Below are 57671 nucleotides of genomic sequence, written 5' to 3' on the forward strand. Positions count from 1 at the left end.
AAAGACAGGTGCCAATCGTAATCTGGAGCGGGTAAAGGGGATCGAACCCTTGTCTAGAGCTTGGGAAGCTCTCGTTCTGCCACTGAACTACACCCGCGATATGCGCATTTTACGCGGGTTTTGGTGGGGATTGGGGAATTGACTGGTGTTAGGTGTGATCGGGAATGTGATGGCTGGCTTTTTGGGAGTGTGGTCTCCTAGTTACCGTATTCCTGTTATTTAGTTAATTCATACCTTGGTATTTCCCTTTTCTGCTCGAAAACGCAGGGATAGTGGTGCCTCTCTCCCATAAAAGCCCCAGTCCGCCATACAATTTCCTTTTAGATGCAAATTTACATCTTTAGTAAATGGGCCGCGTAAGTCAATGATTTAAAAGAAATTTCGGGAAACGCCTTCGTGCGCTGGACGGCGGAGCGCTGGCTAAACCTTACGTTTTCTGCTCATCTTAAGATTCAGACAGGGTGTGTCATGCAACACGAAGAAATTAGTTCAGGAAAGCATTTGGCTCGTGAAGTTGGCGGGATTATTGCGATTCGCAGGAAGGCCAAGGGATTGACTCATGCACAACTATTCGAGCAAATGGCAATTGAAAAAACAATGAGCCGTTTAGAAACGGGCATATCTCACCATCATTGGCACGCCTTGAACAAATAGCGAAGCTATTAAAGTGCGAAATCAGCGATTTGCTGAACATCAGCTCACCGGATATCCATGATCAAGCACTGGCACTGATGAAACGCATGGAGGACTTGCAAAGCCGGTTGGCAATCCTCGGGGATGAACATTTGCCGAACCGCGTTGTTCGCGAAAGACCGAGTTCGACCGAGTTCCGATAATTTTCCAGCCGGAAGATTTTCTTGTTATTCTTCAAGATCAATCGCGGCCTGGAGTTCCCCTAGGGCTTCTTGAATAATATAAATTGGCGCTGTCTCGATTCGCTTGGCTGAGCGCTCGACCAAATCCACCATCCTGCATTGGCTTAAAATCACCGCACCTTGCGTTTGTGTGCCAGAATCCATCAACGTCACTGCCCAGCCTTACACGCGATCAAGGTTACCTCCTTGCGTAATCGCCGCTACCAAACAACGACCACCTCCGATTAAATTCTAAATTAGAAAGAACCAAGACGGGGCGTCTACCTTGCATTTCAGTCACTGGCGTTGGATCAAGAGTGATTAAAACAATGTCACCTTGATTAACTGCGCGGTTACGTGTGGTCATAAAGTCTCAGAACCAACTCTTGGCGCTGCGTCCCACTCTAAAAGGTCAGCAGGCATTGGCGCTGCAAAATCGCATTGCGCATTCAACTCGGATGCTTTGAAGCGTTTTTTTGTGGCTTTGGGAGTCAGGATAAACGTACCACCGCTTTTGGCATTGATGCTTACAGCTTGACCGTCTCGCAAATCATGTTCCCGCAAAAAAAGAGGCTTGAAAAATCAAGCCAGTCGAGTTTCCTATTTTCTTAAAAATAAGTTCCATTTCATCTCCTAAGGTAATACAACGTTATAGGATGTTTTGAGGTGTTGAAAAATGCATTACTTGGTTGTTTTCATTCTATGTATCCAGAGCATTTATTAAATCACCCCGGCCATTAGATCGGTCTCGGATAACTATTTTTTTACTTACAAAAAATAACAGATTCCTATGGTTAATTAAATGTCGACCGATAATAGTAATAAGGCCAAAACTTTATAGACCAGTTACAAGTATTGTATTATTAATTGTTCCGTGTTGTATCTGCTCGATAAACTTATCGGATATGCGGTCAGTAAAATACCAACTGTGCAACTGGGTCGGCGTCCGCCTTACCTATCGCCCGCCGGGGCAAGTGCAACAGGATCGCCTTCAGTTCGGGTCAAGTAGGTGAAGCTATTATCTGATGCGAGTTGGGCACGCAGTTCACATTGTAAAGTTCTTGCGAATTCAGTGTCCCGTATTATTCCCTCGGGTATTTCAGAAATATCAAAAACTTGAGTCATTGACCACTTATGTTTCAGCTCTCCGGCCTGATATAAGTTTGTAGCCAAAGTGCTCAACTCTTCGGCAGCGTTTTGGGCTAATCCTTTGAAAATCACCACGGAATCATGTTGACGTAGTAAATCTAGATTTCTCAGCACCTGCTTCTGATTATAAAGTTCGTGTGGTATCCCTTCCAGCAGGATAGTTTTATATTGATTCCAACACTCTTGCGGAATTTGCGGTGCCGCAATATTTCCCAATATATCAGGCTTTACTAAAGGAGAAATATCAAGCGTATCGCAGCCAATGTGGTTTCCCCAATGTCCTTCCCCCTCGAATAAGTTTATCGCAGTGCCACAGCCAACAACCAAGGTGTCCCGACTGAATGGGCGGACATGTAACGCTGCCCATGGATCATTGGGGCTTTTCAACTTATCCCCACTTTGGTTGCCCATTCTAGTTTTAATACTACGCACCAAAAGGTCTCCGGCCATTGAATGATGATTAACTTTCATGTGATATGTGCCTCTGAGTAATGTCACGTTGTTGAGGGGCGAATAACCTTAGATTGCCGGTTACCGCTTCCGATGCGCTGCTGTGTCAAATTATTATGAAACAACTTTTAGTTTGATTGCGAAACCAGCTTTGGAAGCCAAGTAGTCCCTAACAATTTATTGTGATAGATGGCGAACTTGGCCGGATGCGCTGCAGGACGAGCACTGGTAGCAGTGAGCAACGGTGCAGAACGGGACAGCGCAGCCAGATATCACAAGAAATTATTGGGCTCCTTAGGCATGGTAATGATCCCCGCGCGATTAACGCATTTGCTATGACATGGGGCCTATGTTTTAGTTGCATTGTCGCAACGATTGATTGTGATGAAGCGATGGGGAAAAGCAGCAAAGGGAGGTGCCAGATTTATCGATGTCAAATCGTTCGATATTTCCCGAAGCTGGGATGGAGGGTAATCCCCCCATTTTTAAGATGCGCTAAAAGTAGAGGTTAAGCGGCCAGTACCAGTTTCTGTTTTGGTGTGATGCCGCCCAGGCCCATATGAGGCCGATCATGATTGTAAGTCCATAGCCAGCTGGTAGCAAAATTTTGTACCTCATCAATCGATTCAAACAAATGATGGGCCAGCCAGTCATAGCGTACGGTCCTGTTATAACGTTCGACATACGCGTTTTGCTGCGGATTGCCAGGCTGGATGAACTCGATGCTGATGCCCCGCTTGGCGGCCCACGCCGATGTGACGGCACTGATATATTCCGGCCCGTTATCACAGCGGATGGCCTGGGCTTGCCGCGCCATTCGATGACTTGATCAAGCGCCCGGATCACCCGTTCCGAAGGCAACGAGAAATCGACTTCAATACATAACCCTTCACGGTTGAAGTCATCAATGACGTTAAACAACCGAATACTGCGTCCATCAGCGAGCTGGTCATGCATGAAGTCCATTGACCACATGTCATTGATCTTGGTGGGCACTGCCAATGCCAGCGGCACGTCGCGCACGATCCGCTGGCACGGCTTGATGCGCAGATTCAGCTCCAGAGCCCGGTAAATCCGGTAGACACGCTTATGGTTCCATTTGAAGCCTTTGACGTTGCGTAGATACAGAAAGCACAAACCGAACCCCCAATTACGCTGATTGCTCGTCAAACATACCAGCCAGTCGGCAATGACGGTGTTCTCAGAGGATAGCTTGGCGCAATAACGGTAACAGGTCTCACTGATGCCAAAGGCCTGACATACCACGCGAATCGTGACCAATCTGTTTACAACGGACCACTGCGCCATCTCTCTTCGTTTGGAGGGCGCTACCACTTTTTTGTTAGCGCCTCAGTAACGATATCTGCCTTCAACCGTTCCTCTGCGTACATCTTCTTTAGCCGCCGATTCTCATCTTCGAGTTCCTTCATCCGCGTCATCAGGGACGCATCCATGCCGCCAAATTTGGAGCGCCACTTATAGAAGGTGGCAGTGCTGATGCCATGTTCGCGGCACAGGTCCGGTGCAGGACTGCCAGCTTCGGCCTGTTTCAAAATCTGCAGGATCTGGCTATCGGTAAAGCGTAATGTCTTCATGTAAAAAATCCTTAAATTGCATTTGAGGAAATTCTACTTTTAAACGCTATCTTTTGGTGGGGGGATTACCTACGGAACGTATTACTGTCGAAAAATATCGGCAGGGGCGGAACATGCGGATAGGAGGGTGGAAAGCAGGGTGCGCAGAACTTAAAATTACGGAGATGGATTATTGCTTATCGAACGGCCTACGATATTGGACAGGGCCTTGGTTGTTTTAGGCTTAAAGCCAGGCCCACCGGACAGAGAACCATACCGGAAGAATCAGATAACTAATACCGAACCGATGAGATCGGTCGGGTAGTTTCATTGCAGGCTGTTACTTACTTTGCGTTGGAAGATCTGCCAGGCACCGCCATCGCATCAGCAGAGACATCCGTAGCATCGGCCGGACGCGGCTGATCACCCGTATGCTCAATCCATCCGCCGCCCAGATACTGATACAAATCGACCAGATTAGTCAGCCGTTGCAAGCGCGCAGTAATTAGCACCAACTGCGCGTTGTACAAATCGGTTTGTGCCGTTAGTACGCTCAGATAGTTGTCCACGCCATTGCGATAGCGCAAGTCGGATAATTCTAGTCGGCGGTTTTGCGTTTGCGTATAGCGTTCTAGCGACGCGATCTGGCTGTCGTAGGTGCCACGCGCGGCGAGGCCATCGGCTACTTCGCGGAATGCGCTCTGGATCACCTTTTGATAATTGGCGATGTCGATGCGTTTTTCTACTTGCGCCAGTTCGAGGTTAGCCGTGTTGGCGCCACCGCTAAATATCGGTAGCGAGATTTGCGGGGCGAATGACCACGCACGCGATCCTGCGCTAAACAATCCACCCAATGACGGTGACAAAGTGCCAAGTGTGCCGGTCAGTGAAATAGACGGGAAGAACGCTGCCCGCGCCGCGCCGATGTTGGCGTTGGCCCCAATCAGGGTTTGTTCGGCCGCCGCGATGTCGGGACGCCGTGTCAGCAGGTCGGAAGGAAGGCCGGTGGGGATGTTGGCCAGCAATTGCTGACTCTCCAGCGGCAGTCCCGCCGGAAGATCGTCCGGTAGCGGTTGTCCGACTAACAAAACCAGTGCGTTTTCGGCTTGCGCCCGAAGCCGCAGTTGCAATTGCAGACCGGCGGATGCTTGCTCCAAAATGCCTTGGGACTGACGTAAGTCAAGTTCCGATCCGGTCCCGGTGTCGAACTGCAATTTGCGGATTCGGTACGACTCTTGGGTATTGATCAAGGTATTACGGGTGACCGCTAACTGATCGTCATAAGCGAGCATGGTCAGGTATTGGGCTGCGACTGCGGACAATAGCGACATTTGTGCCGCTTTGCGCGCTTCGGCGGTGGATAGATATTGCGCTAGCGCCTGATCCTTAAGGCTGCGGATTCTGCCGAAGAAGTCGATTTCCCACGATGCGTTGAGCCCGACCGAATACGTGGTCGAGATCGTCTTGCCGGACGAGGACAGATCGAGTGGCGTGCGTGATCTGTTTTTGGTTGCGCTGGCACCTACCTCTGGAAATAGTCCGGCGCGCGTGACCTGATAACGCGCCTGTGCGGCCTCTACATTCAGCATTGATACGCGCAGGTCGCGATTGTTTTTTAGCGCGAGTTCTTCGATACTTTGCAGGCGCGGATCGGAGAAGAAGTTGCGCCAGCCTATATCGGCGGCGTTCTGGCCCTTGGCGCTACGACCATCGCTGGTCGCATTTGTGCCGTCCGGTTGCGCGTCGTACACGCCGCCGCTAGGGAAAGAGGTTGCGACCGGCGCATCAGGGCGGTGATAGGTTGGTTGCAATGAACAACCGGCCGCCAGGAGCGCGACCGCTGTCGCGATGAGAGAGTGTTTGCGCATTTTAGCGTCCCTCTCTGACTGCATTAACCGCACTAACGTCGCCGTTATCGGACGGTGGGGGAGTCGATTTGTCTTTGTTTTTACCCTTGCCGATGCTGCTGACTACGACAAAGAACATCGGGATCATAAAAATCGCAAGGAAGGTCGCGGTCAACATCCCACCGATCACGCCGGTGCCAATCGCATGCTGGCTGGCCGAACCTGCGCCGTTACTAAGCGCAAGTGGCAGCACGCCTAGAATAAAGGCGAGCGATGTCATCAAAATCGGGCGTAAGCGCAGGCGCGCTGCTTCGATGGCAGCCTCGACCGTGCTCATTCCCTGCGCCCTCAAGTCGCGGGCGAACTCGACAATCAGAATCGCATTTTTCGCCGAGAGTCCTACGGTCGTTAATAATCCAACCTGGAAGAAAACGTCGTTTTCCAGTCCGCGCAAGGCCACCGCAGTCAGTGCGCCCAATATCCCGAGCGGTACCACCATGATGACCGAGAACGGAATCGACCAACTTTCATACAGTGCAGCGAGGCTCAAAAAGACGACCAAAATCGAGATCGCATACAGTAATGGTGCTTGCGATCCAGACTGACGCTCTTGTTTGGACAGACCCGTCCACTCGTAACCGATGCCCGCCGGTAGTTTGGCGGCGATTGCTTCCATCGCTTCCATAGCCTGCCCCGTAGATTTACCCGGTGCTGCCGCACCCTGTATTTCAACGGACGAAATACCGTTATAGCGCTCTAATTTAGGCGAACCGTACACCCATGATCCGGTGGCGAACGACGTGAACGGCACCATGCCGCCGGAGGCATTGCGGACGTACCATTTGTTGATATCTTCCGGGCTCATACGGAACGGGGCGTCGCCTTGCACGAATACTTTCTTGATACGGTTATCAGTATCAAGGAAGTTATTCACGTACGACGCGCCCCATGCGATGGAGAAAGTCTGGTCGATATCAGCCGCTGCGACACCCAGCGCATTAGCTTTTTCACGATCAATATTGACCTTGAACTGCGGCGTATCGCTCAAACCGTTAGGGCGCACCAGCGCCAGCGTCGGGTCTTTTGCCGCCATGCCGAGAAGTATGTCGCGCGCTTCCATCAACTTTGCGTGGCCGACCCCTGCCTGATCCACTAGTTGCATGTCAAAGCCAGACGCTGTGCCGAGCTCTGGTATGGACGGTGGACTGACCGGAATGATGGTCGCGTCTTTATAGGTGCTGTAGTGCTTGAACATCCGGGTAACCAGTGCCTGGACCTTTTGGTCGGCTGCCTGACGATCTTTATAATCCTTCATCTGGACGAATATCAGGCCAGAGTTTTGACCGCGCGCTGCGAAGCTAAAACCATTGAGTGAAAAGGTCGCGTTGACAACGCTTTTTTCGTCCGTCAGCAAATAATGCGTGACATCGGCAATTACCTTGGCAGTGCGTTCCTGCGTAGAACCCGTAGGCGTTTGCACCAGTACGAACATCGTACCTTGATCTTCATTGGGCAAAAAGGATTTAGGCATTTTGACGAACAATATCCCGACTGCGACCATGATGACAGCGTAGATAATCAGCCAGCGACCTGAGCGCTGGATAACGTGCGTGACGCTGCGATGATACTTTTGCTGGCTTTTGTTGAAAGTGCGGTTAAACCAGCCAAAGAAACCGGTCTTTTCTTCATGGTGACCTTGCGGGATCGGCTTAAGCAGTGTGGCGCACAACGCTGGCGTCAGGATCAGCGCGACCAGCACGGACAAGACCATCGCCGCCACAATCGTTAGTGAAAACTGTCGATAAATCGCACCGACCGAACCGCTGGAAAATGCTACCGGCACGAATACTGCCGATAACACCAACGCTACACCGATCAACGCGCCGGTAATCTGGCTCATTGCTTTGCGCGTCGCATCGCGCGGTGATAGCCCTTCTTCGGCCATGATGCGCTCGACGTTTTCCACCACCACAATCGCATCGTCCACCAGCAGTCCGATGGCTAGCACCAGACCGAACATCGAGAGCACGTTGATCGAGAACCCGGCCACCGACATAATCGCGAAGGTGCCGAGCAGCACAACCGGTACCGCTATAGTAGGGATCAGCGTGGCGCGCAGATTTTGTAAAAACAGGTACATCACCAGAAACACCAGCACGATACCTTCAAGCAATGTCTTGAATACTTCTTCGATGGATAACTTGACGAACGGCGTCGTGTCATACGGATACTTGACCGCCATGCCTGCGGGAAAAAACTTCGACAATTGATCGATCTTGGCCCGCACCGCGTTTGCCGTGTTCAGCGCGTTGGCACCCGTTGCAAGCTGGATACCAAAGCCAGCGGTTGGCTGACCTTTGTATTTGGTATCAAAGTTATAATTTTCGGCACCAAGTTCAACGCGTGCAACGTCTTTTATCCGCACTTGCGACCCGTCGGCGTTGACCTTAAGCAGTACGTCGCCGAATTGTTCGGGTGTCTGTAATAGGGTGGACTGGGTGATCGTTGCCTGCAACATTTGGCCAGGGACTGACGGTGTACCACCAAGACTGCCAGCTGCGATCTGTACGTTCTGGGCGGTGATCGCGCTCTTGACGTCAAGTGGGGTCAGCGCAAAGTTGTTCAGCTTGTTGGCGTCAAGCCAGATGCGCATGGCGTATTGCGAGCCAAAAAGTTGCACGGTGCCAACGCCATCGATGCGGCTGATTTGATCCTGCACCTTCGATGCGACGTAGTTGGTCAGGTCATTGCGCGCCATGCTGCCGTCTTCAGATACGAACGCCATCGCCAACAGAAAACTACTACTGGATTTGGTGACTTTGGTACCGTTTTGCTGCACGGCTTGCGGCAGCAGTGGGGTGGCAAGTTGTAGCTTGTTTTGCACCTGCACCTGCGCGATATCTGCGTTGGTGCCGGGGGCAAATGTCAGCGTGATCACGGCGCTGCCGGAATCATCGCTGGAAGATGACAGGTAAAGCAAATGATCCAGACCGCTCATCTGCTGCTCAATTACCTGCGTGACGGTACTTTCAACGGTACTTGCCGATGCGCCAGCATAATTGGCACTAATCTGAATGGCGGGCGGTGCAATTGTTGGATATTGCGCGATGGGTAAGTTAAATACCGACGCCAATCCTGCCAACATCAAAATGATAGCGATCACCCACGCAAAAATCGGGCGATCAATGAAGAAATTTGCCATGAAGCTGGCTCCTTATTATTTCGCGCCGGATGCAGCAGGGGCGGAAGCCGTCCCTTGCGCGCCGCTGGCATTGTTCGGGCCAGTTGCGGCAGGAGCAGACGCTGCCGGTGCTGGCAGCGTGGTTGGGACTGTTTTGACGACCGTGCCGGGCTTGGCTTTGTCAACCCCGTTAACCACCACACGGTCACCGGGAACGAGGCCGCTCTCGACTACCCAATTGCTACCGTAGGTGCCAGAGGTAACCAGTACATGTCGGACGACCTTGTTGTCAGGACCGACTACTAGCGCAATGGCTTGTCCCTTGGCGTCATGCAATACGCCGATTTGAGGCACGATCAATGCTTTGTCGTTGACGCCTTCGTCAATCGTCGCGTGTACAAACATGCCAGGCAGCAATACGCGGTCTTTGTTCGGAAAAATTGCCCGGACCGTGACCGAACCTGTGCTGGTGTTAACGCTCACATCCGAAAACTGCAACTTGCCAGTTTCTGTGTACGGACGGCCATCTTCGAGCACGAGGGTGACTTTTGCAGCATTCGCGCCACTGGTCTGCAGACGTCCTTCCTGTATCTGGCGGCGTAGTTTGAGTCCATCGACGCTGGATTGCGCCATGTCGACATACGCCGGGTCGAGTTGCTGCACGGTGGTAAGCAACGTGGCTTGACTAGCTTGCACATATGCGCCCGGGGTCACCTGCGATAAACCGGTGCGGCCCGAGACTGGTGAGGTGACATCTGTATAACTAAGATTGATCGCTGCCGTATCAAGCAACGCCTTGCCGGACGCGACATCGGCAGCGGCCTGACCTTGCGTGGCAACCGCATTGTCATAATCCTGTTTGCTGATCGCGTTACCGGCAACAAGTATTTTGTAGCGTGCAATCTGGGCATTTTGTGACACCAGATTGGCCTGCGCCTTGGCAAGAGTCGCTTTCGCCGTGTTCAGCGCAGCGATGTACGGAGCGGGATCGATTTTGTACAAACGCTGACCGGCCTTGACCTCGGCGCCTTCGGTAAATTCACGACGCAGTACGATGCCATCGACCCGTGAGCGCACCTGCGCGACCAAAAACGCACTGGTACGTCCCGGCAATTCACTCGTGACCGGCACGGATGAGCGCTGAACAGTAAACACGCCTACTTCGGGCGTTGGCGGTGGCGAAGGTGGTGGTTTTTGTCCGCAGGCTGCGAGAAGCGCAGCGATAGAAGCGGTACTAAATAAGCGGAGGGCAGACCATTTGACGCGCATGAGCCGTCCTTTGTTGACTACAAAAAAAGAGGGGATATCGGCTCAGGAATTGCGCACGCGGTGGGCAACAGGCCGATGGCGGTAATTGTACAAGGTTTCCGTTTTTATTATTTCCGCTGGGAATTAATGGAAAAAAGGGTGAAAAGCGCCATTTTTTTTTACTAATAAAAATAGGAATGGATGCGCAGCCGCGATAGCGCCTGCCGCCGCCCGATTTGGTTGATCGCCCGGATTTAAAGTTTGTGCCGCATACGCTAAGGTTGCCTAAGTCGTTTTGAATGCCTTTCCCCAAAATTTCCGAAGCTTGCCAATGCTAATTTCAATGCGTATTGGTAAAACAAACACGCAAATTAATATATCGTAATGTGGTATATTCGCAAAAAAATAGCTGCAACTAAGCAATTGACGCGGGTAAATTCTCAATACGATAAGCAAGTCATGATCAGAAAAAAAATTAGCTGGCTTTGGGATATTCTCACGCGTTTTGACTCGGTGGATCGTTTTGAACGGATGCGCGCCTGCGCCGGTGCGTTGATCGGCATCACGCTGACGGGCGCTTGCAGCATTTTGATGCTGGGACATTCTGTCGGTGCGTTATGGCTCATCGCACCGATGGGTGCATCGGCGGTGTTGTTGTTTGCGGTCCCAGCGAGCCCTTTAGCGCAACCATGGTCAATTGTCGGCGGTAATCTTTGCGCCGGCTTGATCGGCGTTACCTGCGCCAAGCTGATTGGCGAACCAGTGTTAGCTGCCGGGCTTGCAGCCGGACTCGCGATAGGCGCGATGTTTTGGTTGCGCTGCCTGCATCCGCCGAGCGGCGCCGTGGCGCTGACAGCGGTGTTGGGTGGCCCGGCTATTCATCAATTAGGCTATCATTTTCTGCTGGTGCCGGTCGGCCTGAATACATTTTTGCTTTTGTTGACGGCGATATTATTCAACAACGCCACCGGACGGCGTTATCCCCATATCGCGTTCAAGGATCACAGTAACCAGCACGCGTTGAAAGACGTCGAACCGACCGCGAGAGTCGGGTTTACACCCGAGGATCTGGACATCGTGCTGAGTCGCTATAACCAGGTGCTGGATATTAGTAGAGGCGATCTGGAAAATATTTTTCTAGAGACCGAGATGGAGGTACATCGCCGTCGATTTGGCATTGTCAGTTGCAAAGATTTGATGTCGCGAGATGTTGTCAGTGTGGATTTTGGTACGGATTTATTAACTGCATGGAACCTGCTGGAGGTGCACCGATTGACTGCTATTCCGGTGGTGGGTCGGGGCAAACATGTAGTAGGAATTCTGACGAAAGCCGATTTCATAAAACCCATTCGCCTGCAAAATTACGCGCAACTCGGCAAAAAACTCAGGCAACTGTTACGCAACGTGCCACGCGCGCATTCGAACAAGCCTGAAGTCGTCGGGCAAATTATGTACAAGGACGTCACAGTGGCCCGGGAAGATCAGGCGATAGTGGAATTAGTGCCGCTGATGTCCGATCGTGGATTGCATTCGATTCCTGTGGTGGATGACGACGGACGACTGGTCGGCATGCTGACGCAATCCGATCTTATCGCGGGTTTGTATAAGAGCCATTTGCAGGCTTGAATTGATACGTTCAGTCCAAATTATTAGCCGGTTTCAAGCGCCTCTATTCAGAGGCGAATTTTCTCATCCTCATCGACGTCATCTGACGTGTCTGTGGTTTATCTTCTTTGTGCCCGAATTCTCAAGCGTGACCGGCGCTACTTAATGCGTAGGTATTTTCGATTGCCTTTCCCCCCGAAAGATCGGGAGTCTCCCGAAGAGGGCGTCATACGCGAAGTAATGGAGGAGACGGGGTATCGTGCAGGCGTAGAAAGACTGGTTGGCATTTACTCTGCACCTTTCAAGTCCGATCTGGTCATTTCTTTTGCTTGCACGATTTTAGGCAGGGCCAATTGGGTACCCAATGAAGAAATTGTCCACGTTGGATTTTTTCTGCTCAACGAACTGCCGACGCCAATCAAAAATAACACGCGTGTCCGTATTGCCGATGCGAGCGAAGGTAAGATCGGCGTCTGCAGGACCTTTCGCATTGAAGAGCATGGTTGAGTCGCCCGCCATGCCAAATCTCGTTTGTTTTGATCTTGGAAATGTGCTTGTCAGGCTACGGCCTTCGATGCGTTCCGTGGTGCGCCGAGAGGATCAACCACAACTCGCTGCGTTGCTGAATCAGTACTGCCTCGGGAATATCAGTTCTCCAGATTTTTTTGCGCAACTCGGATTGTTTTTTCCCTTAAATACAGACCCGGCAACGCTACGGCAACGATTTGTGAAGAACAGATTACTGGGGCTGTATAAGGGTGCCAGTACGTTACTTTGTGAGTTACACGATCAGGCGGTTCCGGTGGCGCTTCTGTCTAATATTAATGAAGCCCATTGGGATTGTCTAAAGTCGCTGCGTGCTTTAAATCAATGTCATTACAGGTTGCTATCCTTTCGGTTGCGATGCCAAAAACCGGATGATAAAATATTTCGATGTCTCGAAAATATTTCTGGCTATTCCGGAAACCAGATAATATTTTTTGACGATTTGATGGAAAATATTCAGGCCGCGCGAAGGAGAGGCTGGTGTGCTTGGAAAGTCGATCCCGATACATCAATTGAGGGGATCAGAGAACGACTGCACGATCTGAATGTGCTTTAAGGCTGGTCGCGTCATGGTCGAGGGTGTCCGCGTTTAGTGCTGCGTTTGCCGAACCATGTGCCTGCCAAACAGTATTGCGACGATGCACTATACTAATGTTAAGGTGCGGTCACCACATACCGTACCATTGCCCAAACAAAGGAATGCAATGAGCGCACAAACTCTCTCTACAGAAACACCCGTCTGGTTCATTACTGGTTGTTCAACCGGCTTCGGTCGTGAGCTGGCGTTACAAGTACTTGCCCGTGGCTGGCGGGTTGTCGTTACCGCGCGTGACAGGGCGCGCGTCGCTGATTTGGTTGCTGGCGTCGGTGATCGGGCGTTGGCGCTTGCGCTGGATGTCACTGATGCGGCCCAGGTTACTGCCGCGGTGAAAGCCGCCCAAGACCACTTTGGTGTAATCGACGTTTTGGTCAACAATGCCGGTTATGGTTATCAATCCTCAGTCGAAGAGGGTAAGGAGGAAGAAATTCGCGCCCAATTTGATGCAAACGTATTCGGACTGTTTGCGATCACGCGTGCAGTATTGCCCATTATGCGCGCCCGCCGTAAAGGGCATATTCTGAACATTACATCCGTGGCTGGCAAGGTCGGCTTTCCGGGTTCAGGATATTATGCCGCCAGCAAACACGCAGTGGAAGGCTGGTCGGATTCTTTGGCTGCGGAGGTTGTGCCGCTCGGCATCAAAGTTACTTGCATTGAGCCGGGGCCGTTCCGTACCGACTGGGCAGGCCGCTCCTTAAAGCAAACGCCGAATCTGATTGCTGATTATGCCGACACCGCGGGTGTACGTCTGCAGGGCACTTCAGCGGGCAGCGGCGACCAGCCGGGCGATCCTGAACGGGCGGCGGCAGCGATGATTCTGGTGACGGAAGCAGAAAATCCACCGCAGCATCTGGTGCTCGGCGCGTTCGGTATCGATGCTGTGACCAAAAAACTTAAGGATGGATTAGCGCAAATTGAAGCATGGCACGATATTAGCCTTGGTACTGACTTTCCGAAGGTGTAATACTTGAAATGCGGAATGGTTTGAACGATGTAAATGTTGTTTTGATACAATTTTGCATTGGACTGATGCTCCGGTTTAAATCCGTTTTAGCGCCCTGCAGCCGGTTGGTCCCAGGGCGCCCTTCCTCCAGATATTCCAACCAGCTTTCTTTATTGAAATACGGAAAATTGCCAGCATTATCGCCTTTTTTTCTATGAGGTTCATAATATGATGTCGTTCATGACATCGCGGTAGGAGTAAAAATGCACATGCCCCAAGAACCTCCCCCAGACGAGACTCCCCTCCCTGTACCGGTACCGGAGACTCCGCCGCCAGTAAAGGACCCCATCCCAGGTGATATCCGCGTTCCGATTCGGGACCCTGTTCCCGAGAGTGATTCACCATAACCTATGCGGACGAGGTACTAGCGCAGAGTTGATCGGCCCTTGGATGTGTTGGTAGGCGTGCCGTTGTTTGCGCCGGTCTGGCGAATTGAGGATCGGCGCACGCTTGCTCCGCCGAAACCTGTAATTGTTAATACCTTTTACCCGTTTTTAATTGATTATTGCGAGGTTAACGATGGCGATTATTCGAGTTTCTCCGACTGAAATAACGGTCGATGACATAACGTATGTGTTTGATACGGCTTACGCCGCGGATGCGTTTGAAGCTTGCGTGGCAATAACCGATGTACCTTATTGCGTAGATGAATTTCCTCCCGTAAGCGTCAGGAAGAGCAAATAATTATCACCGGATGCGTGGCTTGCATCCCTCATTGGTTTTTGGTTTTTCTCCCTTTCCAGGGCGGCGGTAGACGACTTGTCTACCGTCACTGGCGCAGGGCAACGACCTCAGTCAAGGGAAAAAACGTCGGTTTTACACGTTAACTTTCGATTGTGGCAGCCAAAAGCGATAGCCGTGAGGGGGGCACGTTATGCTTCGAAGCGCGCGTGTATCGCGGAAGTGCGTAGGGGAGAGGCTTCAGAGATTGCAATAGTTTGTAACCTATAAATATAACTACAATGTTACATGCTAATTTGCAGCAATCAAAACCACTCATCACGATAATTGTGAGCGTAATATGTCCAATCGCACCCAGACAATCTCTTTAATGCTTAGTACTGCTTTGTGCGTGGCGATATTGCCGCTGACTGGTTGCAACAAAATCAAGGCATCCGATCAGCCTTCCCGGGATGCAACATCGATAAAGGCGGCTTATGCGCCGCCGACGGCAGAACAGTTATATCAAATGGTAGGTCCGATTGCATTATTTCCCGATAAGTTGGTAGCGCAGGTTCTTGCGGGTTCGACCTATCCCGACCAGATTACGCGTGCTGATGGCTGGTTAGCGCAAAATAAGGCCTTGAAGGGCGCGCAATTGGTCGCTGCCACAAATCAACAGCCTTGGGACGTTAGCATAAAAAGTTTGACCACGTTCCCTGAGGTGCTGAGCCAGATGGCGCAAAATATTCAGTGGACCTCGGCATTGGGTGCGGCTTACGTCAACGATCCGATTGATGTGATGAATGCCATACAAGTCATGCGTCAGCGTGCAGCCAGTAGCGGAAATTTAAAGACCTCCAAACATCAAAAAATAGCGGTGGTCTCACGTGGCAGCAATACGTCGCCAAATGACTATGTTCTGCAGGCCAGGGAGCCGCGTGTATATTCCGGTCCGCAGATAATTGCCGCGCCGCCCGATATGATTATGATTGAGCCGATGGAACCGGACTACGTGTACGTGCCGACTTATAACCCACGCGTGGTATATGGCGAACCGATCGCATACTATCCCGGCTATCGATATGAGCCGTCGCGGCCCACTTACAGTACAAGCGAGATTGTCACGACCGGTGCGATTTCATTTGGAATCGGTGTTGCGGTCGGCACGGTAATTAGTAATTCCAATTGGGGCTGGAACTCCTGGGGCATGCAGTGGGGCGGGCACAGAGGGCATGATGGTGATGACCGCACCGATCGCGGTCGTGGTCGTGATGATGGCGGTCCGGATCGCGGTGTCTGGCAACGGCCCGCTGTTGTTTATAACAACTCGACTTATGTATCGCGCTCTACTACGATCGTTAATCGGGTGACTAATAACGTCAACAATACCAACATTAATAATACTAATAACATCGCTATTTTCAATAATAATTCTGTCAATAGCGCCAATAACAGCAACGGCATAAATAACCGGAATAACGTAACAAATAATGTCGTTCCGCCGCCGGATGGTAACAGGGTGCAAGCGAATGTTGGGCCTTCTAATGCTGTAGTGAATGGTAATAATGTGGCGCGTCCAAATTTTTCTGCTCAAAATCAGCCAGAGATAGATCATGCAGCGCGCAGAAACGAGGGTGCGCGTGGGACCGGAGAGCCTGTTTTCAATAATATGAATCGTGCCCAGCCGACTCAAAACAACATGGGATTGGCTCCGCCCGTTGCAGCGCCACCCAATTTTAATAGCATGAGCAAGCCTAATTTTGCGCATATGGCCCCGGCGGCTGGCGCGCCAGCACCTCAGCATAATATTATGCAGCAGAATTCTGCGCTTATAGGGGGCGGAGTGCAGGGCATCGCTCCGATGAGTCCTGCCGATTCGGGCGCGCCACGTCAAAATCAAGAGCGTCTAGAGAACAATCGGCAAAACAGGCCCGGATACGGCGGTCAGGCGCAATCAGATATGACGCGTCCTTCGAGTGCTGCCCCGGCAGCGCCTCAGGATCAGTCGCACACGCAGCAACAAGGGCGTCCTCAGCCGCAAAATCAACCGCAACCCCACGTTCAGCCGCAGCTACAGCCGCAGGTACAGCAAGAGCAACGTGCTCAGGCCCAGCAGCAAGAGCGTGTTCACGCCCAGCAACAGGAACGTGCACAGGCCCAGCAACAGGAACGTGCGCGGGCACAACAGCAAGAACGGGCGCGGGCACAACAGCAAGAACGGGCGCAGATGCAGCAGCAACAGCAGCAACAGCAGCAACAGCAGCAACAGCAGCAACAGCAGCAACAGCAGCAACAGCAGCAACAGCAGCAGGCACAACAACAGCACGCTCAGCAACAACAGGAGCGAGCCCAAGTCCAGGCTCAAGCCCAAGTTCAGGCTCAAGCCCAAGTTCAGGCCCAAGCTCAAGCTCAGGCTCGGGCTCAGGCTCAAGCTCAAGCTAGACCGCCAACGCCGCAGCAAGAGCGGCCCCAACAGCAAGCGCAACCACGACCACCGACACAGTCGCAGCAAACGCCAAATCACCAGGACCACGGTGGTGGTCGTCCGCATGACAAAAAGGATGAGGGCAAGCACGAGTGACGTACTTAATCAGCTACCAGACAGTTCCTTTTCGCTAATTTGCGCTAATATATGGCGGTGCACCATTCGGTTGAGTAACAGGGACGTCGCCACGCGGCTTTTACCCTTTTTAAATAACTATCGCTGTCGCTTAAGTGCCCGTCCAAGAGAACAGGAACCCCCGTAAGCGACGATAGTTTCGAAAACTAGTTTTTTAGATTGGCCGTTGCAACTCATGAATTACTGGAATGATTTTACGCATTATGGTGGTAGCACAGTCATGCTTTCGGGCGCGATTGTGGTGACGCTCTGGCTGATTGCCGGACGGGCCTGGAAAATGGCGTTATGGTGGTGCGTATTGTTCGGCTCCGGCTTAACGCTGGTGCTCGTGACCAAACTCGCGTTCGTTGGCTGGGGTGTTGGGATACGGGCGCTAGACTTTACGGGTATCAGCGGTCATGCGATGCGGGCAATGGCGGTGATGCCTGTGATGCTTTATTTAGTCTTGCAAAAAGCGCCTAGACGATGGCGGATGGCGGGAGTATTGGTAGGTATTGGGTTTGGGATAATGATCGGTATTTCACGCCTGGTCGTGCATGCGCATTCAAATTCCGAAATGATATCGGGATGCATATTGGGTGCGATAGTCAGTATCGGCTTTATTGCCATTGCAGAGCGCTGTGCCCCGCCGACAGTAAATCGCTGGTTGATTGCTATAAGTCTGATGGCGGTGTTTAGCACCAGTTACGCTAAATCAGCGCCGACGCAACGCTGGTTGACCAGCATGGCATTATACGTCGCTGGTCACGAGAGGCCCTATATCCGGTCTACCTGGAAAATGGCTCCGCCCCGCGCCGCCTCATCCTCGGACCCTGCAGTCGACGAGCTCCTGCTGGAAGAAAATTAACGCATCAGAATGGTGTGACCGCGCTTAACGAAGTTGTTTTTGACCTTTCGCCTTCCCCTATTAACGAGAACGCACTATGAACATTCATATCACGATGGTACCGCTGGTTTCCTTGATTGCTGGCGTACTCATTCTAGTCATGCCGCGGTTGTTGAACTTTATCATCGCTATTTATTTGATCGTAATCGGTCTGGTTGGGCTCTTTGGTAGCCATCTGCATTTGGGCTGATGTCGATCCCCCTATATCGTTGTGACGAATCAAAATAGTTACCATCTGCTGCGCCACCGCGCTGCCGGGAATTAACGTAGGGGCGGGCATGGGGTGACAGAACGTCGCACTGCCGCGCACGTCCTGAGCGTGGGCTAATTACCTCCCGGTGACACTCTTAATACACTCATAAAGTGCCGGCCATTTAAACGGCTTGAAAATATAGCCATCGGCCTCGGCTTTAATGCCGCGCAAGACATATTCATCGGTAATCTGTGACGTGACCATGATGACCGGCGTTTGTTTTAAGGCTGGATGGCGACGGATGTAGTCCAAAACATGGAATCCGTCTTTCCCCGGTAGTCCCGGCAGCATCACATCAAGCAGCACCAAATCCGGTAGCGGACCAGAACCAGATGCCGCGAGTCCGTTGAGGGTAGTAATCGCGTCTACGACATTTTCAACGATCTGCACCGTATGGTTTTTATGTTGTAAAAGCGACTCCAGCAAGTGGCTCAACGATTCGTCGTCCTCTATCACCATAACGTTCATGCCGGTGCCGGCTATCAGATTCGCCGGACTGACTGAATTTGGGTCGCTCGGTTTTTGGCCGTAGGCATAGAAACCTTTTTTTTCGAGAATAGTTGCTCCTCTGCGCGCTTCAGCCCAGACCTGCACGCTCTCTTGCAGCGAAAGTTCCTTGACTTCAATGGTCGGCAGGGTATTCGTAGATTTCAGCATGCCATCCGGCGCGTATGCGCTGTTCTGCGACGTCCCCATTGCCAAGTCGCCGGGGCCGTCGAGATTGACGCTGGAAAAAACCCGTATTAATCCAAGTTTGAGCAATGACTCCAGCGTGATCGCCAATCTATTATTGGTCGCGGCGTCAAGCATCCCGGTCAGGTCGCTCACGCTGGAGGTGCCGTTGATCAACGTCAAAACCCGTGCGTCGTCACGCCCTATATTTTTAGCGCCAACTTTTAGCGCGTTCATGCCTCTGGAGGTCTTGCTGTAAATAGCCGAGTTATCCATTGCTTCTTAATTTCTCCGTATTTACCTGGTACTTTACTTGTTACTTCAACCGTTACGCTGGCATAATTTTGTCGCTTCAGTATTCTTTGGGCAATATAGCTGCGAACATACCTTATTCAGCAGACATTTTAAATTCATGCTGCGGTCAATTACGCTTTTCTATTGTAACAATCGACGCATGCACTTGAAGCTCTGACAAACCCATGCCGATTTCGCACAAAGCATCCTCGGACCAACTATTTTGATTGATATGCGACTTCAGTTTTTGCTCCAGTTTGCCTGCTTGCTTTCCTAACGCCTCTAGACCGAAAATACCGGCGCTGCCGCTTAACGAGTGCACCAGGCGCAGTAGCGTACTCGCGGCCTCGGCATTGGTTGATTGATCGCCAGCCTTTTTGCCACAATCGTCGCCGCAATTCAATTGACCTTTGCAATGCGCCAGCGCCATATGCATTTGGGCAATTTTGGCAGGCAGCTTGCCCATATACTCACGTCCGAGCGACGCCATTAAAACTGCTAACTCTGTGTCCTCATGGACGATGGGTTCGTTATTAACAGGGTTGATCCGGTTTGGTTCAAGCTTGTCAGGCATTATTTTTGCTCCACAATTCTTTGATTTTGTGCGCTAGTAACATGGGATCAAATGGCTTGGCGATCACGTCCAGCGCACCTAAAGATATGAGGTATGCGATTTCGTGCGGTTGCGCTTTTGCAGTCATGAAGATGGTAGGAGTGCTTGCGGTGGAAGTTAATGCGCGCAGTGCGGACAAGGTCGAGGGGCCATCCATTTCGGGCATCATGACATCAAGCAAAATCAGATCGGGCCGATTGCCACTGTTAATGGCAGCCAGCGCTTCTGGCCCGGAGCTGCAGATGGTTACCGCAAAGCCGCCGATGGATTGAAGTGCCAGGCTGGCGATACTTTGAATGTCGGTGTCGTCTTCGATATACAAGATCGAGCGGAGAGCGGCAGCGGTTTTTCTTGGCGGTAACATCATATGTTGGCCATCGGCACTTTACATTTTTGGGTACTTATTTTAGGGACACCATTTTACTAGACACTGAGTGCTGCTATTGAAGGAAGATCAATAAAAAATTTCGTAGGATGACCTGTTGCGCTAAAGAAATCTATCCGCCCCCCATGCTGCTCGACCAGATGTTTACTAATACTCAGGCCCAGACCTGTTCCGCCCTTTTTACGAGAATCAGCGGAATCACCCATCGCAAATTTTTGAAAAATACGCGGGCGGAATTCTTTTGAAATGCCGCTCCCATGATCGATAACAGAAATGCGCACCCAGTCTTTTCCTGCCTCTTTATGCTGGTCCAGTTGCAGCGTTACCGTGCCACCCGTTGGTGAGTATTTGATCGCATTCGAAAGGAGATTAATCAGTACCTGAATTAACCTGTCACGGTCGCCCGAAATTTGGACCGTGCGCTCGTGCGACGCGACACTCATGATCAACCGGACGTTAAATGTTGCCGCGTAGCCTTGTGTGGCCTCAACGGCTTGCTGGGCCAGCGACAGTAGCGGTTGATTGACCATCTCAAAGCGCATGTTGCCGGATTCTATCTTTTCAATATCCAGCACATCATTGATCAGCCGTACTAATCGTGCGCAATTTTTACTCGCGATTTCAAGCAAACTTTTGGCTTGCGCGGGTAGCTCGCCTGCCACGCCGCCTACCAGCAATCCGATAGAGCCACGGATGGACGTCAGTGGTGTGCGCAACTCATGTGAGACCGTTGAAATGAAATCATTTTTCATGCGCTCAATTTGTTTTCTGTCTGAAATATCATGCAAAAAAGCACTAAAAAAATAGTTGTCCCTATCGTCCACCAGGCTGATGGTGATTTCCACCGGGAACTCGTTATTTTCACGATCCAGAACAAGGCGCTCCATGCGGTGATTGAGGAATTTCATCGCGTTCGTATTGCCGGTATCGGTCGCGGTGCGAGATCGGTCTGCGCTGCGGGCCTGATAAACCTGGGCGATGGTTTTGTCGATAATAGCCTGAAATCTCAGCGGGACGATCGTGCGCGACATTTGTTTCCCTAGAACCTCCTGTCGCGTCCAGCCGAACATTTTTTCCGCCTGAGTGTTCCAGTCGCTAAAATTGCCGCGTGAGTCCACGCCCACAAAAGCGGCTTGCGCGCTCTCAAGAATACTTTGAATACGATTTTCGCTAACTGTAACCTTGGTCAGCGCCTCGCCCAGCTCGGCGGTACGAAGTTCAACCCGTTTCTCTAAAGTAAGATTTAGTTCTTTTAGCGCCGATTCTTTTTTGAATAAATTGCCAACCAGGGCATTGAGCGATGCGGTCAAGGCCTGCACCTCGAAATAGTTGCTGTTGCTTGACGGCGCCGGAATATTTACGATCTCGCCGTTCTGTATTCTTTGTGCGGATTTGGCGAGCGCGCGCAACGGCAAAATAATATTTCGCGCCACAATCAAACCGACTAGCGAAAATAGTATGGCCGCGGCTGCTCCCGACCAGAGCACCTTTAGCTGAATTTTTTTAAGCGGCAAAAGCGCGGCGGTTTCACTTTGCCTGACTAATATTGTCCAGCCCATGCCGGGATAAGATTGATATCCCGTGCTGCGGCTAAAACCCACCAGATAACGCTGGTTATCTGGCCAGGTTTCAACGGTATATCCTGCCGCGGATTTTTGCGCCAGTTTCAGGCTGGGCAGGTTGATCGTTTTTCCTTCTAATTCCGCTGGACCGAGCAAAACCTTACCGTCTTTATTGACGATGACCGAATCGATATTACTTTGATCGCGCGCCGTAAACATTGATCGCTTAATGTCATCGGCCCAGTGCCAGGATAAATGCGCAGCCAGTACGCCTGCGGTTTTGCCCGCTTTATCCAGATACGGAAACGCAATATCAATAATACGCACCGGTTCGTTGATGGGGTATTTATCTGCAGGCAAAAGCTTGGCCAATAATGTGGCCTCATGTACGTCGCCCAGATTGATCCCGCTTAGCGCATTGTTAAACCACGGTAGTCGGGAAGCATCCATACCCTCCAGTAAACCGTGTGCCGCGACAATGACTTTACCGTTAGCATCTGTCATCCCGATCCAGGCATAGTAGGGATAGGTGGTCTGGAGCGTCTCCAATTGTCGGCGACGTTGCACACGATTGTCGTGCAAATTGTCAGATATTGTGACCATATCTTCACGGTTAGCCATCAGGCGTACTTCGCGATAACGTTCGAACAGACCGCGATCAAAGGCGTCCGAAGTTTGCGTTGCCCGTTCTGCCAGACCGTTGCCGATGCGCGTTTCGACAGAGTTAGTGGCGGCAATTTCAATCACCTCCACCAATATGCAGGTCAGTAAAAGTGATAGCGCGGAAAATGTTAATGCGAGGTAGAGGCCCACCCCACGCATTGAAAGGTATTTTTTTAATTTCAGTGGAATGAATGGCATAACATCGTCGTATGAATGAAATGATCGCTATTTTTGGCGTTGTTGTGCGGTCTTGTTACGCGAGTTGGGGTTGGGCAGTTAGTTGTCGCGATCCTGCAAAAGTCAGGATGCTCTTTTATGTTAAGTAATAATTGAAAGTTTAACCTTTGATGAAGGCCGCATCGTCCAGGTTCATTTTGTCAATTTTGCTTTCAAAAAGAGTCGAAAAAAGCGACGCCGATCTCTATAAAAGTTGCTCGGCGTCGCTTGACGTTTCAGCGCAATGCATTCAACCACTTAAAAATATCTTACTTGAGTACGCTGCTTTAATACACTATTTTAATCCAGCAATTCAGCTTACGAATTTATCGGATGGTGCGTCATTAATGCGTCAACTGGGTACGAATTTCGCCGCCCGGATTGGCAGCGCTATGCACGTTGACATATAAATTGCCTGCCATGTAACTCGCGTACTGACTGTCGGTCAACATCGCACCAGCTGGCACGGACCACATATTGTCTGCGGTCTTGCTTAACGGCACTATCACTGGACCATTTGTGCCTGCCGCGCCTTCATGGATGTGTGCTGCCTTGCCATCGACGCCGGTAGTCGTGACCTTACCGCTGACCGATTTATCGGCTCCTACCGTGATCGCCGCAACGCCGCTTGCCTGCGAGGTATTCGGCGGCACTTCATGCGCCCCATCAAGCTTGGGTTGCATGCTATGGCCCATCATTCCCATTGGATCACTTGCTGTGGTGGAACAGCCTGTTATCGCAGCAGTGGCAAACAACAGTGAAGCTAGCAAACGGGGTCTTGCGGCTTTTTGAAAGTTGAACATCGTGATTTCCTTTGCGGTTATTGAGCGATGTGAAAAAAATGCGTCCTCGAGATACTTCTGGATGTTGCTGTAAAACAACTAATAATGCAGTTTAGCGGGCGTTCGAAAAAAGGCGATGTGTTTGATGGTTTCTGCCTCTTTGTAACCCCTCTTTCCAATCAGGGACTGTGCCCAGCAAGTGCAGAGATTACTTCCCCGGCGTTAGTGATGAGCGTTATGTATGTTGCCATAAGCATTATGCGTCCGAAAAAAATAAAATTTGGTTCTATTTTTAATTTGACAATGCGAATCATTCGTATTAAATTTCAGGCTTGTTTAGATTATGCAATATTCAAATATTGTTCTGGAGTAAATTTTACTTCAGCGCATCTTTATTGACATTACCGATTCATTATTTTATTGCTTTGTAATCTTAGTCAGCCAACTGGGTTTTGATCCGGCCAGCCAGCCAATTGTTCACGCTCATACCCATTGCCCGGCCCTCTCGGGTGCTTACTGACTTACCAAGGAATTATGTAATGAACCGACGTCTCACGCCATTGGCCGCTGCTTTGCTGGCAGCCTTTGCTGCGCCTGTAGCGATGCAGCAAACTGCTTCCGCCCAAACCATACAAATAGCACAAGACTCTTCAACCGCGCCAATCGATGCTGCCCTGCCGGAAGTCACGGTCAAGAGTGTGAAAGATAAATCTGACTATAATCCAGGCACCAGCACCGTCGGTGGCAAGGTTGCGACGCCGATTCGGGATATTCCTCAGTCTGTGAACGTCATTAACCGTGCGGTTTTGGAGGCGCAAGGCGCAGCGTCATTGCAAGAAGCATTGCGCAATGTGCCGGGCATTACCATCGGCGGTGCGGAAGGCGGTCAGATCGGTAACAACTTTAATTTGCGAGGTTTCAGTGCGCGCACTGATATGTATGTGGACGGTTCACGCGATCGCGGCCAGTATTATCGCGATACATATTATCTGGAATCGGTTGAAGTCTTAAAAGGCCCATCATCAATGCTGTTTGGGCGTGGTTCCACCGGTGGCGTCATTAACCAGGTGAGTAAAGCGCCGTTTTTAGCCAATGCCAATCAAGTCTCACTGAGCGCAGACACCAATGGCGGCGTGCGATCGACAGGCGACTTTAATCGCCAGTTGTCGGACACTTCTGCGTTCCGTATCGAGATGATGGGGCAAGAGGCAAAAACCAATCGCGACCAGATGCGCAACACCGATTTTGGCGTGGCCCCATCGCTGCGATTCGGAATCGGTACGCCGACTGAAGTTACGTTGTCGGCGTTGATTTCGCACAACAACGACATGCCGGACTATGGTTTGCCACCGCTTAACCATCAGGCAGCGCCCGTCAATCGTAATACGTTTTACGGCCTCAATGATGATCGCACCATTCAGGATGTGGCGATTGTCAGCGCGCGCGTTGAGCATAAAATCAATGCCAATATAACTTTGCGCAATCAGACGCAATATAGCGATTACACAACAAACGCGCGGGAGACCGCTGCAAACAATGTCGGCACGATGAATAACGGTAAATTCACGGTATTGCCTACTGGCGCGGCCGGTAACACAACCACAGTACCGTTAGATCAACTGTATGTAAAACTGGCTAGTCATGACCGGAATATTCATGATCAGTCGCTCGATAACCAAACCGATTTGATCGCCAGGTTCGATACCGGGTCGATCAAGCACACATTGATTGTCGGGACGGAAATCAGTCACGACGAATACGACAACGCAGGCTATACGCGCAACAATTTACCTATCGTGGCCCTAGTAAATCCAGTCTACCAGTCGCAGCCAGCGAACGTCACGACGACCACCGGCAATCGCGTCAAGTCCAGCGCTAATGCATTAGCGGCGTACATCAACGACACGGTTGCATTGAACAAGGAATGGAAATTGGTGGGCGGTTTGCGTTGGGATCGCTATCAGGCTGAATTGAACAATAGCATCGCCTCCGGCACGCCAGCGCTGACGCGCGCCGATCAAACCGTTAATTTCACTAGTGTCCGCGCCGGTGTAATTTATCAACCGACTGATGCGCAATCTTACTATGCGTCATACGGCACATCGTTTAACCCGTCGCTTGAGCAATTAACTGTCACCTCGGGCCAGCAAGCTATCGCGCCAGAGACCAATAAATCCTACGAAGTCGGGGCAAAATGGGATCTGTTCAATGGCGATCTCTCCCTCACTTCGGCAATCTTCGATATTGAGAAAACCAACGCGCGCTCATTGATAACGACAGGCGTATATCAACTCGATGGCGATGTCCGCGTGACCGGATTTGAATTCGGCGCAACCGGTCACATCACACCGCAATGGCAAGTGATCGGTGGTTACACACATCTGAATCCGACCGTCGTTCACGCGTCCGCAGCAGATGGCACACAAGGCAAAACACTGGCCAATACACCACGTGACAATATGACTTTGTGGACCACCTACAACCTCAGCAAACAGTGGGAAGTCGGCGGCGGTATGTTGTACATGTCCAGCCGTTTTGCGAGCAACACCAATGTGGTGTCTGCTGGCGGTTATACACGCTGGGACGCGACTGTCGCTTTCCATCAACCGAAGTATGATTTACGGCTGAACGTACTTAATCTGTTCGATAAACATTATATCGACGCATTGATTCCTTCCGATGGCGGTCGCTCGGTTCCCGGTATTGGAGTTACCCTGCTGGCAAGTGTGAACTATCGTTTCTAATCTAAAGGTGAGCGATTCATGTTGTTAGAAATCCCCGAAGTATTGAACGCGGAGCAACTGCTGTTAGTCCGTGAAAAACTCAACGCCGCGGGCGACGCATGGGTCGATGGTCGCGCCACAGCCGGTCATCAGGGCACCCACGTCAAACGCAATCTGCAAATCAATGAGCATGCGCCGATTGCGATTGAACTGGGGGACCTGATACTGGCCCAATTGGAGCGCCATCCGCTGTTTATCAGCGCTACGTTACCCAATCACGTTTATCCGCCAATGTTCAATCTATACCAGGGCGGAATGGCATTCGGTAGTCACGTTGATGGCGCAATAAGATTAATCCCCGGAAGCCGGGCCAAGATACGTACGGACCTGTCGGTCACATTATTTCTTAGCGAGCCGGAGACCTACGATGGCGGTGAATTGCTGATTGAGGACACTTACGGTGTGCAATCCGTCAAGCTCGCAGCCGGTAACATGATTGTCTATCCGGCGACCAGTCTGCATCAGGTCAAGCCGGTAACAAGTGGTGCGCGTCTGGCCGCATTTTTTTGGGTGCAGAGTTTGATTCGGGATGATGCACAGCGCACGTTATTGTTTGATCTGGACAGCGCCATCCAGCGCCTTAATCAAGCTGCCGCCGATCCGCAAGCATTAATTCAACTGACTGGTAGTTATCATAATTTATTACGCATGTGGACCGATATTTAAGCATCGGATTTAATCCGAAACAGGCGGACGATTACATTGTTGGATTACGCCGTTGTCATGTCTACTGTGCGGGCATTGTTGTGCCTAATTTCGCGGCAAGCGCCACGACGATCAACAATACGAATAATTCGGCGATCAGGATGCGCCTGAACCCTGCGGCACCATTCACCTGATCGTGCGCAGATTGATCTAATTGCGCCAACCAATACCAACGATTACGCAATCCAAGTCCCGCAGCAATCGCTACCGCGCACAGTTTCGCCAAAAGTATCCACGTATACTCAGCGATCCAGATATTGGCGGCTGGTCCTAGCGTGCGGGCCACATTGTATAAACCGCTCGCGACAACCACCGCCAACGCCACCGTCGCTACTTCAGAGAGACGCTGTGCCAGTGCGTTACGTTGAGGCGCGCTCCATTTGGACCATGCTGGGGTAAGCAAAACACAGACCAGAATCGATCCTAGCCATACTGAAGCGCCCAGTATATGCGCCATGTGAATCAGCACCGAAAAACTAAAAAATCCCTGATCCGCCGCGTGCCCGGTGGCAGCGCGTGCCAGCGCAAAGCCCACCATGCCAAGGATGAACAATGGACTCCGCAGGGGCAATGGGACAACGACGGTACCGAGCAGCATGGCTATCCATGCTGCTAAACTGAGCCAGAGCATCGTACCAAAGTGGGACTTGGTGAGGACCAGCCACAGCGCGGCAGGAAACGCCATCAACGCCGTGTCCGTCATCGCAACCGTGCTGACGCACCCATACGCCGCCAGTCCAATGCCTAACAGCCAGCAAGCCCAATAGGTAAGGCGGCGCAATGCTGCAGAAGCCGTCGCCGCTGATATCAGCGCTGATCCCTTAGAGGGGGACAGCGCAGCAACGCCCATCGCCAAGGACAGCGCGATGATCATTACCGCTGCAAATAGCGGTTGCAGCAATTCAGCGGCGCTCAGCGCCATCACTTTACCGTGAACGTATAACCGCCCTGAGTACGATGACCATCGGCGGCCACTGCGACCCATTTCACCAGATAAATACCCGTTGGCAGCACGGGTAATGGCACACGCATCGTCTTGTGCGTTGTCGCGTCGATGACTGCCTTGGCACTATTGACCTGCTTGCCGTGGGCATCACTGACAATCAGACTACTAAAGGTCGGTTCAAGCGCGTCATCGTAGGTTATACGCACCTCTTGCGGTGCACTGATAGCCGCCCCCGCGAGTGGGGATTGCGATTCGGGATGCGCATGCGCGTAAGCCTGACCGATGCTGGCCACGCACAGTACGCTGAGCGCTAATAGATGAGACAACGGATGGGACAACGCAGGAAGCAACACACGAGAAGAAGAAAGTTTTAACATGATAGGCCTTTAAAAAACGGGTTTTCCGATTAATTGCGAAAAAATATCGTCGAAGAAAAAATGTGTCTGGACCAATACCCCAACCCCGTTACCGCTCGCGCGGTTGGCCGGAATTTGTGCTTCTACGCCAATCTGACCCCGCCGCGACTCCCAGATAACGCCGGGATTGATGGTGCCCGTCGTGCGCCCGGAACAATTGCCGCTGGTACAGGTGCTCATGGCAAGCTCCACCACCGGAATCATGTTGGAAAACGGTGCAGGCAGACCAATGTTTTTGACCGAGTATTGTAAGTACGGCAGGCTGTATTGCAGCGTCACGCCCCAGTTCAGCGCATTGGGCACACTGCGATTGGTCGCATATTGTTGACCGATGGTGCCAGTGATGGCAAAAGGCTTGAGCCAGCGTAACGCCTCCGGCAGATCGCCAAAACCTTTGCCCGCATAGATGGTCGGCGTGTAAGCGGAGTAACTGGTGCCGATAGCCTTGCTTCCGGTGCCGCCAATGTTGCTATCGACGCCAATCGATAGCATGAATTCGTGCACTGGATTGACATAGGCGAGGTACTTGATTCCCAGCTTAAAATTGTCCATGCCTTTGACGGTAGGGTTACCGGATACATGTTGTGTGGCGTAATTGTCGCCAACACTAATCGCGAGATTAGAAGTGATGGTTTTGGCATAGTTGAGCGACAGGCTATTGTTGGTAGCCAGGTCGCCGTCGTCATTGGGCAACCGGATGTGTCCAAACTGAAAATTCAGCTCATCGCCTACGCCGGGATCATCGACCGCCAACGTCACGGGAAATGTGCGGTCACCTGCTATGGCATGGGTGTGACCAAGCGGTGCCATGCTTGCCATAGCAACGCCAAAAGCCGCACGAATAATTGCGTTTCGCATTATGTTGAATTCCATCGAGAAAGTGTAAAGAGGCAAGCCGCCGCATGCAACCTCATACGCGGCATGGTTTGTCCAGGAATCCGTTTACGCTCTGCAACGAGCGGGCATTAGTTGTTAATAGACGGCGCGTAGAAACCGGCGGGGTCTGAAGACCATGAAGGTTTTGCGCACCGTTAGTATCAACTCAAGCCCGCAGCAAGATCGTGAACGGATTAAAAAAACGAGAACGGTATTAGCGCGAGGGTGGCGGCTGGGGACGGCTGGCAGCGGCAACGGTATGAGGGCGGAACGCTGCACCGAAGGTGGCGATGAACGTGTGGTGAAACTGCGCAATGGCGGCGAGTTGCGGCAGCGTAGTGACTAAAAAAGGGGAGTGGGCGAACAGACTGCAATAGCCGCATGCCTCCTGATTATCTTGGTCATAGTGACCAGCGTTACCATGGTGACCGTAGTGACCGTAGTGACCGTAGTGACCAGCGTGACTGCCTTGGCCCCGTTGGCCTTGTTGCGCATGCTGGTACTGCGTCGACGATACAGAATGCGCTGCGACTGTATGGACCGGCATATTCGCCATAGGACCAGCCGCCATAGCACCAATATCGGTTTTATCAGTTGTGCCGCCTGTCGCACCGTCGTCCTCGGCGGAACGCATACCGGGATGAATCGTACAAAGCAACGTTGCCTCAATGCTCTCAAAGCGGTTGGGAAAGGCAATGGCGAATCTTTTGGCGGATAGGGTTTGCGAGATCATAGGCGCGAACCCACACATCAGGATCACGAGAATCCCAATCCATGCGCCGTATTGCATTCGCCGTAAGTCGACCATACTTAATGCAGTCACCGTTGAAAAGATAACGTGATTATCACATACGAGAAGCCCGAATGGGCTGTTATGCGGATCAAAGTAACGCCGGTATTTTACGGCGGGTAATGGTAGCCTCGCTACATCTGCACGACAACCGAGGCCTTAAAGCGCGGTGACAGACTCCAGATAATTCTCCCGGATGCGCGCAACGTCTACACCCAAAATTTGCGCCAGGTAATTTTGCATACCGCCATGGTCGTCATCGATCACCTGTTGCGCAGCCTCCAGATAGGCCGCCTCCACCAGCAGCAATGGCGTGATTACCTCAGCCGATAACCCAAGCGTTTTAACTTGCTCATGCAGGTGAGCGCTTCCCGCTTCGGTGTCGAGATTGGAGGCCAGATAATCCGCAATAATCGTCTCCGGGGCAACGCCAAGCGCTGACAGTAGCAACAGACTGGCAAATCCGGTCCTGTCTTTACCTGCCGTGCAATGAAAAAGGATATTGTGATTTTGCTCCGCTAACTGTAAAAACCGTCGGTACTGGCCTTGATAGCGCAGCGGGAATTCGCGATAGAACGCGAGCATGAATTGTCGGCCCTGTTCCGCTGTGCCATTTTGAAGCGCAGATAGTACAGATAACTGCGCCAGATTTTCGACCATGATCGGATCTGCAATCCAGTTGAATATCGCCCCGAAAGGTGCTTCAGCGGCCTTCTTTTCGCCATCGGTGCGGAAATCGATGACCACATTCAAATTGAAATTCTGCAACCGTGCGATGTCGTCGGCGGTAGCAAGTCCGGGATTGGCGCTACGCAGCAGACGCCCGGTTTGTATCCGTCGCCCATCTGAGGTCAGATGGCCGCCCAGATCGCGAAAATTTTGCACCTGCTTAAATAAACGATGCGAGTTTGGTAATGGCTGGCTAGCGCTTTCGGTTGTGGCGGGCATTATCGGGTGTGCGGGCAAAAGACCTCCGGAGGTAAAAAGTGGGATAGTGTGCCGGATTGTTGGATCCTGTTAGATGCGCATTAGACGCTTTATTGGCGACCATGCAGCCACAACAAAATCATGCAAGGCATCAAATTATGCAGCGCATGCAGCGTATGAAAAACGTTAGTTTACTTCAAACCGACTTCCTTCCCGGATTTTCGCTCTTAAAGCAAATTTTTTTGCAGCATGTACATGCTGATTTCGTACTTGTAAATACGAAATTCTTTGTTTTGAAAACGCCTGCTTTTTGGTTTAATGGATCAACGTTTTGTATTGCCAATGTTTTTGCATCTGCCGGTAAATAGCAATACGTAGATTTTTCAGAGGTTATTCATGTCAGCAGTTACGCGTCAATGCTATTGCGCTACAGCGTCACGCATGGAGCTGACCTTTGCCTGGTGGGTCAACGGCTCACCGATTAACTGATTTTGAATAGGATCACCATGCCCAACAGTGCCGCGGTATCTGCCAGCAACTTCGCAACCAATATTGATAAAAGACTGCCTCAGCGCATTGTTGCCAGAATACGTAATGACGGGGATGCTTTGGTAGCCGCACATAAACTCGCCCTCGATTTTTCGGTTGAGGCCGCTTTGCGTGACCAACAAAGAAGGTTGCCATGGGATGAGCTGGAGCGTTACGTCAGCTCCGGATTGTGGGCCATTTCTGTGCCGCAAGAGTACGGTGGCGCTGGTGTTTCAAACGTCACGTTGGCAGAAGTGATTGCTATCATTTCCAGTGCTGATGGCTCGTTAGGGCAAATACCGCAGAACCATTTTTATGCCATTGAGCTTCTGCGTATCAACGGTACTGCATCGCAAAAGAAGTTTTTCTTTGAGCGGGTACTACAAGGCGACCGCTTTGGCAATGCACTGGCCGAGATCGGTACGCGCACCTCGCAAGAACGCAAAACGCAATTGATTGCGGATGGTAAAAGCTTTCGGATCAACGGTCGTAAATTCTATGCGACAGGTACACTTTATGCCGAATGGATTCCGACATCGGTCATCGATCACGCGGGGGTTCAGCATTTAGCATTTGTACCTAAAAGTGCCGACGGCTTGACGATTATTGACGACTGGTCCGGTTTCGGCCAACGCACAACGGGTAGCGGTTCGGTGGTGCTGGACAACGTCGCCGTGGATGCCAACCACATCGTTCCATTCCAGGCAGCGTTTGAGACGCCTACGCATGCAGGACCCTTTGCCCAATTACTCCATGCCGCCATTGATTTGGGTTTGGCGCGCGCAGCCCTGACCGATGTGATCGGATTCGTTCGCAGCAGGTCCCGGCCTTGGGTAGACAGCGGCGTCGAGCGCGCTTCTGAGGATCCCCTCACCATCCATGAAATCGGCAACCTGACCATTCAGTTACATGGAGCAGAGGCGCTGGTCGAACGTGCCGGTCGCTGGGTAGATCAAGCTGCGGCGCATCCAGACGAGGAGAGCGTTGCCGCAGCGTCGATAGCAGTGGCAGAAGCGCGGGTGTTGACCACGGACATTGCGTTGCTGGCCGGTAGTAAATTGTTTGAACTGGCAGGCGCGCAATCAACCTTGGCAGAACACAATCTTGATCGTCATTGGCGTAACGCACGCACCCATACGCTGCATGATCCGGTGCGCTGGAAATATTTTGCGGTCGGCAATTACTATCTCAACGGGAAAAAGCCGCCGCGTCATGGCGCAATTTAGTACCGCAGCGTCTTATTTTAGATTTATTTACATCCTAAATATTGCAGTGAAGCGCTCACTGCATTGAACCAAAATGTCTAAAAAGAAAATACTTCTCAACGCATTCAGCATGGACTGCGTGAATCATATCAACCATGGATTATGGACGCATCCGCGCGATCAATCCGAGCGTTACAACGATATCGCGTACTGGACCGACCTCGCCAAATTATTGGAACGCGGCAAGTTCGATGGCTTGTTTTTGGCCGACATCGTGGGCGTGTACGACGTTTATCAACAATCCGTCGATCTCACCTTGCGGGAGTCCATTCAACTGCCGGTTAACGATCCAATGATGCTCATTTCGGCGATGGCACATGCCACGACTCATTTGAGCTTTGGTGTCACCGTCAATTTAAGCTACGAAGAGCCGTTTCTGTTTGCACGAAAAATGTCGACACTGGATCATCTGACCAAAGGGCGGATGGGCTGGAACGTAGTAACCGGTTACCTGGAAAGCGCAGCAAAAGCGATGGGACTTACAACCCAACTCGCCCATAATCAGCGCTATGACCGGGCAGATGAGTTTATGGAAGTTGTCTACAAATTGTGGGAAGGTAGTTGGGATGAAGGCGCTGCGCGACCGCCAACGCCGTATTTATGCGCAACCCGATCAGGTGCACAAAATAGATCACCATGGTGACTACTATCGGGTCGAAGCCATCCATTTGAGCGAACCATCCTTGCAGCGCACGCCGGTTATATATCAAGCCGGTTCCTCAGGTCGCGGTCAGACTTTTGCCGGTCGTCATGCAGAATGCATTTTCATTTCCAGTCAGAGTAAGGACGCGGCTCGCAAACTGGTACCAGAGGCTCGGAAGGCTGCGACAGATCAGGGTCGCACCGCCGCCGGCGTAAAGGTTTTCAGGGGATTGACCGTAGTGGTCGCGCGAACCGAATCAGAAGCGTGGGACTTGTTTAACGAATACGTGCTCTATGCCAGCCCGGAAGCCGGTCTGGCGCATTTTTCCAGTGGTACCGGGATTGATTTTTCCGGTTACGGAATGGATGAACCAATACGCGCTGTAAAAAATAATGCAATTGAATCGTTAGTGAAGACAATCACCAATCCGGAGTTGGAGTGGACCAAGCGCAAACTGTTAAATCAACTGGCGTTGGGCGGACGCTATGCCACGGTAGTTGGCTCACCCTCGGAAGTCGCCGATGCGATGGAAGAATGGGTGCGTGAAACTGATATTGACGGATTTAACCTCACCAGGACGGTCAGTCCGGAAAGCTTTGAAGCATTTGTTGATCTGGTGATACCCGAGTTGCAGCAGCGCGGTATCTACAAAACAGCGTACGCAGAAGGTACGTTGCGCGAGAAAATTTTTGGCAATGGGAATGCACATTTGTCTGCGGAACATATCGGTCGTAGTTTTCGGTCGCACGCGCACGCTGCAGTGTAATTGTGTAATAAGGCGGCCCTTGAAAACCGGGATATTGAAGCGCTCGAAGTTATAAGTAAGTAGAGAAATTCACCTTTCACCTAATCCTATATGTCTTACATGTGACCTATGTTTGCATGTTCTCGCAATTAACGGGAGAACAATGGACAAAGGTCGCCACCCAATTTTGTTTAAGTTGGCTTTTATTTAAGGAGAAAGTTATGTTTCGTCGGTTTGGGTTGGATAACCGATGACAGGCACTTTACGTCTCATTGCCGCCATCGGCCACAAAAAAAACTATTCCGTCACCACATGATCACGCGTTGGTCCGGCGCTAAATACATCTTGTCACCCGGCTTTACATTAAACGCTGCGTAAAATCCCGGTTGATTGGCCAGTGTGCCATTGCCTCGGAACTGCGGCGGGGAGTGCGGATCGATTTTGACGTAGACGATTGCTTGCGCATCGCGTACCTTGCCGCGCCAGACTTGCGCCCAGCCGAGGTAAAAACGTTGATTACCGGTCATGCCGTCAATGACGGGTGCGGTCTTGCCTGCCAACGACAATTGATACGCTTTGTAGGCGATGGTCAGTCCCGAGTTATCGGCGATATTTTCACCGAGGGTGAGTTCGCCGTTTAGCTTATAACCCGGCACCGGACTATACGCGCCGTATTGGGCTACCAGTGCTTTGGTTTTGACGGCAAATTTCTCATGGTCGTCTTTGGTCCACCAGTCGCGGAGATTACCGACCTCGTCGTATTGGCTGCCTTGATCATCAAAGCCATGGCTGATCTCATGTCCAATCACCGCGCCGATGCCGCCATAATTGGCCGCATCATCTGCCTGCGCGTTAAAAAACGGCGGTTGCAGGATTGCTGCGGGGAACACGACTTCGTTCAACTCTGGATTGTAGTAGGCGTTGACCGTTTGCGGCGTCATGCCCCATTCGTCGCGGTCCACCGGCTTGCCTAGTTTGCTGATATTGCGCTGATATTCAAATACGTTGGCACGAATAATATTGCCGATCAGATCGTCTTTTTTGATTGTGAGTTTTGAGTAATCACGCCATTTTTTGGGATAGCCGATTTTGGTCATAAGCGTAGAGAGTTTCTTCTCCGCCTGCACCTTGGTCGCCGGTCCCATCCAGTCTAGCGTATGAATACTCTCACGATAGGCTGCAATCAGGTTGGCGACCAATTTTTCCATCCGTGCTTTATTTTCAGGCGGAAAATATTGTGCCACATAGAGCTCGCCGAGGCCCTCGCCCACGGTATCTTCTACCATTTTCACGCCGCGTTTCCAGCGTGGTTCGTTTTGTGGAACGCCGCGCAATACGCTACCGTAAAAAGCAAAGTTTGCATCCACGTAAGGTTTTGATAGGGAAGAAGAAAAGCGACTCAGCACGTGCCATTTAAAATACGCTTTCCAGGCGGCCATCGACGTTGCCTCAATGACCTTATCAAAGCCTTCGATATAACTCGGTTGACTGACGATGACATATGAAATTTTATCCTTCAGACCTGATTCGAGCAGATAGCTTTTCCAGTCGTTGTGAGGTGCCAATGTTGCCAGCGCGCCCAGTTCGACCTTGTTATAGGTTTTGACGGGGTCTCGGTTTTGGACCTTGGTCCATTGCACTTTTGCCAGTGCGGTTTCAAGCGCCAGAATGCTAGAGGCGCTTTCCGGTGCGTCCTTGTCACCTGCAAGCGCCAGCATCTTCTCGATATGGGCGAGGTATTTGATCCGTGTATCTTTGAGCTTGACGTCGTCGTCTTTGAGGTAGTAATCACGATCAGGCAGGCCTAATCCGCTTTGTCCCAAATCGACAATCACCTTGGTCGAGTCTTTGGCGTCCTGATGGATGCCAATGTCATACGGTACCTTGACGCCAATGCGCGATAGCTGCGCGATCATGCCCGCGATTTGTTGTTTGTTCTGCAGCGCGTCTATCAATGCGAACTGATGGTTCAATGGCGTCGCACCCAGTTTATCGAGAGTTGCTTCATCCATGAAGCTGGCATACATGTCGGCGATTTTTTGTTCATTTGAGCCGGTTATTACTGCTTTGTTCTGAGTGGCGGCATCAACAATAGCGCGCAACTGATTTAATGAGTTTTCGCGCAGCTCGTAAAAAGATCCCCATGACGACTTGTCGGCGGGAATCTCGGTTTTTTTCAGCCATGTACCGTTGACGTAAGTGTAAAAATCATCCTGCGGGCGCACCGTCGTGTCGACGTTTTGCATGTCGATACCGGATACGAGAGGACTGGCAGTGGCAATTATGGCCGCGGCGTGAGCGGAGGGAGCGTTATCAGCAGCGCTGTTGGCGGTTGTCATCAAGGTGAGTCCTGCGGCGGCTATGAGGGTTTGCGTCATAATACGATTCACGAGAAAAGAATCCTTTACGAGATTAATCGAAAATTTATTCGGAAATTAACCGGCGATAATGAACCTGTATGCCTGCGTGCGCAAGGCCTGCGAAGTCTGCGCAGCCCAGAAGAGCAGGGGCGGGCATCCAGGTGAAATAGCATTGTACTGATTACTCTAGCCGATACGTGTTTTCGCGTGTCGGCGGTCCAGCAAAATCGCTGCCGACCGCATACAGGGAAATCACGATTCGGTCAGGTTCGGTGGTTCTGCTGAGGATGATTTTGCTCACTGGAATTTCATCAAGGACACATTTATTGCGCCGGTCAATTCGCAACTCTACCATTGAGTCGGTGGTTGCCACAATGGTGTGATTGACACGTTTGCAGGTCGGTGAGTTGATTATCTTCTCGGATACCGATAGCACTTTGTTCGTGACCAGATCTTTGTTGGTCGCATCCGGTGTCAGGCTTTCAGCCCATGTTCCTTCCGCCCATTGTGGCATTGGAAATCCTGAAAGCGATACGGACGAGACGGGCGTAGCCAGCAGGCTGGGGAATACATCGTGCGCCATCTGACGGGTCAAGCTAAGTTTTAATCGAGAATTTTTTATAACATCCGTCACTTTTAGTGTTCTGACCTCGTTGCCATTCAGGCTAATCGTCAAATCCTGATTCACGGCGCTGCGCGAGACTTCTTGCAAACGTTGCGTTGCGGCAGGGGTGAGTTTTACGCTAAGTACCACAAACTCTGAGTTGTGTTTTGCCTGATCTTTAATATTGAGGTTGATTTCTGCAAAATCATGGTTTGACGAAAAGTCAATGTTAGCGGCGTTAGCGGCGTTAGCGGCCATGGCAAAGATTGCACCCGTCACGAGCGCCACCAGTTTCCACCGTACGGACGTCAATTTCTTGAAGTTGCGGATCATCGCTATCCCTCCATTGAATTAATGTAGGACTTATGCAAATGGCCTAGCCCTGTGCTTCGGGTCATCTATGCCGCTCGACCGATAACGCGCCAATAAAATCTACTATCTTTGAGCGGGGAAAGTAGGCGAAGTTCATTGTCTGATTAGCAAAAAAGTTAGCGTTACGATCGCGATGCACCAAATTAGTTGTTTTTCTTATAATGCAGCAATACAAATATTGTCCAAATGCGTACAAATTTGCGGCCACCGGGCGAGGAAGAATATATTATGCGGAATCGCAACAAAACTAGTGGCCTTCCCCGACGTTTCAAAAAGGACGCCACAGACTCATGGAACCGCTATTCATGGAGCCGCTATTTTTGCCAGTTCAGGTATTGGTCTGGCCGGACTATTCCGCAAGTCGTTGTGTAAGTTGTTGTTTATAACGTTGTTTACAATAAGATAGGATGACACATGGCGCAGCAAGAACTTTCCCCCGCCCAGGATCGCCGTAAGCGCATTTTTGCGATTGTCGGCGCCTCATCCGGCAATCTGGTTGAGTGGTTCGATTTTTATGTCTATTCATTTTGCGCAATTTATTTCGCGCCCGCGTTTTTTCCTAGTGGTAACTCCACGACGCAATTGTTAAACACCGCGGGCGTATTTGCTGCGGGATTTTTGATGCGCCCGATCGGCGGCTGGATTTTCGGACGGCTCGCAGATAAGCGCGGCCGTAAAACCGCCATGATGACTTCCGTGTTAATGATGTGCGCCGGATCCCTGGTGATTGCGTTTTTGCCGACTTACGCCACCATCGGCGCCGCGGCACCCGCATTGCTACTCTTAGCACGCTTGTTGCAAGGATTGTCGGTCGGCGGTGAATACGGGACCAGCGCTACCTATATGAGTGAAGTCGCGCTTAAAGGTCAACGCGGATTTTATGCATCGTTCCAGTATGTAACGCTGATCGGTGGGCAATTGCTGGCGGTGCTGGTGCTGGTGATTTTGCAGCAGTTGTTGACGACCGAGCAGTTGAAAGACTGGGGCTGGCGCGTGCCATTTGTGCTGGGCGCCTGCGCTGCGGTGGTAGCTTTATATTTGCGTCGTTCGCTCAATGAAACGTCAACCTCCGACTCACGTAAAAATAAAGACGCCGGAACCATCGCTGGCCTGATGAAGCATAAAGTCGCGTTCATGACCGTCATCGGGTTCACCGCCGGTGGCTCGCTGATCTTTTACACATTTACCACTTACATGCAAAAGTATTTGGTGAATACTGCCGGTATGAGCGCCAAAACGGCCAGCGCGGTCATGACCTTCGCGCTGTTCGCGTACATGTTGATGCAGCCTTTATTTGGCGCATTGTCGGATCGTATTGGACGTCGCACTTCGATGCTCTGGTTTGGCTCGTTGGCAACGCTGGCGACGGTGCCGATTTTGCACGCGCTGGCCGATGTCACCAATCCTTACGCTGCATTTGGATTGGTGATTCTGGCGCTGGCTATCGTCAGCTTATATACGTCAATTAGCGGTCTGATCAAGGCAGAGATGTTTCCGCCGGAAGTACGCGCCCTCGGTGTCGGTCTGTCGTATGCGTTAGGTAACGCCATTTTTGGTGGGTCGGCGGAGTTCGTTGCGTTGAAACTGAAATCAATCGGCATGGAATCGACGTTTTACTGGTACGTCACCGTACTGTGCGCGATTGCATTGATTGTTGCCATACGCATGCGCGACCCCTCCAAAGAAGGTTACCTGCGCAATGAAGATTAATTTAAACTATTAAACCTGAGCAAGATCAGACGTTTAAACGGAGATAGAAGCATGAAAAGTAAAGTATTGATGTGCGGAGTAGTCGCGTTGCTGGTATCAGGAAGCGCATTGGCAAATGCCGATCTTGCTAAGGCCAAGAACTGCATGGCCTGCCATTCGATAGGCAATAAAATTGTAGGGCCAGCTTTTAAGGACGTCGCAAAAAAGTATGAAGGCCAACCCGATGCAGAAGACAAGCTGGTGCAAAAAGTATTGAAGGGCGGGTCAGGTTCTTGGGGAATGATTCCAATGCCTGCCAATACCCAGGTCAGCGATGTAGAAGCACACACCCTCGTTAAGTGGATATTGGCTCTTAAATAAACTTGTGGCGGGTTGGTATTCAAAATATGTAGTGCTGAGTCAACAGCCTCTAAGGCTGTCGAAGGATCGTAGCGGGAGAGGTTGCGCCCGCTACTTTTTATTTTGAAAAGCTGCTCTTACTCGTTTACTTCGTCACCCCAATAATCGTGCGCTGTCCGCCTTTATAGGTGTACATGGTCAGCGTCGCGTTTTTCATGTCGCCATGCCCATCAAATGCAATCGTGCCGGTCACGCCTTTATGGCTGATCTTGGCCAATGCTGGTAAATACACTTTGGGATCGGTTGAGTTGGCCTTCTGCATCGCCTCCACCATCGTCATCAACGCGTCATAGGCATACGGCGCATAAATAACTACGTCGTGACCATAGCGCGCCTTAAAGGCGGTTTTAAACGCGTCCAGCGCCGGTCTGCCAGCATCCTGAACGCCTCCCGCCTCAGCGCAGATAACCTGATCATCCGCCAGGCCATCACCTGCCAGCTTCGGTAATTGCGTGGTGCAGATCGCATCTCCACCCATCATCTTGGCTTTGATACCCAATTGCTTCATCTGCCGCAGCATCGGCCCTGCGCCAGCATCCAGGCCGCCGAAGAAAATTACATCAGGCTTCTTGGCCTTGATCGAGGTCAGGATCGCACTGAAGTCGGTCGCCTTGTCGTTGGTGTACTGGGTCGCAACGATCGTTGCGCCCGCCGCTTTTGCACGTTTGGTGAACTCCTGCGCCAGACCTTGACCATAGGCCGTGCGGTCGTCAATCACCGCAATTTTTTTTGCGTGCAGCGTCTGTACTGCGTAACGTCCCAACGCACCGGCTAATTGACCGTCGTTAGCCACTACGCGAAAGGTTGTGTTATAGCCTTGCTGCGTATATTTGGGATTGGTGGTGCCGGGAGATATTTGGGGAATCCCTGCATCGTAGTAAATCTTCGACGCCGGAATACTTGTACCCGATTGCAGATGGCCGATCACGCCTTGTACTTTTTGGTCCACCAGTTTTTGCGCGACAGCCGTGCCTTGCTTAGGATCGCCGGCATCATCTTCTGTCAGCAAAACGAACTTTATTTTCTTGCCGCCTATGGTGATGCCTTTGGTATTGAGTTCTTCGATCGCCATATTTGCGCCGTTCTGTAAGTCCTTGCCGACGTAAGCGATAGGGCCAGTAGTTGGGCCAACTTGCGCCAGCTTAACGATCTGCTCCTGCGCCAATGCCGCGCCAGAAAACGCGAATGCAATGACGGTCGATAAAGTAAAAGTGTTTGTTTTCGATAGCACCGTGGATTCCTCCTGTTAGTTCAGATTTGATTGCGGATAAATGGCTACGCATCGTTGATGCAGATATTGCAGCGCACCTGTTTGTATGGTCAGCAACGTGAACATTGCCAGCAGCGCGTGCAACCAAGATAGGTTAAGCGATCCCCGCATTGGACGCCATTACACGCATAGCATGGTGAATGTGCTTTTGTTCTCGCTCTCCCCATTTTCTCGCTCGAGCTTTGAGAATTTTGGTGAAGCGGTCAACATCCAAATAATAATATTTATATGGCGAGATGCGAGATAAATTTATTTTTTTAGGTGTTTTACTTAGTTTTGCTTAACTAAGTAAAACACCTAACTTTGTCGGGAGGATGGGCATTTTGTGTAACTCTGCGTTTATAATTTATCTCACATTAGGTGCGGTGAATACTGAAAAATATCTAGCAATATTTGAGGGATCGCGCCTATACGTTTCTGACCCGTTAATTTCATATTAACAGGGTTATTTTTTATATAAATTGCGTGTCGTCAATGACGCCAAATTGGGAGATAACTAAATATGAAATTTGCACAATACAAACGGAAAGTGCAACGCGGGTTTACGCTGATTGAACTGATGATTGTTGTGGCGATTATTGGTATTTTGGCTGCTATTGCTTTGCCTGCTTATCAGGATTACACGGCGAAGGCGAAATTTGCAGAAGTAGTTTCTATTGCGAGTGCTTACAAAACGGCTGTGGCTGTGTGTATACAGTTAACCGGTGGTACAACGGGTTGTGACTTAGCAAAGAATGGAATTCCAGCTTCGCAACAAACTCCCAATGTTACGGAAATTAAAGTCGCCAGTGGAATGATCACAGTAATACCTTCTTCTAAGCTGAACCCCTTGTCCACGTTAGTGCTGGAGCCAGAAATTGGCGTTGCTGCCGTTAAGTGGAATACCGGTAAAAGCGGATGTCTAAGAGCTCAAGAAAAAAATGGTGACAAGGGCGTTGCAGTACCGGTTCTATGTGAATTGGTAGGCCCCGCCGAAGCTTCTAGTGCTAGTTAATTTCCCATAATATTATAATTTTTTGTGGCGATATATTAAGCGTACAAGTTAAAATTTTCAGTCAGATATTGCAACTTTTTTAAGTTTAATGGAGTTCTTTAATTAACTGTCGCATGGCATTCCAAATTTCCCCTCGCGAAGGTATTTTATAGCTGTTATATTTTCCACGACGTTCATATTTTTTAATATCCGTGTGGAAGAATAAACGAAAATTTTCTTGGAGATTCTATGAGAATTTCTCAATATAAGAAGCGCTTTAAGAAAGGATTTACGCTTGTTGAGTTAATGATTGTTGTCGCGATTATCGGTATCCTTACGGCGATCGCGACGCCAGCTTATCAAGATTATATTATAAGGGCCAAATTTGCAGAGGTTATCGCGATAGTGGATGCGTATAAAGTTTCGGTCTCCATGTGTGTTCAAGTGCTGGGTGATACAGCCGGTTGCAATGCCGGTTCGCATGGCATATCAAAGACCCAAAAGACAACGTATATAGAGAGTGTTCGGGTGGTTAACGGAAGTATTGCGGTCTATCCCTCAACCGAACTCAACATAAATTCCACTTATGTTCTTCAAGCGAAAAAGGGTGCGGGCGCAATTACTTGGTCTAACGACGGCAGCGGATGCCTAGAGGCGCACCCTAAAATTAAGGATGAAGGTAAGAGGGTGCCAATACTTTGTAATGCAACATAACTTTATTAAATCCCGGCGAGGCCAAGTTAGCGAAAAATCATTTGAAGCTTCGGTCCTTTTATCCTTCTTCATTGCTCTCATTGCGACCAATAATCATCAAAATAGTAAAAAATTATTTTTTTTAAAAAATGTACATGTAAAACGTGATGGTATTAATGTGCTCGTATTCCCTGCAAGTTCTCTTCAGGATAAGAACTATCGCGCCAATGTCGCTAAAGTGAATGAAATTAGTATGCTAATCATGCGTTGAACTGAAAGTCTGAACGCTATTCTTAAAATGACGTTTTACGTCAATAAATTGCGACCTCGCTCGGCGTGCTGATTTAGCCATCCGGTAATCACGTGCAATTGGATTGTTTCGAAACTCGGAAATTTATTAGTATGAATCTGGCTGAACTAAATGGTCTGGAGTGCATTAGTAATTTAAACTAACTCCAGATAGCCCTTAAAAAATGAGGCTCGAGCCTTTAACGGGTGTGCAAATCTAGGACGGGTATTGATCCCAACCAGTAAACTCAATGACGTGACGCCGTTGCAGTCGGTGCGCAATATAACAGAGCTTTGATTGGGCGGTAATGGATCTACGGAATTATAATCGTCCGCCAAGATCATGGGGCCAGTAGACGAGGATGGCAAGCCGTTCAATTTAGATGTGCGGTTTAAGGATGATGGTGTTTACAAAGACGGTGCCCTGACGTGGGGCAGCCGGGGAAAGATAAATCGGCATTCTTTCGCGGAAGTCATTCATGCGAATTTATAGATGATCCGGATGCCCGCTAATCGAGGGACATTGTCCATCCCTGGCGTTTGACGGGACGATAACGCAAACGCTAATAGCGTAAATTATTTAAGTATTCAGATGCAATAAATGAGTCGTCTTTTGGCCCCTGAGCGTAATGCCAGGGGTTTTTTTTGCGTTTCGATATCCAAGGTCCCCAAGCAGAAAAATATTAAATATTTGATGCGAGCAATCCCCTTAACGTGAGCGTTGCGGCCAGTCAGGAACTGGTCCAGATATCCAGTCTGGGGTGAGTTATCTCACCTCCCCGTTCTTGGAAGAGGGCACGAACTTCATGCGAGTGTCAACGAAACCGGCAGGGGGGTCAATTCAGGATCGGCATCAACATGCAGTGAAATGAACGGTCAAATCAGAACATCACAAAGATTAGTAATCTTTGTGATGTTTTTCTTCACATAATATAAAGTCAACGTTGCAAAAGTATAAACATTCGATTTATGATTGAAGTGATTTTGTTTTTTCTAAAACGGTTCGATTATTTCCACATCTATCAGGCTTATCCCTTCAAATTACCGCGCTATCGCCGCCACCATAAAATCTATAAATCATTCTAGGAGAATTACTTTGGCACTACTCCCATTTGCTCGCTCCCGTACCGCATCTTTTTTCTCCTCGCTCTTTACTCCGCGGCTGGACCTTCAGGCCCGCAAAGCGTTATGGACAATTTCTACTGTTAGCGCCAGTATCGGCATGACTCTTTGTATGACGCCCGTAGCATCGGCTTCGAATTTTTCACAAATGGTTTTTTTTGGCGACTCCTTAATGGATAGCGGTTTCTATACCGGCGTCGGGCAACAGCCGTCCTTCACGACCAATCCTGATTTGATCTGGACCCAACTGCTGGCGCGTAAAAATGGCTTAACCGCTGATCCGGCCTATGTGCTTACGCCGAATGGCGTTGTACCTTTGAACGGGACCAATTATGCGATTGGTGGTGCCCTGACGAGCCAGCAGTCTTTGGATCCTGCCAGCGGATTTCTCACCCCTTCAGTCACAGATCAGGTTAACAACTATTTATCGAGCCGCCCTAAAGCAGACAAAAATGCGCTTTACAGTGTGTGGGCAGGCTCCAATGACGTTTTTGCGTACACAACGCTGAATCAAGCTGGCCTTGGGGACCCAGATCCGGCGGTACAGGCCGCCACCGCGCAAACAATCGTGGGACTAGTCGCGGGAGAAGCTGTGAATGTCGCCGGTTTAGTGGGGACGCTACAGCGTGCCGGTGCAGGTAAAGTACTGGTATTGAATTTGCCGGATATCGGGAATACGCCATTAGCGGCCCAACTCGGACTGCAACAATTGTGGACAGCGTCAGCCTACACGTTTAATCAAACGTTGAATCAAAGCCTGAACCAACTAGGTGGCAACATTATCGCTTTGGACGTCTTTAGTTTGCTGGACGAGGTCATTCGTAATCCTGCGCTTTATGGCTTCAAGAATGTCACATTGGCTGCTTGCACCACGCCTGATTCAGGGACTTGTACCGCTGCTACCTTGGTGGAACCTAACGCGAATATGACGTATCTGTTTGCCGATAGCCTGCATCCCGGCGGTGCGGCGCAAGCGATCCTCGCGCAATATGCACAATCGGTATTGCTGGCACCTACACAGATCAGCCTGTTGGCTTCGGCACCGCTGGTCGCCACACAAGCACAGACGCTAGCCATTGATAATCGTTTGAGATTGTTCGGGTCGGCACCGGTAAACGTAGGCAAGCCGGAAGCCTACGCGGTGGTTGGAAATACCCAACGCAACTACGGCAAAACCGACAATATGCAAGGTCTGGATGGCTCGGCCACCAGCGCTACAGTGGGAATCGATTACGCGATTAATCAACAGTGGATGATCGGCACCGCGTTTGGTTACGGTCAAAATAAATCGAATTTCGGTAGCAATACCGGTAGCTTTAAGCTGGATCAAGCCATGATCTCCGGTTATACCCAATACCGTGATGGCGCGTGGGCCGTGAGCGCGATCGGCCTTGCAGGCCTGCTTCAATACAACAACGTCACCCGCAGCCTTATGTTGGGTCAGGCCCTGCGAAAAGAGAAGGGCACCACTGCGGGCGATCAATTGCTTCTCCGTTTAGGCGGTCAATATGACTTTGCGTTTGGCGCTGCAGTATTGAGCCCCATCGCTAATTTGACCTGGCAACAAATCAAGGTCGAGGCCTATGACGAGAGAGGCAACGACAGTACGGCGATGCATTTTGATGCGCAGACCCGCATATCGTTGGTTTCCAGTGTGGGGTTGCAATTGACCGCCAATCAAACCATGTGGGGTTTTCCGATTCAACCATTTGCAAAACTAGCGTGGGACCGAGAATTGAAAAACACGCCGAACGAAGTCCGCGCGCATGTGATCGGCATGGGGGGTAGTTTTGGTATGCCTGGTTATCAAGGTGCGGCAAATACGACACATCTGGATCTCGGCGCCAATATCAAACTGGCATCCGACACAACTGCTTTCGTGAATTATAGCGGCCAGTTCGCAAGCGGTAATAGAGCCAATACATTTCAACTAGGCGTCGCGAAATTGTTCTAAATCGTTTGGACTTCAAAAAAAAACGCCCCGGCATGGAGCCGGAGCGTTTTAGGTAGTTCTAAAATGATGTTTTAGTCGTTAATTAAACTTGCCAGCGTGAATCAATATTTCGATTCAGAGGACGCGCCAGAACTGCTGACACGACCCGCTAACATCTTAAATTATTGACGCAGTAACGTCATTATTTAACCACTTACTTTGTCACCGCCAGCAACGTACGTAAGCCACCTTTGTATGTGTACAAAGTCAAAGAACCGTCTTTGATATCGCCTTTAGCATCAAAAGCGATATTGCCGGTGACACCTTTGTGGCGAATCTTGGCGAGGAAAGGCAGATACTTTTTAGGGTCGGCTGATTTGGCTTCTTGCATCGCCTGAACCATGGTCATCAACGCGTCGTAGACGTACGGTGCGTAAATTACAACTTCTTGATTAAATTTCTTTTGGTAAGCGACTTTGAACTCTTCCAGCGCTTTTTTACCAGCATCAGGAACACCGCCAGCTTCGGCGCAGACTACCTGATCGTCTTCCAAGCCAGCACCGGCTAATTTAGCCAGTTCTGTCGTACACAGGCCATCACCGCCCATGAACTTGGCTTTGATGCCCAGTTGTTTCATTTGACGCAGCATTGGACCGCCAACAGCATCCATACCGCCGAAGAAAATCAGATCCGGATTTTTGGCTTTAATTGACGTCAGAATAGCGTTGAAGTCGGTTGCTTTGTCGTTAGTGAATTGGGTCGCTACGATATTAGCACCGTCTTTTTTTGCGCCTTTGGAAAACTCGTCGGCAACGCCTTGACCATACGCAGTACGATCGTCAATCACCGCGATATTTTTAGCATGCAGTTTGTCGACAGCGTAACGGCCTAAAGTACCGCCCAGTTGGCCATCGTTAGCGACTACGCGGAACGCAGTGTTGAAGCCTTGCTGGGTATATTTTGGGTTAGTCGCAGATGGAGAAATCTGCGCGATACCTGCATCGAAATAAATTTTGGATGCAGGGATGGTCGTGCCAGAGTTCATGTGGCCGATCACGCCATTGACGTGCGCATCGACTAATTTCTGAGCAACTGTCGTTGCCAGTTTAGGATCGGATGCATCGTCTTCACCGTCGAGTACAAATTTTACCTTTTTGCCGCCGATCATGGTGCCTTTGGCATTCAACTCATCGATCGCCATTTTGGCACCGTTTTCGTTGTCTTTACCAATGTGTGCATTCGGACCTGTAAGTGGGCCGACGTGGCCAATAGTGACGACCTGTTCTTGTGCGAATGCCGATCCAGCAAGCGCTAATGCAATAGCACCGACTAGTGGAATCATTTTGGTCTTGATCTGCATGAATTTCTCTCCTGAGGATTTAAAATAATACGTAGTACTACAAAGCAATACAGGCGGGCAAAAAACTTTGTTCCTCCGTTTGCAGCTTATTAGGTTGCTGCGAACATGCAAACGGTACATCATAAAAAACAGTTCGCAAAGCGGTTTTATGCGTTTTTTTTGAATCACTCACACTTCTCATATGACCAAACACCATGTTCTGGATAAGATAGATCGCAAGTTACTCAACTTGTTGCAGCTTGACAATCAGGTGCCCACCCGGACCTTGTCCGATAAGGCGCATATTTCACAACCCACTTGCTTGCGCCGCATCCGCGACCTGCGCGAGGCTGGCGTCATCAGCGCCGATGTCTCTTTAGTCGATCCAGTTGCCCTCGGCTATGGCATGCTCGCGTTTCTCGAAATCTCTCTCAACAATCAGTCGGATGAACATATGGAGGAATTTGAACTCCGTATGAACAAGGAAGCCGAGGTGATGCAGTGCTATTTTGTGTCTGGCGATTATGATTATTTCCTGGTGGCGCACGTCGTGGATATGGACGCTTATTATCAATTCGTAAGGCGGGTTATTTCTGGTTCTGGCAATGTTCGTCACTTCCAGTCACGGTTCCCAATGAAGCGGGCAAAATTTGTTACCCGGATCGCCTTTGATGAAAAAGTCGCGACGATTCAGGTCAAAGCGCCAAAATAGCGCTGCGCCCTTAAATGAGGCGCAAGACCGACAAAACCGGTGCATGCTTGTTCATTCAACGCATTCGCCCGGGTCAGGTTGCAATATCCGGGCCATGTGCGCCGCACATCAACCATATAGGCATTAGTCAATAATCAACCAATAACCGGTTACGACTTAACAGTAGGCGACGAAGCTGAATTAACGGATATGCGGCATCCGCTCATTGTTGACAGTTAATCCCCTTCAGGCAAGAAGACGCATAAAAAAAGACCATCCCGGGTTTCGGAATGGTCATGTGATGTGCGTCGGATAAGTCCCGCAACGGCGCTCAGCTTGTCCGGCATAAGCCGCTGTTGTCGGATGTGTTTGAAAACGAAGTGTTAAAAACGTATACCCAACCGTAGCACCTGCGAAAAATTATTTCATGGTCCAGCTGTCGGTTCAAACGACGGGCCTTGCTTGTAGCATGCAGGTACGATAATTTTCTTTGCAGCGTATTTCACCCGCGGTAATCTTAAGGTTTTTCTTAAGTCACGCCTGGACTTCGCGTGTCTGACCTGTAGCATTAGGAGTGCGTCGTGGCATACCGGTAAACGCAAAATCAATCTCGGGCTGCCGACCGGCGATGATCTCGGCAATGGCGCGACCCGAGCCGCATCCCATCGTCCAGCCTAGCGTGCCGTGACCGGTATTGAGAAACAGATTGGCTATCTTGCTCTTGCCGATATACGGAATATTGGATGGCGTTAGTGGGCGCAAGCCGGTCCAATAGGTCGGATTGGCATAATCGCAGGCGTCGGGAAATAACTCACGGGTACGCCGGGTAATCGCTTCGCATCGAGTGGTGTTGAGCTCGCGGGTATAGCCGTTTAACTCGCAGGTACCGGCAACCCGCAAGCGGTCACCCAGGCGTGATATCACGAGCTTGTAACCGTCGTCCGTCAACGAGACGCTAGGTGCAGCGGCAGGGTTGGTGATTTTGTAGGTGGCGGAGTAGCCTTTACCGGGATAAATCATCAAATTAATGCCCAGCGGCTTAAGCAATTGCTCCGAAAAGCTACCCATGGCGACCACGAACTTATCTGCGTGTAGGACTTCGTGCTTGCCGTCGGCGTTGATAATTTCAACGCCAGTGATTTTGGTATCGGCGCCGCTGCCATTAGTGATCAGGCGCGTCACCGTAGTATTGAACTGAAATCTGACGCCGGCGTCTTGCGCCCTGTTTGCCAGGCCGGTGGTGAACTTGTAAACGTCGCCGGATTCATCATTGTCAGTATAGTCACCGCCGACGATTTTGTCTCGGATGCGTGCTAGTGACGGCTCAATTTTGACGACCTCATCTGCGCTGATCGAGTTGCGCGGACAACCCAGATCGCGCATCAATTTAGCCGCGGCCAGCGAGTCGTCGAATTCTTTTTGCTCGGTATAAAAATGCAGAATCCCACGCACCAGATGGTCGTATTCGATGCCGGTTTCGGCGCGCACCGACAACAATGTCTGGCGGCTGTATTCGCAGATGGCGACGATTTGGCGAATGTTGGCTGCGGTGCGTGAGGGCGTGCATTCACGCAGAAAATTCAGCGCCCATTTCCATTGGAGCCATTCTGGACGAAAGCGATAGAGCAGCGGTGCATCTTCTTTGCCGAGCCATTTCAAAACCTTCAGCGGTGCTTGCGGATTAGCCCAGGGTTCCGCATGCGATACCGAAATCTGACAGCCGTTAGCAAAACTGGTCTCTTGCGCTGCACCTGACTGTCGGTCAATAACGGTAACGTCGTAACCTTCTTTGTTCAGGAACCATGCCGACGATGTACCGATAATACCGGCCCCTAATACAATCACTTTCATGCGAAATCTCCAAAATTAACTAAATTCGTATGAAGGTATTGTAAGAAGTTCTAGATTGTTTAGGTGTTCAATGTTGGCCTCTAATTTTTCAATAATGATCTAACATCTTTAGTTTTTGATTATTAATCGAAATTTTCTAATTTATATTTTGTTTTTTGAAATTTTGTCACTTCGATCGCTACGGCTTGAGAAACTACCTCGTTCAGCGTCTGATGCAAACCGGCTTTGATTTGATCGGTCAGGCCTTGGATCGCGGTTTCTATCGCCCCTGCAAGTGAGTCGCGAATACGCTGCTCGATAACCAAATCGATCCGGTCCTGCAACTGTCCCAATATTTTTTGATGCAGATCCTGTTCGAGTTTTCCCCAATCGGGCTTCGGATCAACCGCTGCCGACAATGGTAACAATGCCGGATAGGCCAGTTGATAGGACAGACCGTCGTCGCTAAGCGTAATCGCGTCCTCCAGCGAGAGTGTCGGCCAGTCGTCCTCAAGGTGCTGGCTTTCCTCGTGCTGATTGTCTGCTGGCGGGCTTTCTTTGGCCTGCATCGCCTTGTGCTGGTTTTCTTCGGGATGATTCGCCGTGTGCGTGTCCTGCGTTTCTTTAGGCGGATTGCCGACATGCTCCTCTTCAACTGGAGTGATAACCTCGGTCAGAAGGGGGATACCGGCGTCAAGCGATTTGTTGTTCATTACTTTCCTCCGGCATTTTGCTGCCTGTTTGTTGCGTCGTCCGGGTTCCGCTTACAGTACCTACGCGTTGGCAGCGATCGAATGTGTAAGCGGATAGCCGCGTTGTTGATAGTATCGATAGCGTTCACGGCCATTAGTCTTGTCGATCTCATCAAGGGTGACAATCTCAAACATACGTTCAAAACGGGCGAAATGGATAGGCGTCTTTCCCGATAAATTAATCAATATCTGATGATGCGGCAAAGTGACGTCTTGATCATGGACCAGAATGACGGGCGTCTCTGCCGCAAGCGGGTCTTCCGCCGCCACATGCGGCAAAAAATCATATTCCGAGAAGGTCCACAGTGAGCGATCAAGATGGCCTGAATCGCTTACATTGCTTGTTAATATAACAATATTTCGTTGCGCCGCACGTGCTTTGCGCACCAAGCGACAGGTGTATAAAAACTTGTCAGGTATGTTAGTGTGAAAATCGATATGCGTCATAGTTTGCTAAGGTTTTACGGCTTAAAATCTAAATCCGGGCGGCGCGCTAATGGGGGCGGGCAAAGATGCACCCTTACTGGCATTCGGATCCGAATTGTCGTTGCCAGTATCGTCAGTGCGGGATTTTACAGGCGGTGCGGCAGGCGCTTTTGCACCATTGCGATAATTTTTTGGCAATCGATTTTCTTGCGGATAACCGGCGGCGCTAATCGCTGCTTGCCAGCCAACTGCTTCAAATCCATTTTGCTTATTGCGCCCGATCAGCAAAAACGGTAATTGCCCCCCGCCGCCGACTGCCTTCAGGCGCGCGATGTCTTCGTTGGTGCTAATTGTTTTTTCTTTGTAGGGAACACCGCGAACGTTGAGCAGGGTGCGACCGTCATCGCAAGGAACGCAGTTGTTGGCGGTATATAAAACGACTGGATTGCCTTTGTTGGCTTGCGCCAGATCGTAGGGCAGTTCGCTGACATCGGTATTATTATTATCGAGCGATTTTTTGACGACCACATTGCCATTTTTTGGAGGCGTGTCGCTGTAGGTGACATGACCGTCTGCGCCGATGGATTTATAGAGTTGCCCCTGTGCAGCAGAGGAGGCCAGCAAACATACCATCAGGCCTGCTGTTGCAAATAATGATACTGCCAGTTTCATCTGATACCTTTATATGGAAGAACGCCTTTTTCTTGCTGAACTCTCACTACGTAATTCGTTTGGCAGGATTCATTGTATGACACTGCGATCCGACTCGCGCCATACCGGTACCAGTCCAATTCGGCGCGTCTGGGACGCTCCCCCATTGAGCTACGCGTTGTGCTGACCATTATGCCAATCATTGCCGATTTGAAAAAGCGAAAAAATGTGCCAGCTGCGTGTTGGCACTTAAAATGATCGAGGTTAAAAGCAAAAGCGCAGGATGCTGTAATGGCATCCTGCGCCGGATTCATTGCTAAAGCGTTCTTACCATTGCAATACTTATTTGAATACTGGTGCCAAGCTTATTACCAGCTTATATTTCAGCTTATATTCCAGTATTTATGCTGCCATCCCGCTATGCCGTAATAATGCATCAATATTGGGTTCTCGACCACGGAAGGCTTTAAACGATTCCAACGCCGGACGCGATCCGCCCACCGCCAGAATTTCTCGTTGAAATTTACTGCCCGTTTCTGCCGAGATCACATTACCACCATTGGCGACTTCTTCAAAGGCACTATAGGCATCAGCGGATAACACTTCGGCCCATTTATAACTGTAATAACCCGCTGCGTAACCACCGGCAAAAATGTGCGAGAAGGAGTGCTGAAAGCGATTGAACGCAGGCGGACTAAGGACAGACACTTGCGCGCGGACCTGATTAATCAGGTCTTGAACGCTTTGGTCACCGGACGGATCGTATTTGTCATGCAGATGCATGTCCAGCAGTGAGAACTCGACCTGACGCAGGGTTTGTAATCCGGACTGAAAGTTTTTTGCGGCGGTCATTTTGTCGAATAGCGCACGCGGTAATGGAAGGCCGGTGGTGGCTTCAGCGGTCATGTTTTGCAGAACCTCCCATTCCCAGCAGAAATTTTCCATAAACTGAGAAGGCAGTTCGACTGCATCCCACTCTACGCCGGAGATGCCGGAAACGCCGATCTCATCAACTTGGGTCAGCATGTGATGTAAACCATGGCCGAACTCATGGAATAGCGTGATTACTTCGTCGTGGGTAAACAGCGCAGGTTTGGTTTTGCCATCGACTACTGCGGGTGCCGAGAAATTGCAGGTCAGGTAAGCAATCGGTGTCTGAATGTCGCTCGCATCATCCAGCTTGCGACGCGCCCGTGCATCATCCATCCACGCACCGCCCCGTTTGCCCTGCCGCGCATACAGGTCCAGGTAGAACTGACCGAGTAGCTTGCCTTCTTTTTGAATCTTAAAAAACTTTACATCGGGATGCCAGACCGGCGCGTCATCGGCGCTGATTTCTACTGAAAATAATTTTTGCACTAAGGCAAATAATCCTTGTACGACTTTCGTTTCTGGGAAGTATTGCTTTACTTCCTGCTCCGAAAACGCGTACCGTTGTTCACGCAATTTTTCTGACGCATAGGTGCTGTCCCATGCTTCCAAAAGATCGATGCTGAGTTGGTTCTTGGCAAAATCACGCAATTCTGCCAGGTCTTTTTCAGCGAATGGACGCGCGCGCCGGGCGAGGTCTTCCAAGAAATGGATCACTTCTTCCGGCGATTTAGCCATCTTGGGAATCAGCGACAATTCGGCATAACTTTTGAGGCCGAGTAATGCTGCTTCTTCGTTGCGTAGTTTTAGGATGGAGATGATATTTGGGGTGTTATCCCACTCAGGTTTTCCACTTAGTTCGGATGCTTTGGTGGCGTTGGCACGGTAAATTTTTTCACGTAATTCACGACTGTCGGCATATTGCAAAATAGGAAAATAAGAAGGGAAGTGCAGCGTAAATTTATACCCTTCTTTGCTGTCTTTTTGTGCCGCTGCCTGAGCGGCTTGCTTTACATCGTCCGGCAAGCCTGCGAGTTCGCTTTCGTCGGTGACAAATAGCGTGTAGTCATTTGTTGCGTCGAGAACGTTCTCCGAAAAGCGAGTCGTCAATGCGCCATGCTTCTCTTGGATAGCGGCGAAACGTGTTTTTTCGGCGTCGGCGAGTTCAGCACCGCCAAGTCGGAAATCGCGCACGGCGTTCTTGATAATTTTTTGACGTGCCATCGACAAGGTGGAAAAATCGGTGCTGGTTTCTAGCGCTTTGTACTTGTCGAATAGCGCTAAATTTTGTGATAACGAAGTCGAAAATTCAATGAGTTTAGGCTGATTTTCGTTATACGCTGCGCGTAACTCCGGGCTATCCATCACCGCATTCAGATGCCCGACTATCCCCCACGCCCGCCCGAGATTTTCTGTCGCGTTTTCAAGCGGCGTAACAAATGTGTCCCAGGTAACCGATGCCTGTGGCGCTTCCAGTTGCTTGACGACAAGGTTGGCCTGCTCCAGCAAATAAGCGATGGCAGGTGTTACGTGTTCTGCTTTGATCGTGTCGAAGTGGGCCAGACCGGAAAAGTCCAGAAGGGGGTTGAAAAGGGGGGTGTTTAGGGGCATATCTGGTGCGGTGGTAGATGTCATGGATTAGTTTCTTTCTGCGGCTTCAATCGTATTGACGAGCAGCATAGTGATGGTCATCGGCCCGACGCCGCCCGGCACCGGGGTGATATAGCCCGCAACTTCTTTGACGTTGGCAAAATCGACATCGCCGCACAGTTTGCCACTGTCATCGCGATTCATGCCAACGTCAATGACGACGGCACCCGGCTTGACCATATCGGCGGTGACAATATTCCGTTTGCCGGTCGCAACGACCAGAATATCGGCGTGACGCGTATGGTGACCGAGATCGCGGGTCTTTGAGTTGCAGATGGTGACAGTTGCCCCCGCTTGCAAGAGCAGCATCGACTGCGGCTTGCCGACGATGTTGGATGCGCCGACGATCACTGCATGCGCGCCGCGTACCGGATAGTCGATCGACTCAAGCATTTTCATCACGCCATACGGTGTGCAAGGGCGAAACAGGGGATTGCCGGTCATTAACAGGCCGGCATTGCTGACATGAAAGCCGTCTACGTCCTTGGCAGCGGCGATTGCTTCAATCACTTTATGGGCGTTAATATGTGCCGGCAATGGAAGCTGGACCAATATTCCGTGAATGTGCGGATCCTGGTTAAGCGCATCAATGCGCGCCAGCAAGGCAACCTCGGTCAGGTTGGCATCGTATTTTTCAAGAACTGAATGCAGTCCATTGTCTTCGCAGGCTTTGACCTTGTTGCGGACGTAGACTTGTGATGCAGAACTGTCGCCTACCAGAATGACCGCCAGACCCGGGCGTTTGCCCAGAGCGGTGAGGGCAGCGGCGCGTGTGGCAACATTTGCACGTAATTGTTTCGAAAGGAGATTTCCGTCAATGAGGTGAGCTGGCATAGTGGGGGCAAGAAAAAGCGAATTAAAACGAGATTATAAAGCGTCGTTCGTTAAAGGGCGTTTGAACTGGCAGTTCGACGTTAATAAGTTGGTTTATAAGTGTCCCGGTAAGAATATAAGTCAGGTTTGATGGGCATGCAGAAATGAGAGGACCAACAAAGGGTCAAAGAAGATTGCGGTTAAGCGGTTATTAGGGCTGGCAGGATTTTCGCCTCGCAAATCTGTTAAATATAAAATTATTTTTTGAAAAACAGAATGTGACGCCATATACAGCAAGTTGGGAGCGGATTATCCTTGTGGCAGGCTTTCGGCCTGAAGGGATGGGAGTCCGCTACCGCTCTCCGGCTGCCACGGCTTGGGTTGAGATTTTTTACGGATAGTAAGGTTGGGTTATCTGACGCGTTCTTGGATTTTCGGCTATTCTCGCGTACTACAGGATCACCCGATAACAATCGCCGCAAATAAGAACAAAAATCGGTAAGGCAAATTTAAAGGATTCGAATTGACAAATTATTACACCCGCCGTCTGGCCTTACTGGGACAAGAACAGCATCGTGGTTTGCTGAGCAAAGGTTTACGCGGGATAGAACGTGAGACGTTACGTGTCAATCCAGATGGTAAGTTAGCACTCACTCCGCATCCACGCGCGTTGGGGGCGGCGTTGACGCAGCCCCAGATTACGACTGATTATTCCGAATCGTTACTAGAATTCATCACCCCGCCTGAGAATGATGTGGCGCTGGTCATGGAAGAGCTTGATGCCATTCATCGATTTGTGTTCGCGCAATTGGGCGATGAAATGCTATGGAGTGACTCCATGCCATGTGAGTTGCCGGACGAGGAACAGATTCCTATCGGCTGGTACGGCACATCTCATATAGGCATGCTAAAACACGTTTATCGCCGCGGTCTGGCGCTACGCTATGGCAAACGCATGCAATGCATCGCGGGAATTCATTATAACTACTCGCTAGCGGAGAATATCTGGTCGGTACTTCAATCGGAAGCGGGTGAGGCGACTTGTACCACCAAGTCTTTTCAATCGGATGGTTATATTGCACTGATACGTAATTTTCGTCGCTATAGCTGGTTGTTGATGTATTTGTTTGGTGCCTCACCGGCGTTGTCCAAGAACTTTCTTGTTGGTCGGGAGCACAATCTCAAGACGCTGGACGATGAAACCCTGTATCTGCCTTTCGCCACCAGCTTGCGTATGAGCGATCTGGGTTACCAAAGCAAGGCGCAGGCTAACCTGACGCCGCACTACAATAATCTTGATAGCTATATCAAAAGTCTGGCACGGGCAGTTAGCCAATCCTATCCTCCGTATGAGGACATTGGCACTCACCGCGATGGCGAGTGGATACAAATTAACACGAATATTTTGCAAATTGAAAACGAGTACTACTCCACCATTCGCCCCAAACGCGTGATTAACAGCGGTGAACGGCCAATTCAGGCCTTATCCGCGCGCGGCGTTCAGTATATTGAAGTGCGTTGCATGGATATCGATCCTTTCGAGCCGACTGGCATTAGCCTCGAGACGGGACGTTTTCTGGATGCATTCCTGCTGTTTTGCGCGCTCGATGACAGCCCCTGTACCAGCGATGAAGAAAGTGTAGAGAACGTTGAAAACTTTGCTAAAGCGGTCAAAGAAGGGCGGCGTCCGGGATTGGAGCTACAGTACAACGGTTCTGCTATAACGTTGCAATCGTGGGGACTAGCGCTTCTCGAAAAGATTTCCGCCTCTGCAACGTTATTAGATGCTCAGCGCGAGGATACCCAGCACGGTGACGCGCTGGAACAGCAACGTCGCAAATTATTGTCGCCTGAGTTAACGCCCTCTGCACGTGTGCTGGCGGCAATGCAAGAGCATAACGAAACCTTTGCCCAGTTTGCACTACGGCAAAGCAAGCAGCACGCGGCGCAGTTCCGCGCTCATCCGCCAAGCGTAGAAGAAAATGCCTATTTCACGGAGATGGCCGCTAAGTCTCTGGACGATCAGGCGCAAATTGAGCAGACGCAAACCGGCGATTTCGAGACTTTTGTAGCAGCTTACCGTGCCAGTACGCTTGGCAATATGAGCGTTTAGCCGATAACGACGAAGGCGAAGTGGCGTGGATCAACGCCGCTTCGTTACCGTTTGCGAGCTTGTTAGCAATAATTAAATTGCTTGCAATTTAATAGTGCGCGGTATATTATTTAAATCATGGAAACGCACAACGCAAAACATATCAGTAGCACACCGAACCCGGAAGTGTTTGGCGCTAAAAGCTTGCTGCTCGATAATCAGTTGTGTTTTGCATTATATTCTGCGTCATTGACCATGACCAAGATTTACAAGCCGCTATTACAAGAATTGGGCGTCACTTATCCGCAATATCTGGTCTTGCTTACGTTGTGGGAGCGTGACGAGGTTACTGTTTCTGAAGTGGGCGCTCGTTTATTCCTAGACTCCGGCACATTAACGCCTTTATTAAAAAGATTGGAAGCAAGCGGGTTTGTAAGACGGCAGCGCGCAGCTAAGGACGAGCGTCAAGTCATCGTTAGCTTGACGCCAAAGGGAATCGATTTACAGCAACAGGCGCGCTCAATTCCTCAGGAAGTTAGTTG

At 50.5% G+C, this 57671-nt stretch carries 47 protein-coding genes, 1 tRNA gene and 3 pseudogenes (1 of these 51 cut by a window edge); 22 read left to right on the forward strand and 29 right to left on the reverse strand.

Annotated elements, in window-relative coordinates; translation table 11 throughout:
* Positions 1-23 precede the first annotated feature (23 nt).
* A tRNA-Gly gene (locus HAV38_RS01535) sits at positions 24-97 on the reverse strand.
* Between the two features lie 371 nt (positions 98-468).
* Between HAV38_RS01535 and HAV38_RS01540 the strand changes: the two genes are divergently transcribed.
* Positions 469-654, forward strand: a complete 186-nt coding sequence (locus tag HAV38_RS01540) for a hypothetical protein (protein ID WP_168051717.1) — start codon at positions 469-471, stop codon at positions 652-654.
* A 206-nt stretch (positions 655-860) separates the two neighbouring features.
* On the opposite strand, the gene HAV38_RS21750 is transcribed toward HAV38_RS01540, so the two are convergent.
* The 7 genes and pseudogenes from HAV38_RS21750 to HAV38_RS01570 form a co-directional block, all read right to left on the reverse strand.
* Positions 861-1028 carry a hypothetical protein gene (locus tag HAV38_RS21750; protein WP_245182131.1) on the reverse strand — a complete coding sequence of 56 codons (168 nt, stop codon included), beginning with the start codon at positions 1026-1028 and terminating at the stop codon, positions 861-863.
* 25 nt (positions 1029-1053) lie between these two features.
* Positions 1054-1221 carry a type II toxin-antitoxin system PemK/MazF family toxin gene (locus HAV38_RS22160; protein WP_311734858.1) on the reverse strand — a complete coding sequence of 56 codons (168 nt, stop codon included), beginning with the start codon at positions 1219-1221 and terminating at the stop codon, positions 1054-1056.
* A 584-nt stretch (positions 1222-1805) separates the two neighbouring features.
* Complete coding sequence (locus HAV38_RS01550; protein WP_168051719.1) at positions 1806-2474, reverse strand: hypothetical protein; 669 nt, start codon at positions 2472-2474, stop codon at positions 1806-1808.
* A 487-nt stretch (positions 2475-2961) separates the two neighbouring features.
* Positions 2962-4048: pseudogene (locus HAV38_RS01555) on the reverse strand (IS3 family transposase).
* 323 nt (positions 4049-4371) lie between these two features.
* Complete coding sequence (locus HAV38_RS01560; RefSeq protein ID WP_168051721.1) at positions 4372-5895, reverse strand: efflux transporter outer membrane subunit; 1524 nt, start codon at positions 5893-5895, stop codon at positions 4372-4374.
* A 1-nt stretch (position 5896) separates the two neighbouring features.
* A complete protein-coding gene (locus HAV38_RS01565; protein WP_168051723.1) occupies positions 5897-9076 on the reverse strand; it encodes an efflux RND transporter permease subunit in 3180 nt (1059 codons plus the stop codon).
* A gap of 15 nt (positions 9077-9091) precedes the next feature.
* The gene (locus tag HAV38_RS01570) at positions 9092-10324 is read right to left on the reverse strand and encodes an efflux RND transporter periplasmic adaptor subunit (RefSeq protein ID WP_168051725.1); all 1233 of its coding nucleotides are present in this window, start codon (positions 10322-10324) and stop codon (positions 9092-9094) included.
* Between the two features lie 438 nt (positions 10325-10762).
* Here HAV38_RS01570 and HAV38_RS01575 point away from each other — a divergent pair, with 438 nt between their 5' ends.
* From HAV38_RS01575 to HAV38_RS01605, 7 genes are all read left to right on the forward strand, one after another.
* Positions 10763-11929 (forward strand): HPP family protein, encoded by a 1167-nt coding sequence (locus HAV38_RS01575; protein WP_168051727.1) that lies wholly within the window; start codon positions 10763-10765, stop codon positions 11927-11929.
* A 144-nt stretch (positions 11930-12073) separates the two neighbouring features.
* Positions 12074-12415, forward strand: a complete 342-nt coding sequence (locus tag HAV38_RS01580) for an NUDIX domain-containing protein (protein WP_168051729.1) — start codon at positions 12074-12076, stop codon at positions 12413-12415.
* A gap of 10 nt (positions 12416-12425) precedes the next feature.
* A complete protein-coding gene (locus tag HAV38_RS01585) occupies positions 12426-13010 on the forward strand; it encodes an HAD family hydrolase (RefSeq protein ID WP_168051731.1) in 585 nt (194 codons plus the stop codon).
* Positions 13011-13158: 148 nt separating this feature from the next.
* Positions 13159-14019: an oxidoreductase gene (locus HAV38_RS01590; RefSeq protein WP_168051733.1), complete on the forward strand. Its 861-nt coding sequence runs from the start codon at positions 13159-13161 to the stop codon at positions 14017-14019.
* A 1060-nt stretch (positions 14020-15079) separates the two neighbouring features.
* Positions 15080-17302 carry a DUF3300 domain-containing protein gene (locus tag HAV38_RS01595; RefSeq protein ID WP_168051735.1) on the forward strand — a complete coding sequence of 741 codons (2223 nt, stop codon included), beginning with the start codon at positions 15080-15082 and terminating at the stop codon, positions 17300-17302.
* Between the two features lie 214 nt (positions 17303-17516).
* Positions 17517-18188, forward strand: coding sequence for a phosphatase PAP2 family protein (locus HAV38_RS01600; protein WP_168051737.1), 672 nt, complete (start codon positions 17517-17519; stop codon positions 18186-18188).
* A 76-nt stretch (positions 18189-18264) separates the two neighbouring features.
* On the forward strand, positions 18265-18417 hold the full coding sequence (locus HAV38_RS01605) for a DUF3096 domain-containing protein (RefSeq protein ID WP_168051739.1): 153 nt from the start codon (positions 18265-18267) through the stop codon (positions 18415-18417).
* A 138-nt stretch (positions 18418-18555) separates the two neighbouring features.
* Here the strand turns inward: HAV38_RS01605 and HAV38_RS01610 are convergent, their stop codons facing one another.
* From HAV38_RS01610 to HAV38_RS01630, 6 genes and pseudogenes are all read right to left on the reverse strand, one after another.
* Positions 18556-19428: a response regulator gene (locus HAV38_RS01610; RefSeq protein ID WP_168051741.1), complete on the reverse strand. Its 873-nt coding sequence runs from the start codon at positions 19426-19428 to the stop codon at positions 18556-18558.
* Between the two features lie 145 nt (positions 19429-19573).
* The gene (locus HAV38_RS01615) at positions 19574-20020 is read right to left on the reverse strand and encodes an Hpt domain-containing protein (protein ID WP_168051743.1); all 447 of its coding nucleotides are present in this window, start codon (positions 20018-20020) and stop codon (positions 19574-19576) included.
* Positions 20013-20426 carry a response regulator gene (locus tag HAV38_RS01620; protein WP_245182133.1) on the reverse strand — a complete coding sequence of 138 codons (414 nt, stop codon included), beginning with the start codon at positions 20424-20426 and terminating at the stop codon, positions 20013-20015. Before HAV38_RS01620 ends, HAV38_RS01615 begins: the two co-directional genes overlap by 8 nt.
* Positions 20427-20482: 56 nt before the next feature.
* The gene (locus HAV38_RS22210; protein WP_375791681.1) at positions 20483-22003 is read right to left on the reverse strand and encodes an ATP-binding protein; all 1521 of its coding nucleotides are present in this window, start codon (positions 22001-22003) and stop codon (positions 20483-20485) included.
* 39 nt (positions 22004-22042) lie between these two features.
* A pseudogene (locus HAV38_RS22215) lies at positions 22043-22666 on the reverse strand (cache domain-containing protein); the annotation flags it as partial.
* Between the two features lie 563 nt (positions 22667-23229).
* Positions 23230-23688, reverse strand: coding sequence for a CHRD domain-containing protein (locus HAV38_RS01630; protein WP_168051747.1), 459 nt, complete (start codon positions 23686-23688; stop codon positions 23230-23232).
* Between the two features lie 518 nt (positions 23689-24206).
* Here HAV38_RS01630 and HAV38_RS01635 point away from each other — a divergent pair.
* Positions 24207-26411, forward strand: a complete 2205-nt coding sequence (locus HAV38_RS01635; protein WP_168051749.1) for a TonB-dependent receptor — start codon at positions 24207-24209, stop codon at positions 26409-26411.
* 18 nt (positions 26412-26429) lie between these two features.
* Positions 26430-27116 carry a Fe2+-dependent dioxygenase gene (locus tag HAV38_RS01640; protein ID WP_168051751.1) on the forward strand — a complete coding sequence of 229 codons (687 nt, stop codon included), beginning with the start codon at positions 26430-26432 and terminating at the stop codon, positions 27114-27116.
* 61 nt (positions 27117-27177) lie between these two features.
* Here the strand turns inward: HAV38_RS01640 and HAV38_RS01645 are convergent, their stop codons facing one another.
* The 5 genes from HAV38_RS01645 to HAV38_RS01665 all read right to left on the reverse strand — a co-directional run bounded on the left by HAV38_RS01645 (position 27178) and on the right by HAV38_RS01665 (position 31131).
* Positions 27178-28077: a CopD family protein gene (locus HAV38_RS01645; RefSeq protein WP_168051753.1), complete on the reverse strand. Its 900-nt coding sequence runs from the start codon at positions 28075-28077 to the stop codon at positions 27178-27180.
* Positions 28077-28478: a copper resistance CopC family protein gene (locus tag HAV38_RS01650; protein ID WP_168051755.1), complete on the reverse strand. Its 402-nt coding sequence runs from the start codon at positions 28476-28478 to the stop codon at positions 28077-28079. Before HAV38_RS01650 ends, HAV38_RS01645 begins: the two co-directional genes overlap by 1 nt.
* Before the next feature lie 9 nt (positions 28479-28487).
* Positions 28488-29375: a hypothetical protein gene (locus HAV38_RS01655; RefSeq protein WP_245182134.1), complete on the reverse strand. Its 888-nt coding sequence runs from the start codon at positions 29373-29375 to the stop codon at positions 28488-28490.
* A gap of 232 nt (positions 29376-29607) precedes the next feature.
* Entirely contained in the window at positions 29608-30126 is a 519-nt protein-coding gene (locus tag HAV38_RS01660) for a DUF2946 domain-containing protein (RefSeq protein WP_168051757.1), read from the reverse strand.
* A gap of 216 nt (positions 30127-30342) precedes the next feature.
* Positions 30343-31131 carry a tyrosine-protein phosphatase gene (locus tag HAV38_RS01665; protein ID WP_168051759.1) on the reverse strand — a complete coding sequence of 263 codons (789 nt, stop codon included), beginning with the start codon at positions 31129-31131 and terminating at the stop codon, positions 30343-30345.
* 101 nt (positions 31132-31232) lie between these two features.
* On the opposite strand from HAV38_RS01665, the gene HAV38_RS01670 reads away from it, so the two are divergent.
* The 3 genes and pseudogenes from HAV38_RS01670 to HAV38_RS01680 all read left to right on the forward strand — a co-directional run bounded on the left by HAV38_RS01670 (position 31233) and on the right by HAV38_RS01680 (position 34312).
* A complete protein-coding gene (locus HAV38_RS01670; RefSeq protein WP_168051761.1) occupies positions 31233-31478 on the forward strand; it encodes a hypothetical protein in 246 nt (81 codons plus the stop codon).
* A 138-nt stretch (positions 31479-31616) separates the two neighbouring features.
* The gene (locus HAV38_RS01675) at positions 31617-32864 is read left to right on the forward strand and encodes an SfnB family sulfur acquisition oxidoreductase (RefSeq protein ID WP_168051763.1); all 1248 of its coding nucleotides are present in this window, start codon (positions 31617-31619) and stop codon (positions 32862-32864) included.
* Positions 32865-32937: 73 nt separating this feature from the next.
* Positions 32938-34312 (forward strand): annotated as a pseudogene (locus tag HAV38_RS01680) (LLM class flavin-dependent oxidoreductase).
* Positions 34313-34596: 284 nt separating this feature from the next.
* Here HAV38_RS01680 and HAV38_RS01685 read toward each other — a convergent pair.
* Positions 34597-36669 carry a M13 family metallopeptidase gene (locus HAV38_RS01685; RefSeq protein WP_168051765.1) on the reverse strand — a complete coding sequence of 691 codons (2073 nt, stop codon included), beginning with the start codon at positions 36667-36669 and terminating at the stop codon, positions 34597-34599.
* A 163-nt stretch (positions 36670-36832) separates the two neighbouring features.
* Positions 36833-37588 (reverse strand): hypothetical protein, encoded by a 756-nt coding sequence (locus HAV38_RS01690; protein WP_168051767.1) that lies wholly within the window; start codon positions 37586-37588, stop codon positions 36833-36835.
* Between the two features lie 453 nt (positions 37589-38041).
* Here HAV38_RS01690 and HAV38_RS01695 point away from each other — a divergent pair, with 453 nt between their 5' ends.
* On the forward strand, positions 38042-39337 hold the full coding sequence (locus tag HAV38_RS01695; protein WP_168051769.1) for an MFS family transporter: 1296 nt from the start codon (positions 38042-38044) through the stop codon (positions 39335-39337).
* Between the two features lie 51 nt (positions 39338-39388).
* A complete protein-coding gene (locus tag HAV38_RS01700) occupies positions 39389-39697 on the forward strand; it encodes a c-type cytochrome (protein WP_168051771.1) in 309 nt (102 codons plus the stop codon).
* A 124-nt stretch (positions 39698-39821) separates the two neighbouring features.
* On the opposite strand, the gene HAV38_RS01705 is transcribed toward HAV38_RS01700, so the two are convergent.
* Positions 39822-40967: a branched-chain amino acid ABC transporter substrate-binding protein gene (locus HAV38_RS01705; protein WP_168051773.1), complete on the reverse strand. Its 1146-nt coding sequence runs from the start codon at positions 40965-40967 to the stop codon at positions 39822-39824.
* A gap of 541 nt (positions 40968-41508) precedes the next feature.
* Between HAV38_RS01705 and HAV38_RS22060 the strand changes: the two genes are divergently transcribed.
* The 4 genes from HAV38_RS22060 to HAV38_RS01725 all read left to right on the forward strand — a co-directional run bounded on the left by HAV38_RS22060 (position 41509) and on the right by HAV38_RS01725 (position 46036).
* Positions 41509-42000, forward strand: a complete 492-nt coding sequence (locus HAV38_RS22060) for a pilin (RefSeq protein ID WP_168051775.1) — start codon at positions 41509-41511, stop codon at positions 41998-42000.
* A gap of 228 nt (positions 42001-42228) precedes the next feature.
* Entirely contained in the window at positions 42229-42693 is a 465-nt protein-coding gene (locus HAV38_RS22065) for a pilin (RefSeq protein ID WP_168051777.1), read from the forward strand.
* Complete coding sequence (locus HAV38_RS01720) at positions 42683-42943, forward strand: hypothetical protein (RefSeq protein ID WP_168051779.1); 261 nt, start codon at positions 42683-42685, stop codon at positions 42941-42943. The genes HAV38_RS22065 and HAV38_RS01720 overlap by 11 nt, the downstream gene beginning before the upstream one ends.
* A gap of 1113 nt (positions 42944-44056) precedes the next feature.
* A complete protein-coding gene (locus tag HAV38_RS01725; RefSeq protein WP_168051781.1) occupies positions 44057-46036 on the forward strand; it encodes an autotransporter domain-containing protein in 1980 nt (659 codons plus the stop codon).
* Between the two features lie 193 nt (positions 46037-46229).
* Here HAV38_RS01725 and HAV38_RS01730 read toward each other — a convergent pair whose 3' ends face one another.
* Positions 46230-47375: a branched-chain amino acid ABC transporter substrate-binding protein gene (locus HAV38_RS01730; protein ID WP_168051783.1), complete on the reverse strand. Its 1146-nt coding sequence runs from the start codon at positions 47373-47375 to the stop codon at positions 46230-46232.
* Positions 47376-47556: 181 nt separating this feature from the next.
* Between HAV38_RS01730 and HAV38_RS01735 the strand changes: the two genes are divergently transcribed.
* Positions 47557-48066 (forward strand): Lrp/AsnC family transcriptional regulator, encoded by a 510-nt coding sequence (locus tag HAV38_RS01735; protein WP_168051785.1) that lies wholly within the window; start codon positions 47557-47559, stop codon positions 48064-48066.
* 513 nt (positions 48067-48579) lie between these two features.
* On the opposite strand, the gene HAV38_RS01740 is transcribed toward HAV38_RS01735, so the two are convergent.
* From HAV38_RS01740 to folD, 6 genes are all read right to left on the reverse strand, one after another.
* The gene (locus HAV38_RS01740) at positions 48580-49896 is read right to left on the reverse strand and encodes a D-amino acid dehydrogenase (protein WP_168051787.1); all 1317 of its coding nucleotides are present in this window, start codon (positions 49894-49896) and stop codon (positions 48580-48582) included.
* Between the two features lie 122 nt (positions 49897-50018).
* Positions 50019-50588 (reverse strand): hypothetical protein, encoded by a 570-nt coding sequence (locus HAV38_RS01745; protein ID WP_168051789.1) that lies wholly within the window; start codon positions 50586-50588, stop codon positions 50019-50021.
* Positions 50589-50648: 60 nt separating this feature from the next.
* The gene (locus HAV38_RS01750) at positions 50649-51074 is read right to left on the reverse strand and encodes a DNA polymerase III subunit chi (protein WP_168051791.1); all 426 of its coding nucleotides are present in this window, start codon (positions 51072-51074) and stop codon (positions 50649-50651) included.
* Between the two features lie 21 nt (positions 51075-51095).
* Positions 51096-51725 carry a glutaredoxin family protein gene (locus HAV38_RS01755; protein WP_245182135.1) on the reverse strand — a complete coding sequence of 210 codons (630 nt, stop codon included), beginning with the start codon at positions 51723-51725 and terminating at the stop codon, positions 51096-51098.
* 381 nt (positions 51726-52106) lie between these two features.
* Positions 52107-54209 carry a M3 family metallopeptidase gene (locus HAV38_RS01760; RefSeq protein ID WP_184013413.1) on the reverse strand — a complete coding sequence of 701 codons (2103 nt, stop codon included), beginning with the start codon at positions 54207-54209 and terminating at the stop codon, positions 52107-52109.
* 3 nt (positions 54210-54212) lie between these two features.
* Complete coding sequence (folD, locus tag HAV38_RS01765) at positions 54213-55058, reverse strand: bifunctional methylenetetrahydrofolate dehydrogenase/methenyltetrahydrofolate cyclohydrolase FolD (protein ID WP_168051793.1); 846 nt, start codon at positions 55056-55058, stop codon at positions 54213-54215.
* A gap of 502 nt (positions 55059-55560) precedes the next feature.
* Between folD and gshA the strand changes: the two genes are divergently transcribed.
* Positions 55561-57150, forward strand: a complete 1590-nt coding sequence (gene gshA / locus HAV38_RS01770; RefSeq protein WP_168051795.1) for a glutamate--cysteine ligase — start codon at positions 55561-55563, stop codon at positions 57148-57150.
* A 117-nt stretch (positions 57151-57267) separates the two neighbouring features.
* On the forward strand, positions 57268-57671 hold the 5' portion of the coding sequence (locus HAV38_RS01775; RefSeq protein ID WP_168051797.1) for a MarR family winged helix-turn-helix transcriptional regulator. The gene runs 85 nt beyond the window's last position; 404 of the gene's 489 nt are visible here — the first part of the coding sequence; its start codon is at positions 57268-57270; the stop codon falls past the right edge of the window.

The sequence above is a fragment of the Glaciimonas immobilis genome, from assembly GCF_011947285.1.
Lineage (GTDB): Bacteria > Pseudomonadota > Gammaproteobacteria > Burkholderiales > Burkholderiaceae_D > Glaciimonas > Glaciimonas immobilis.

Bases quoted from the DNA above. Each gene is read 5' to 3' on its own strand.
- HAV38_RS01570 (WP_168051725.1), bottom strand. From the start codon at position 10,324: ATGCGCGTCAAATGGTCTGCCCTCCGCTTATTTAGTACCGCTTCTATC.
- HAV38_RS01760 (WP_184013413.1), bottom strand. From the start codon at position 54,209: ATGACATCTACCACCGCACCAGATATGCCCCTAAACACCCCCCTTTTC.
- HAV38_RS22160 (WP_311734858.1), bottom strand. From the start codon at position 1,221: ATGACCACACGTAACCGCGCAGTTAATCAAGGTGACATTGTTTTAATC.
- HAV38_RS01735 (WP_168051785.1), top strand. From the start codon at position 47,557: ATGACCAAACACCATGTTCTGGATAAGATAGATCGCAAGTTACTCAAC.
- HAV38_RS01690 (WP_168051767.1), bottom strand. From the start codon at position 37,588: ATGATCCGCAACTTCAAGAAATTGACGTCCGTACGGTGGAAACTGGTG.
- HAV38_RS01540 (WP_168051717.1), top strand. From the start codon at position 469: ATGCAACACGAAGAAATTAGTTCAGGAAAGCATTTGGCTCGTGAAGTT.
- HAV38_RS01755 (WP_245182135.1), bottom strand. From the start codon at position 51,725: ATGAAACTGGCAGTATCATTATTTGCAACAGCAGGCCTGATGGTATGT.
- HAV38_RS01560 (WP_168051721.1), bottom strand. From the start codon at position 5,895: ATGCGCAAACACTCTCTCATCGCGACAGCGGTCGCGCTCCTGGCGGCC.
- HAV38_RS01595 (WP_168051735.1), top strand. From the start codon at position 15,080: ATGTCCAATCGCACCCAGACAATCTCTTTAATGCTTAGTACTGCTTTG.
- HAV38_RS01635 (WP_168051749.1), top strand. From the start codon at position 24,207: ATGAACCGACGTCTCACGCCATTGGCCGCTGCTTTGCTGGCAGCCTTT.
- HAV38_RS01675 (WP_168051763.1), top strand. From the start codon at position 31,617: ATGCCCAACAGTGCCGCGGTATCTGCCAGCAACTTCGCAACCAATATT.
- HAV38_RS01645 (WP_168051753.1), bottom strand. From the start codon at position 28,077: ATGGCGCTGAGCGCCGCTGAATTGCTGCAACCGCTATTTGCAGCGGTA.
- HAV38_RS01655 (WP_245182134.1), bottom strand. From the start codon at position 29,375: ATGCGAAACGCAATTATTCGTGCGGCTTTTGGCGTTGCTATGGCAAGC.
- HAV38_RS22065 (WP_168051777.1), top strand. From the start codon at position 42,229: ATGAGAATTTCTCAATATAAGAAGCGCTTTAAGAAAGGATTTACGCTT.
- HAV38_RS01650 (WP_168051755.1), bottom strand. From the start codon at position 28,478: ATGTTAAAACTTTCTTCTTCTCGTGTGTTGCTTCCTGCGTTGTCCCAT.
- HAV38_RS01580 (WP_168051729.1), top strand. From the start codon at position 12,074: ATGCGTAGGTATTTTCGATTGCCTTTCCCCCCGAAAGATCGGGAGTCT.
- HAV38_RS01670 (WP_168051761.1), top strand. From the start codon at position 31,233: ATGCAGCCACAACAAAATCATGCAAGGCATCAAATTATGCAGCGCATG.
- HAV38_RS01590 (WP_168051733.1), top strand. From the start codon at position 13,159: ATGAGCGCACAAACTCTCTCTACAGAAACACCCGTCTGGTTCATTACT.
- HAV38_RS01685 (WP_168051765.1), bottom strand. From the start codon at position 36,669: ATGACGCAAACCCTCATAGCCGCCGCAGGACTCACCTTGATGACAACC.
- HAV38_RS01750 (WP_168051791.1), bottom strand. From the start codon at position 51,074: ATGACGCATATCGATTTTCACACTAACATACCTGACAAGTTTTTATAC.
- HAV38_RS01585 (WP_168051731.1), top strand. From the start codon at position 12,426: ATGCCAAATCTCGTTTGTTTTGATCTTGGAAATGTGCTTGTCAGGCTA.
- folD (WP_168051793.1), bottom strand. From the start codon at position 55,058: ATGCCAGCTCACCTCATTGACGGAAATCTCCTTTCGAAACAATTACGT.
- HAV38_RS01730 (WP_168051783.1), bottom strand. From the start codon at position 47,375: ATGCAGATCAAGACCAAAATGATTCCACTAGTCGGTGCTATTGCATTA.
- HAV38_RS01600 (WP_168051737.1), top strand. From the start codon at position 17,517: ATGAATTACTGGAATGATTTTACGCATTATGGTGGTAGCACAGTCATG.
- HAV38_RS01620 (WP_245182133.1), bottom strand. From the start codon at position 20,426: ATGATGTTACCGCCAAGAAAAACCGCTGCCGCTCTCCGCTCGATCTTG.
- HAV38_RS01665 (WP_168051759.1), bottom strand. From the start codon at position 31,131: ATGCCCGCCACAACCGAAAGCGCTAGCCAGCCATTACCAAACTCGCAT.
- HAV38_RS01610 (WP_168051741.1), bottom strand. From the start codon at position 19,428: ATGGATAACTCGGCTATTTACAGCAAGACCTCCAGAGGCATGAACGCG.
- HAV38_RS01640 (WP_168051751.1), top strand. From the start codon at position 26,430: ATGTTGTTAGAAATCCCCGAAGTATTGAACGCGGAGCAACTGCTGTTA.
- HAV38_RS01700 (WP_168051771.1), top strand. From the start codon at position 39,389: ATGAAAAGTAAAGTATTGATGTGCGGAGTAGTCGCGTTGCTGGTATCA.
- HAV38_RS22060 (WP_168051775.1), top strand. From the start codon at position 41,509: ATGAAATTTGCACAATACAAACGGAAAGTGCAACGCGGGTTTACGCTG.
- HAV38_RS01550 (WP_168051719.1), bottom strand. From the start codon at position 2,474: ATGAAAGTTAATCATCATTCAATGGCCGGAGACCTTTTGGTGCGTAGT.
- HAV38_RS01660 (WP_168051757.1), bottom strand. From the start codon at position 30,126: ATGATCTCGCAAACCCTATCCGCCAAAAGATTCGCCATTGCCTTTCCC.
- HAV38_RS01630 (WP_168051747.1), bottom strand. From the start codon at position 23,688: ATGTTCAACTTTCAAAAAGCCGCAAGACCCCGTTTGCTAGCTTCACTG.
- HAV38_RS01720 (WP_168051779.1), top strand. From the start codon at position 42,683: ATGCAACATAACTTTATTAAATCCCGGCGAGGCCAAGTTAGCGAAAAA.
- HAV38_RS01745 (WP_168051789.1), bottom strand. From the start codon at position 50,588: ATGAACAACAAATCGCTTGACGCCGGTATCCCCCTTCTGACCGAGGTT.
- HAV38_RS01740 (WP_168051787.1), bottom strand. From the start codon at position 49,896: ATGAAAGTGATTGTATTAGGGGCCGGTATTATCGGTACATCGTCGGCA.
- HAV38_RS01575 (WP_168051727.1), top strand. From the start codon at position 10,763: ATGATCAGAAAAAAAATTAGCTGGCTTTGGGATATTCTCACGCGTTTT.
- HAV38_RS01605 (WP_168051739.1), top strand. From the start codon at position 18,265: ATGAACATTCATATCACGATGGTACCGCTGGTTTCCTTGATTGCTGGC.
- HAV38_RS01695 (WP_168051769.1), top strand. From the start codon at position 38,042: ATGGCGCAGCAAGAACTTTCCCCCGCCCAGGATCGCCGTAAGCGCATT.
- HAV38_RS01615 (WP_168051743.1), bottom strand. From the start codon at position 20,020: ATGCCTGACAAGCTTGAACCAAACCGGATCAACCCTGTTAATAACGAA.
- HAV38_RS22210 (WP_375791681.1), bottom strand. From the start codon at position 22,003: ATGGGCTGGACAATATTAGTCAGGCAAAGTGAAACCGCCGCGCTTTTG.
- HAV38_RS01565 (WP_168051723.1), bottom strand. From the start codon at position 9,076: ATGGCAAATTTCTTCATTGATCGCCCGATTTTTGCGTGGGTGATCGCT.